The 56,392-nt window shown below is 68.0% G+C and carries 48 protein-coding genes (1 of these 48 cut by a window edge); 15 read left to right on the forward strand and 33 right to left on the reverse strand.

The genetic code is table 11. The features are described 5' to 3' along the window. Window positions 1–239 precede the first annotated feature (239 nt). Window positions 240–1,349, forward strand: coding sequence for a sensor domain-containing diguanylate cyclase (locus tag ACYVKR_RS19135; protein ID WP_460482547.1), 1,110 nt, complete (start codon window positions 240–242; stop codon window positions 1,347–1,349). A gap of 20 nt (window positions 1,350–1,369) precedes the next feature. On the opposite strand, the gene ACYVKR_RS19140 is transcribed toward ACYVKR_RS19135, so the two are convergent. Together ACYVKR_RS19140 and ACYVKR_RS19145 are read right to left on the reverse strand one after the other, a co-directional pair. Further along, the gene (locus ACYVKR_RS19140) at window positions 1,370–2,323 is read right to left on the reverse strand and encodes a LysR family transcriptional regulator (protein ID WP_460482548.1); all 954 of its coding nucleotides are present in this window, start codon (window positions 2,321–2,323) and stop codon (window positions 1,370–1,372) included. After that, a complete protein-coding gene (locus ACYVKR_RS19145; protein WP_460482549.1) occupies window positions 2,323–2,676 on the reverse strand; it encodes a hypothetical protein in 354 nt (117 codons plus the stop codon). The genes ACYVKR_RS19140 and ACYVKR_RS19145 overlap by 1 nt, the downstream gene beginning before the upstream one ends. Before the next feature lie 429 nt (window positions 2,677–3,105). Here ACYVKR_RS19145 and xth point away from each other — a divergent pair, with 429 nt between their 5' ends. Then, a complete protein-coding gene (gene xth, locus ACYVKR_RS19150; protein ID WP_460482550.1) occupies window positions 3,106–3,882 on the forward strand; it encodes an exodeoxyribonuclease III in 777 nt (258 codons plus the stop codon). 99 nt (window positions 3,883–3,981) lie between these two features. Here the strand turns inward: xth and ACYVKR_RS19155 are convergent, their stop codons facing one another. From ACYVKR_RS19155 to ACYVKR_RS19165, 3 genes are read right to left on the reverse strand one after another with little or no spacing between them, the layout of a single operon-like run. Beyond that, window positions 3,982–4,698: a sulfite exporter TauE/SafE family protein gene (locus ACYVKR_RS19155; protein ID WP_460482551.1), complete on the reverse strand. Its 717-nt coding sequence runs from the start codon at window positions 4,696–4,698 to the stop codon at window positions 3,982–3,984. After that, a complete protein-coding gene (locus tag ACYVKR_RS19160) occupies window positions 4,695–6,131 on the reverse strand; it encodes an amidohydrolase family protein (RefSeq protein ID WP_460482552.1) in 1,437 nt (478 codons plus the stop codon). The genes ACYVKR_RS19155 and ACYVKR_RS19160 overlap by 4 nt, the downstream gene beginning before the upstream one ends. Further along, window positions 6,128–7,474: a uracil-xanthine permease family protein gene (locus ACYVKR_RS19165; protein WP_460482553.1), complete on the reverse strand. Its 1,347-nt coding sequence runs from the start codon at window positions 7,472–7,474 to the stop codon at window positions 6,128–6,130. The genes ACYVKR_RS19160 and ACYVKR_RS19165 overlap by 4 nt, the downstream gene beginning before the upstream one ends. A 152-nt stretch (window positions 7,475–7,626) precedes the next feature. Between ACYVKR_RS19165 and ACYVKR_RS19170 the strand changes: the two genes are divergently transcribed. After that, window positions 7,627–8,655, forward strand: coding sequence for a LacI family DNA-binding transcriptional regulator (locus ACYVKR_RS19170; RefSeq protein WP_460482554.1), 1,029 nt, complete (start codon window positions 7,627–7,629; stop codon window positions 8,653–8,655). A 58-nt stretch (window positions 8,656–8,713) separates the two neighbouring features. On the opposite strand, the gene ACYVKR_RS19175 is transcribed toward ACYVKR_RS19170, so the two are convergent. From ACYVKR_RS19175 to ACYVKR_RS19250, 16 genes are all read right to left on the reverse strand, one after another. Then, the gene (locus ACYVKR_RS19175; RefSeq protein ID WP_460482555.1) at window positions 8,714–10,030 is read right to left on the reverse strand and encodes a nucleobase:cation symporter-2 family protein; all 1,317 of its coding nucleotides are present in this window, start codon (window positions 10,028–10,030) and stop codon (window positions 8,714–8,716) included. Between the two features lie 50 nt (window positions 10,031–10,080). Then, window positions 10,081–11,466, reverse strand: a complete 1,386-nt coding sequence (locus tag ACYVKR_RS19180; protein ID WP_460482556.1) for an amidohydrolase family protein — start codon at window positions 11,464–11,466, stop codon at window positions 10,081–10,083. Window positions 11,467–11,574: 108 nt separating this feature from the next. After that, window positions 11,575–12,483 carry a LysR family transcriptional regulator gene (locus ACYVKR_RS19185; protein WP_460482557.1) on the reverse strand — a complete coding sequence of 303 codons (909 nt, stop codon included), beginning with the start codon at window positions 12,481–12,483 and terminating at the stop codon, window positions 11,575–11,577. 108 nt (window positions 12,484–12,591) lie between these two features. Then, window positions 12,592–12,858, reverse strand: coding sequence for a hypothetical protein (locus tag ACYVKR_RS19190; protein WP_460482558.1), 267 nt, complete (start codon window positions 12,856–12,858; stop codon window positions 12,592–12,594). Between the two features lie 97 nt (window positions 12,859–12,955). Beyond that, on the reverse strand, window positions 12,956–14,524 hold the full coding sequence (gene ntrC / locus ACYVKR_RS19195) for a nitrogen regulation protein NR(I) (protein WP_460482559.1): 1,569 nt from the start codon (window positions 14,522–14,524) through the stop codon (window positions 12,956–12,958). A 29-nt stretch (window positions 14,525–14,553) separates the two neighbouring features. Then, window positions 14,554–15,624 (reverse strand): two-component system sensor histidine kinase NtrB, encoded by a 1,071-nt coding sequence (glnL, locus tag ACYVKR_RS19200; protein ID WP_460482560.1) that lies wholly within the window; start codon window positions 15,622–15,624, stop codon window positions 14,554–14,556. Between the two features lie 7 nt (window positions 15,625–15,631). Next, a complete protein-coding gene (locus ACYVKR_RS19205; RefSeq protein WP_460482561.1) occupies window positions 15,632–16,150 on the reverse strand; it encodes a hypothetical protein in 519 nt (172 codons plus the stop codon). A gap of 164 nt (window positions 16,151–16,314) precedes the next feature. Beyond that, entirely contained in the window at window positions 16,315–17,730 is a 1,416-nt protein-coding gene (glnA, locus tag ACYVKR_RS19210; RefSeq protein ID WP_460482562.1) for a glutamine synthetase family protein, read from the reverse strand. 141 nt (window positions 17,731–17,871) lie between these two features. Beyond that, entirely contained in the window at window positions 17,872–18,708 is an 837-nt protein-coding gene (locus ACYVKR_RS19215) for a competence/damage-inducible protein A (RefSeq protein WP_460482563.1), read from the reverse strand. Further along, on the reverse strand, window positions 18,705–19,574 hold the full coding sequence (locus ACYVKR_RS19220) for an EI24 domain-containing protein (protein WP_460482564.1): 870 nt from the start codon (window positions 19,572–19,574) through the stop codon (window positions 18,705–18,707). Before ACYVKR_RS19220 ends, ACYVKR_RS19215 begins: the two co-directional genes overlap by 4 nt. A gap of 13 nt (window positions 19,575–19,587) precedes the next feature. After that, a complete protein-coding gene (locus tag ACYVKR_RS19225) occupies window positions 19,588–20,577 on the reverse strand; it encodes a sterol desaturase family protein (RefSeq protein ID WP_460482565.1) in 990 nt (329 codons plus the stop codon). Window positions 20,578–20,584: 7 nt separating this feature from the next. Beyond that, the gene (locus ACYVKR_RS19230) at window positions 20,585–21,400 is read right to left on the reverse strand and encodes a polysaccharide deacetylase family protein (protein WP_460482566.1); all 816 of its coding nucleotides are present in this window, start codon (window positions 21,398–21,400) and stop codon (window positions 20,585–20,587) included. Between the two features lie 7 nt (window positions 21,401–21,407). After that, the gene (locus tag ACYVKR_RS19235; RefSeq protein WP_460482759.1) at window positions 21,408–22,370 is read right to left on the reverse strand and encodes a YncE family protein; all 963 of its coding nucleotides are present in this window, start codon (window positions 22,368–22,370) and stop codon (window positions 21,408–21,410) included. Window positions 22,371–22,534: 164 nt separating this feature from the next. Continuing rightward, a complete protein-coding gene (locus ACYVKR_RS19240) occupies window positions 22,535–22,942 on the reverse strand; it encodes a heme-degrading domain-containing protein (protein WP_460482567.1) in 408 nt (135 codons plus the stop codon). A 147-nt stretch (window positions 22,943–23,089) separates the two neighbouring features. After that, the gene (rlmD, locus tag ACYVKR_RS19245; protein ID WP_460482568.1) at window positions 23,090–24,610 is read right to left on the reverse strand and encodes a 23S rRNA (uracil(1939)-C(5))-methyltransferase RlmD; all 1,521 of its coding nucleotides are present in this window, start codon (window positions 24,608–24,610) and stop codon (window positions 23,090–23,092) included. 65 nt (window positions 24,611–24,675) lie between these two features. After that, entirely contained in the window at window positions 24,676–24,993 is a 318-nt protein-coding gene (locus ACYVKR_RS19250) for a hypothetical protein (RefSeq protein ID WP_460482569.1), read from the reverse strand. 278 nt (window positions 24,994–25,271) lie between these two features. Between ACYVKR_RS19250 and ACYVKR_RS19255 the strand changes: the two genes are divergently transcribed. Continuing rightward, complete coding sequence (locus tag ACYVKR_RS19255; RefSeq protein WP_460482570.1) at window positions 25,272–26,450, forward strand: DUF5979 domain-containing protein; 1,179 nt, start codon at window positions 25,272–25,274, stop codon at window positions 26,448–26,450. A 55-nt stretch (window positions 26,451–26,505) separates the two neighbouring features. Beyond that, complete coding sequence (locus tag ACYVKR_RS19260; protein WP_460482571.1) at window positions 26,506–27,228, forward strand: hypothetical protein; 723 nt, start codon at window positions 26,506–26,508, stop codon at window positions 27,226–27,228. Window positions 27,229–27,244: 16 nt separating this feature from the next. Here ACYVKR_RS19260 and recD read toward each other — a convergent pair whose 3' ends face one another. From recD to recC, 3 genes are read right to left on the reverse strand one after another with little or no spacing between them, the layout of a single operon-like run. Then, window positions 27,245–29,263, reverse strand: coding sequence for an exodeoxyribonuclease V subunit alpha family protein (gene recD / locus ACYVKR_RS19265; RefSeq protein WP_460482572.1), 2,019 nt, complete (start codon window positions 29,261–29,263; stop codon window positions 27,245–27,247). Beyond that, entirely contained in the window at window positions 29,260–33,021 is a 3,762-nt protein-coding gene (recB, locus tag ACYVKR_RS19270) for an exodeoxyribonuclease V subunit beta (protein WP_460482573.1), read from the reverse strand. The genes recD and recB overlap by 4 nt, the downstream gene beginning before the upstream one ends. Then, a complete protein-coding gene (gene recC, locus ACYVKR_RS19275; protein ID WP_460482574.1) occupies window positions 33,018–36,497 on the reverse strand; it encodes an exodeoxyribonuclease V subunit gamma in 3,480 nt (1,159 codons plus the stop codon). Before recC ends, recB begins: the two co-directional genes overlap by 4 nt. Before the next feature lie 178 nt (window positions 36,498–36,675). Here recC and ACYVKR_RS19280 point away from each other — a divergent pair, with 178 nt between their 5' ends. Continuing rightward, a complete protein-coding gene (locus ACYVKR_RS19280) occupies window positions 36,676–37,788 on the forward strand; it encodes an ABC transporter substrate-binding protein (RefSeq protein ID WP_460482575.1) in 1,113 nt (370 codons plus the stop codon). A 12-nt stretch (window positions 37,789–37,800) separates the two neighbouring features. On the opposite strand, the gene ACYVKR_RS19285 is transcribed toward ACYVKR_RS19280, so the two are convergent. From ACYVKR_RS19285 to ettA, 3 genes are all read right to left on the reverse strand, one after another. After that, entirely contained in the window at window positions 37,801–38,805 is a 1,005-nt protein-coding gene (locus tag ACYVKR_RS19285) for a Bug family tripartite tricarboxylate transporter substrate binding protein (protein ID WP_460482576.1), read from the reverse strand. Between the two features lie 94 nt (window positions 38,806–38,899). Continuing rightward, a complete protein-coding gene (locus ACYVKR_RS19290) occupies window positions 38,900–40,201 on the reverse strand; it encodes a hypothetical protein (RefSeq protein ID WP_460482577.1) in 1,302 nt (433 codons plus the stop codon). A gap of 50 nt (window positions 40,202–40,251) precedes the next feature. Beyond that, window positions 40,252–41,913 (reverse strand): energy-dependent translational throttle protein EttA, encoded by a 1,662-nt coding sequence (ettA, locus tag ACYVKR_RS19295; protein WP_460482578.1) that lies wholly within the window; start codon window positions 41,911–41,913, stop codon window positions 40,252–40,254. Window positions 41,914–42,155: 242 nt separating this feature from the next. On the opposite strand from ettA, the gene ACYVKR_RS19300 reads away from it, so the two are divergent. After that, a complete protein-coding gene (locus ACYVKR_RS19300) occupies window positions 42,156–43,913 on the forward strand; it encodes a DEAD/DEAH box helicase (protein ID WP_460482579.1) in 1,758 nt (585 codons plus the stop codon). A 65-nt stretch (window positions 43,914–43,978) separates the two neighbouring features. On the opposite strand, the gene ACYVKR_RS19305 is transcribed toward ACYVKR_RS19300, so the two are convergent. Continuing rightward, window positions 43,979–44,746, reverse strand: coding sequence for a DUF1624 domain-containing protein (locus ACYVKR_RS19305; RefSeq protein ID WP_460482580.1), 768 nt, complete (start codon window positions 44,744–44,746; stop codon window positions 43,979–43,981). On the opposite strand from ACYVKR_RS19305, the gene ACYVKR_RS19310 reads away from it, so the two are divergent. The 6 genes from ACYVKR_RS19310 (at window position 44,736) to ACYVKR_RS19335 (ending at window position 50,127) form a co-directional block, all read left to right on the forward strand. Next, window positions 44,736–44,906: a hypothetical protein gene (locus tag ACYVKR_RS19310; RefSeq protein WP_460482581.1), complete on the forward strand. Its 171-nt coding sequence runs from the start codon at window positions 44,736–44,738 to the stop codon at window positions 44,904–44,906. The genes ACYVKR_RS19305 and ACYVKR_RS19310 overlap by 11 nt on opposite strands. A gap of 264 nt (window positions 44,907–45,170) precedes the next feature. Next, complete coding sequence (locus tag ACYVKR_RS19315) at window positions 45,171–45,896, forward strand: energy-coupling factor ABC transporter ATP-binding protein (protein WP_460482582.1); 726 nt, start codon at window positions 45,171–45,173, stop codon at window positions 45,894–45,896. Continuing rightward, window positions 45,896–46,498 carry an energy-coupling factor transporter transmembrane component T family protein gene (locus ACYVKR_RS19320; RefSeq protein ID WP_460482583.1) on the forward strand — a complete coding sequence of 201 codons (603 nt, stop codon included), beginning with the start codon at window positions 45,896–45,898 and terminating at the stop codon, window positions 46,496–46,498. Before ACYVKR_RS19315 ends, ACYVKR_RS19320 begins: the two co-directional genes overlap by 1 nt. A gap of 427 nt (window positions 46,499–46,925) precedes the next feature. Next, a complete protein-coding gene (locus ACYVKR_RS19325; RefSeq protein WP_460482584.1) occupies window positions 46,926–47,504 on the forward strand; it encodes a biotin transporter BioY in 579 nt (192 codons plus the stop codon). Then, on the forward strand, window positions 47,501–48,967 hold the full coding sequence (locus ACYVKR_RS19330) for an AMP-binding protein (RefSeq protein ID WP_460482585.1): 1,467 nt from the start codon (window positions 47,501–47,503) through the stop codon (window positions 48,965–48,967). The genes ACYVKR_RS19325 and ACYVKR_RS19330 overlap by 4 nt, the downstream gene beginning before the upstream one ends. Further along, a complete protein-coding gene (locus ACYVKR_RS19335; protein ID WP_460482586.1) occupies window positions 48,946–50,127 on the forward strand; it encodes a thiolase family protein in 1,182 nt (393 codons plus the stop codon). The genes ACYVKR_RS19330 and ACYVKR_RS19335 overlap by 22 nt, the downstream gene beginning before the upstream one ends. 97 nt (window positions 50,128–50,224) lie before the next feature. On the opposite strand, the gene ACYVKR_RS19340 is transcribed toward ACYVKR_RS19335, so the two are convergent. Genes ACYVKR_RS19340 through ACYVKR_RS19360 form a run of 5 tightly spaced genes read right to left on the reverse strand, consistent with a single transcriptional unit; the run spans window position 50,225 to window position 55,113 of the window. Then, window positions 50,225–50,920, reverse strand: a complete 696-nt coding sequence (locus ACYVKR_RS19340; protein ID WP_460482587.1) for a nitroreductase — start codon at window positions 50,918–50,920, stop codon at window positions 50,225–50,227. 32 nt (window positions 50,921–50,952) lie between these two features. Then, window positions 50,953–52,209, reverse strand: a complete 1,257-nt coding sequence (locus ACYVKR_RS19345; RefSeq protein ID WP_460482588.1) for a type II toxin-antitoxin system HipA family toxin — start codon at window positions 52,207–52,209, stop codon at window positions 50,953–50,955. Beyond that, the gene (locus tag ACYVKR_RS19350; protein ID WP_460482589.1) at window positions 52,209–52,586 is read right to left on the reverse strand and encodes an XRE family transcriptional regulator; all 378 of its coding nucleotides are present in this window, start codon (window positions 52,584–52,586) and stop codon (window positions 52,209–52,211) included. Before ACYVKR_RS19350 ends, ACYVKR_RS19345 begins: the two co-directional genes overlap by 1 nt. Window positions 52,587–52,642: 56 nt before the next feature. Next, window positions 52,643–53,443: an SDR family oxidoreductase gene (locus tag ACYVKR_RS19355; RefSeq protein WP_460482590.1), complete on the reverse strand. Its 801-nt coding sequence runs from the start codon at window positions 53,441–53,443 to the stop codon at window positions 52,643–52,645. Between the two features lie 26 nt (window positions 53,444–53,469). Beyond that, the gene (locus tag ACYVKR_RS19360) at window positions 53,470–55,113 is read right to left on the reverse strand and encodes a fatty-acid--CoA ligase (protein WP_460482591.1); all 1,644 of its coding nucleotides are present in this window, start codon (window positions 55,111–55,113) and stop codon (window positions 53,470–53,472) included. A 111-nt stretch (window positions 55,114–55,224) separates the two neighbouring features. On the opposite strand from ACYVKR_RS19360, the gene ACYVKR_RS19365 reads away from it, so the two are divergent. Both ACYVKR_RS19365 and ACYVKR_RS19370 read left to right on the forward strand, forming a co-directional pair. Continuing rightward, window positions 55,225–55,926, forward strand: coding sequence for an RluA family pseudouridine synthase (locus ACYVKR_RS19365; protein ID WP_460482592.1), 702 nt, complete (start codon window positions 55,225–55,227; stop codon window positions 55,924–55,926). 156 nt (window positions 55,927–56,082) lie between these two features. After that, window positions 56,083–56,392: the 5' portion of a type 2 periplasmic-binding domain-containing protein gene (locus tag ACYVKR_RS19370; RefSeq protein WP_460482593.1), read on the forward strand. Its footprint extends 743 nt past the window's final position; only the first 310 of its 1,053 coding nucleotides appear in the window; it begins with the start codon at window positions 56,083–56,085; its stop codon lies off the right edge, out of view.

Here is a 56,392-nt window from a genome sequence, read left to right on the forward strand (position 1 = left end):
GGATGCGGGATATTGCCCCCTGATCCGACAAACTCGGGTTGGTTCTGCCGTACTGATTTGAAATTTATTCAATGAAAATTAATAAATCGGCACAAGGGCAGATGCATAAAATCAAAAGCTGCATGTTGAAAAGAGCATGCATCCTCGATCAATCAGGCCATAAACAATAACTTACAAAATTAATTCTATCCTGCCTTCCTGCCTCTTTGGGGCGTAATTACCAGGGGTATATACCTAGCATGCAGATGACCGGCGCTGCGATGGAACTGGAACGAGACCCCTCGGGCCTTCAACAAGACAATGACTGGCCTAAAAGCTGGAATTTCTCCTGCCTGATATTTCGGCTGCGCATGCTGGGCTTGGCGCTGTGTCTTCTGGCCATAGCACCCGCTTTTCATGCCTTGAGTATTCCGCTATGGGTCGGCGTGGCTGCAATAGCGCACACCATTGTCTGGCCCTATATGACGTATTGGCACCTGCAAGCCAATGGCGGTTCATTCAAGAGCCGCAATAAACATCTGTGCATCGACCATCTGCTTGGCGGTCTCTGGACGGTTGCCGCCGGCTTCAATATGCTGCCATGCCTGCTGATGTACGCCGTAATGACCCTCGGGAGCGTGGTATGCGGTGGCTGGAAACTGATGCTCTATGGCTTGCTGGCACATATCGCAGGGATGGCCCTCGGTGTGCTTTTGCTGCAGGTGCATTGGGCGCCAGAATCCAGCCTATGGGATATTGCAGCCTGCTTGCCATTGCTGCTGGCCTATCCCGCATTCGTTGGCATGGCCATCCGCCGCGCCTGGAGGGAGTTGAGCGCCCAACGCACCGCACTCATGGAGTTGAGCCTGCGCGACGCCTTGTCGGGCTTGTACAACCGGCGCTATTGGGACCGCCGGGTGGCCGAAGAATACGCACGGTTTCGCCGAGGCGGTAATGAGGCCTGCCTGGTATTGATCGATCTGGATAACTTCAAGAATGTCAACGACCAATATGGCCATCCGGTCGGAGATGATGTGATTCGCCGTTTTGGCCGCATGCTGGCCAAGGATCTGCGCAATATCGATGTGGCATGCCGGTATGGCGGCGAAGAGTTTGCGTTGCTTCTGCCCAATACCTCGCCACAGACTGCCAATGAGGCCATGAGGCGCCTGCAAAACCGGCTGCATGAACAACCCTTGATCCCGCAGACGCTGGTCACCGCAAGCTTTGGCATCGCCGGCCTGTCGTCCGAGATGAAGACGGCGGCGGACTGGATTTCGCAGGCGGATCAGATGCTCTACCAGGCCAAGCACAGGGGGCGCAACCGCATAGTTTCCACAGGCATGTCTGCTGTTCTTCGGCGGGCATGAGCCCTCTTGTACGACCTCACTCAGGGTTCAGATGGGTTCCGGCTGGCCATGAAGAAATCCTGCATTGCCGAAGCCTCCTGCTCGAATCGATCGGACAGAAAATCCAGCAGTGCGCGAATCCGTGGTGGCATGAACTCGGTGCTATGCCTTACAGCATAAACGCCATCTTCGTTGAGATTGAATTCGGGAAGAATAATCCGAAGCTTGCCGGTACGAATACTGGAGGCCGCATCCCAAATGGTTTTGCGGGTGATGCCTCGCCCAGCAATGGCCCATTTGGTTGCGACTTCACCATCATTCACTTCCCACGAACGATCGCTAGGCACGGTGTAATTCCAGAATTTGCCGTCCTTGGCAAAATGGTATTCATTCAGAAGCCCGCGCTCGGTCGCAAGAACGACGAATTTATGCTGGGCAAGATCATCAGGAGTGAGCGGGGTTCCATGCGCAGCGAGATAATCCGGCGATGCGCACAGGACGCGGAAATTCGGTGCCAGCCGCCTTGCCACCAGCATGGATTGCGCGGGCCGGCCGAATCGGATGGCAATATCCACTCCCTCCTGGTGTAGATTCGAAAATGAATCGTTCAGAATGAGCGCAAGCTGGATGTCCTGGTGTTCTTGTACGAAGTCATTCAGCCAGTCGTCCAGCAGGCTTCTGCCAAAGTCCGTGGAGGCAGATATCCTGATTTTCCCCCGCACCGCCTTCTGCCCTGCCTGCAGCATGAACTCACCGTCTTCTATCGCACGCAATGCGATCATGCAGTGCGAGAGGTAGATCCGGCCTTCGTTGGTCAACTGCAGGTGGCGGGTGGTCCGGTGGAACAGCTTGACGCCCAGGAATCTCTCCAGCTTGGCAAGCCGGGCGCTCGCGGCGGCTGGCGAGAAACCCAGCTTGCTGCCAGCAGTGGTCAGGCTGCCCATGGCGGCAGCCTGTACAAATAGCCGCATATCCCCAAGGCGATCGGTTGCCATTATTGATTGATTCTCACTTCAGTGTTCGTTGAAAAATAAGCCGCCAGTTTCGGCGTGGTGCCGATAGCCGGGGGCTCCGTGACCAGCAGAACCCGGTTTGCGGCAACCGCAGACATTGCCGGTGTGGGTCTCTCTTGGTAAGGAAAAGTTCCAGCTGCTGCGCAGCCCATAGCGGCTGCAGTGGCCGCGCAGAAGGCCGCGGCGTCCAGGCCCTTCATCTGGTCACTGGAGGCCAATGCCAGGTGCAAGCGCTCTGGATAGAGCTGTTTGTGCTCGTCTTCTTTACCACCTTCTGCCACCACTGCGTTGCCAGATGTGCCTGGATGGACTGCCGGCAAAGAAAGACCTGCCATGCAGAGGTCCGCGGGTAAATGCATGGCAGGTTGGGGAAAATGGCGCTGGTGCATGGATGGTGGAATATGGATCTTGTTTGCTCTCGATGCCTTGGGTTATCTGACCGGGGGCTATCGCCATGATTCACACCATTGATGTAAATCATGTTGCAAGACATTGCCTTTCGCTATGATGAAAAATAGGGGGTAGAAGTCATTCCCGGCGCCTTTCTGCGTAGCTCTCGGACAGTGCCGGAACTGCTATCCCTTCTTGATTTTGTAATACTTATCGATCTTGTTGAATCCATTGTTGTTTGAAATAGTTTTCAACTTAGATTTGAAGTGCGACCGCGGTCTCGGCTGTCCTGCTTAAGCCCTGCCCTGCGTCCACCAGCCTCCGAGCCAAGGCACAATGGCGCCCATCATTGGATGAGATGCATTGGGTTTGCTATGAAGATAGGTACTTGGAACGTAAATTCCCTCTCCGTACGCCTGCCCCAAGTGCTGGACTGGCTGGCGGTGCAGCCGGTCGATGTGCTGGCGCTGCAGGAGCTCAAGCTCACGGACGACAAGTTTCCCCACGAGGCCTTCGCGCAGATCGGCTACCACGCGGTGGCGCATGGGCAGAAGACCTACAACGGCGTGGCCCTGCTGTCGCGCGAGCCGCTGGCCGACGTGGTGCGCAATATTCCCGGCCACGGCGACGAGCAGGCCCGGGTGATCGCCGCCACCGTGCCCAGCGCGGCGGGGCCGGTGCGGGTGATCAACGGCTATTTCGTCAATGGGCAGGAACCGGGCTCGGAAAAGTTCGCCTACAAGATGCGCTGGCTGGAGGCGCTGGCCGCCTGGGTGCAGCAGGAGCTGGACGCGCATCCGCGCCTGGTGCTGGTGGGCGATTTCAACGTCGCGCCGGAAGACCGCGATTCGTTCGACCCTGAAGGCCTGCGCGAGACCATCCACCACACGACCGAGGAGCGCAACCATTTCAAGGCGCTGCTGGCCTTGGGTTTGCACGACGCGTACCGCTTGTTCGAGCAGCCGGAGAAGAGCTTCAGCTGGTGGGACTACCGCATGCTGGGCTTCCAGAAGAACCGCGGCCTGCGCATCGACCACATCCTGGTGAGCGAGGCGCTGCGCGGCATGGTGTCGGCCTGCAGCATCGACCGCGCACCGCGCAAGAACAAGCAGCCCAGCGACCACGCACCGGTGGTGGTGGAGCTGGGTTGATAAAAAGTGAGCTGCTAGCGCTTTTTCAGCAAGGATTTCAAATAGTTTTCCTATTGAAATCCTTTGGTATAAAGCGCAAGCAGCTCTCTTTTTTGATACCTACCAGATCTGTCGCCCGATCAGCACCAGGCCCGAGGCGATCGCGAAGACCTGCACGAAGATGCGCAGAAAGCGCCCGTTGATGCGGTAGTGCACGAAGCGGCTGGCCAGCGCGCCTATCACCAGCGCGGGCAGCAGATACAGCGTGGCCATCAACTGCGGGCCCTGGATGTGGCCGGTGGCCAGCAGTGTGGCCAGCGACATCAGCTCGCCCACCAGGAAGCAGAAGGCCAGCGTGGCGCGCATGGTGGCCGGCGGCTGGTGCTGGTAGACCAGGGCCAGCGGCGGGCCGCCGATGCCGGTGGCGGTCTCGGTGACGCCGGTGATGAGGCCGGCCGTCACGAAGGCCGGACGGCCCGGCGAGAAGGCCGGCATCACCAGCGTGGCCAGCGAGGCGGCGATGGTGGACAGGCCGACGAACCAGGCCAGGTGGCTGGCGCTCAGCGCTGCCAGCACCCACAGCCCGCCGCCGGTGCCCAGCACGCGGCCGGCGGTGATCCAGTTGGCGCCGGGCCAGTCGATGGCGCCGCGCTCGCGCCACAGCACGTAGATGTTCAGCGGCAGCATCAGCACCAGCACGGAGACCGGCAACAGCTCGGGCCGCACCAGGCCGATCACCGGCGCGGTGATGAGCGCAAAGCCCATGCCGGTGGCCCCTTGCACAAAGGCGGCGCCCAGCACCACCAGCGAAAGCAGCAGCAGATGGGTCGCCGTCACGCAGCCTCCCCTGCCAACTGGTTGTGCAGGCGCCGGTGCTCGGCTGCCGTCGGGTGCAGGCGCTGGATCGGAGCCTGTGCGATGGCCTGGCCGGCCATGCTTGCCACCTGGCGCATCAGCGCGCGGGCGTCCCAGTCGGTGGGCCAGCCCTGCCACAGGCGTAGGCGGCCGTCGGTGAAGACGGCGTCGATCTGGTCGCGGTTGCCCAGACGCACCAGGTCCCAGGTCAGGTCCACCGAGGTGCACAGCTCGGGCGTGTCCACGTCGAGCAGCAGAAAGTCGGCCGCCTTGCCGACGGCAATCTCGCCGATGAGATGGTCGAGCCCGATGGCGCGCGCGCCCTCGCAGGTGGCGTGGTCGAACCAGGTCCAGCCGCCGCCGCACGAGGCATCGCCGATGGCCAGGCTGTGCGCGAGCTTCTGCGCGGCCTCGGCCGCGTCCATCAGGCGGAAGGCGTCGGCTCGGGTGGAATCGGTGCCCAGGCCGAAGCGTATGCCCAGCGCTGCCATCAGCTGGGCCTGCGCCACGGCATTGCCCTTCCACTGGCTGGCGACGGGGTTGTAGGCCACGGCGGTGTCGGTGCGGCGCAGCAGTTGCAGCTCGGGCGGCGTGACCAGCGTGCCGTGCGCGATCAGCACCTGCGGGCCGAGCGCGCCCAGGTGGGCCAGCAGCTCCAGCGGGCGCAGGCCGCGCTGCACCACCGAGCGCTCGACCGATGCCAGGTGCTCGTTCACATGGGTCTGGAAGATGGTCTTCGCCTCGGCGCACAGGCGCGAGACGGCGGCCAGCATCTCGTCCGAGGCCGCCTCGGGCACCGAGATGGCCAGCGACGGGTGGACCAGCTCAGCGCCCTGCCACCGGCTCAGGAATTGCTCGGCGCCCTGTTTCAGGCTGCGGCGCTGCTCGGCCGTGCTGTCGTTGCCGCCGTCGTTGCAGATCAGGCCCATCACGCAGCGCAGGCCGGCCTCCTGCGTGGCCCGGGCCAGCGCGGCTATGTCGCCCTTGGCGCGGGTGCCGGCGTCGCACACGGTGGTGAAGCCGCCGCGCAGCGACTCCAGCGCGGCGAGCTTGGAGACGAGGTAGACGAACTCGTCGTCCAGGCTGGCCTCGAGCGGCACCCAGACGCGGCGGAAGATCTCCGAAGGCTCGCCATAGGCCAGCGACTTGCCGAAGGACTGCGTCAGGTGGTGGTGCACGTCGATCATGCCGGGCATGATCGCGCGGCCGGGCAGTTCCAGCGGCGCCAGGTGCGGGTAGCGCGCGGCGAGCTCGGCCGCGGGGCCGATGTCGGCAAAGCGGCCGTCCTGGACCAGCACGGCATGGCCGCGCACTGGGCCGTCGCGCAGGAACAGGTGCTCGGGGGCCAGCAGCAGGGCCGGCGCCTGCAGCGCATCGGCCAGAGCGGCGGAGTCGGTAGCTAAAGTGGATTTCATGGTGCGGTAGGCGCCTGCCCTGCGGCGGCGGCTTCTTGTTGATTGTGGCCCGAAGGCAGGTGGTGGAACACGATGTTGAGGAAGATGGCGGTGAGCGAGCCAATGGCGAGGCCGTTGCCCAGCACCATCTGCAACGTGGGCGGAAATTTGGTGTAGAGCCCGGGCACCACGATGGGCAGCAGGCCCATGGTCAGCGCGCAGGCCAGGATGAACATGTTGCTGCGCTGGTGCAGCTCCACGCGGCGCAGCATGTCGATGCCGATGGTGCCGATGATGGCGAACACGATCAGCGCCGTGCCGCCCACGACAGCAGCGGGAATGGCGTTGGCCAGCCGGCCCAGCGGAGCCAGCAGCGCGATGGCCACCAGGATCAGGCCGGCTGCCGCCGTCACATAGCGCGAGCGCACGTTGGTGGCGCGCACGATGCCGACGTTCTCGCCGCTGGTGATGATCATCGAGGTGCCGAACAGCCCGCCGGCCAGCGACATCAGCGCGTCGCCGCGGATGGTGCGCGGCACGATCTCGCGCGGCTTGACCTCCTTGCCGACGATCTCGGCCACCGCCATGGTCTGGCCCGTGGCCTCGACCATGGAGATCACGCTGAAGATCAGCAGCGGCAGCGCGGCCAGCAGGTCGAAGCGCGGCATGCCGAAAGGCAGCAGCGTGGGCGCGCTCAGCACCGGGCCCGAGACCACGCCCGCTATGTCGACCAGGCCAAAGGCCGCCGCCAGCAAGGTGCCGGCCACCAGCCCGAGCAGCACCGACAGCTGCCCCAGCATGCCCTTGAAGACGCGGGCGAACAGCACGGTGAAGGCGATGGTCGCCACCGCCAGCCCGATGTTGGCCGGGTCGCCGAAAGTCGGCGAGCCGGGCTTGCCGGCGATGATGCCGCCATAGACCTTGACCAGGTTGACCGACACCAGGATGAGCAGCGTGCCGATCACGATCTTCGGAAAATACTTGAGGCAGCGCGTGAACACCGGCAGCACCAGGAAGTAGAACAGCGCCGTCAGGATCACCGCGCCCGAGGCCGTCTGCAGGTCGCGCTGCTGCGCGATGGTGAGGAACATCACCACCGGCGCGCCGCCCGGCACCATCATGAAGGGCAGCTTGGAGCCCATCTTCCACGGCCCTAGTGACTGCAGCAGCGAGCCCAGCCCGCACAGCAGGAAGGTGGCGCTGATCAGGTTCACCGTCAGCGCCGCCGACAGGTCCAGCGCCTTGGCCACCAGAAACACCGAGGTGATGGGCACCGCCGCCATCACCAGCACGTGCTGCAGGCCGAACAGCAGCATCTGCGACCAGGGCAGCATCGCATCGACAGGCTCTTGTTCTCGGGACATGGTTGGTTCCTCGACAATCGTTACCCAAAACGATTTGGGTCAGGGGTTCAAAAAATCCGCCGGGCGGCGGGGTGTACATTTTTCAACATCCATGTTTCCCAAAACGATTTGGGTCACGGGCACAATTGAAGCATCAAATCTTGGAAAGATCAATGCCTGATTTTCCCCAGCGCGTCACCATCAAGGATGTGGCCCGCGAAGCCGGCGTCTCGCCCACCACGGTGTCGCATGCCCTCAACGAGCGCGGCCAGGTGGACGCCCAGACCCGCGCCCGCGTGCAGCAGGCCGCCGCCCGGCTCGGCTACCGGCCCAACCGCCACGCGCAGCGCCTGCGCACCGGCGAGGCGCACATGATCGTGCTGCTGTCGTCCATGCCCTTCGCGGTGGCCGGCGGCCCTTCGCGCCTGGGTTTCATGATGGAGGTGGCGGCCGTGGCCGCCGCCGCGGCGCTGGACCGGGGCCTCGCCCTGGTGCTGGCGCCGCCGATGGAAAGCGGCACCGTGCCGCTCGAGCTGCTGGAGGTAGACGGCGCGCTGGTGATCGAGCCTTCGGCCGACGACGCCAACCTCGCCTACCTGCAGCGCCGCGGCCTGCCGGTGGTGACGATCGGGCGGCCCGGCAGCCAGCCCGGGGCCGTGCCGCACGTCGACATCCACTCGGCCCACACCACGCAGCTGCTACTCGACCACCTGCATGCCCAGGGCGCGCGCCAGATCGCGATGATCCTCGGTACCGAGCCTCGCAATTCCTACGTGGAGGCCCGCGCCTGCTACGAGCGCTTTGTGGGCCAGCACGGCCTGCCCCTTTTGCTGGAAACGGCCGACGAGGTGCGGGGCGAGGCCGGCGGCGAGCAGGCTGCCGCCGCGCTGCTGGCGGCCCATCCCGGAATCGATGCGCTGTGCGTGCCCATCGACGCCTTCGCCGTCGGCGCCGCCCGGGCCGTGCAGGCCCTGGGCCGCCGCATTCCGCAGGACGTGATGGTCGCCACCCGCTACGACGGCCTGCGCGCCCGCAGCTGCGAGCCGCCGCTGACGGCCGTGAACCTGCACCTGGACCAGGTGGCGCACCAGGCGATCGATCTGTTGTTCGACCACCTGCGCGGCGAGACCGCCCAGGTGGCCGTGCCCGGGCCGCTGGCCGAGCTGGTGGTGCGCGAATCGTCGAACCGCGCCGCCCTATAGTATTGATAGCTGTTAGCGCTTATTGGATAAGCGCCAGAGCCATTTTTGGCTGAATATTTCAGGCGGGCTCGCCCTCTTCCGCCTCTGCCTTTTCCCAGCCGGGCAGCACCAGGTTCAGCGCCACGGCCACCAGGGCGCCCACGGTGATGCCCGAGCCGAACACCTCGCGCACGAAGGCCGGTAGGCGGGCGAGCAGATCGGGGCGCACCGTCACCGCCAGGCCGCAGCCCAGCGAGACGGCGATGATCAGGCTGTTTCGCTTGGTGTGCTCGCAGCCGCTGAGCATGCGGATGCCGGCCGAGATGATCATGGCAAACATCATCAGGCCCGCGCCGCCCAGCACCGGCAGCGGGATCGTGACCACCACCGCGCCCAGCACCGGGAACAGGCCGGCCACCACCAGCAGCACGCCGGTCAGCATCACCACATGGCGGCTGGCCACGCCGGTGAGCGACACCACGCCCACGTTCTGCGCAAAGGTGGACAGCGGCGGGCTGGACATGATGGCCGCGAAGGCCGAGCCCACGCCGTCGCAGAGGATGCCGCTGGACAGGCGCTTGCCGTCGATGCGGGTCTGCGTGGCCGCGCCCAGCGCCATGAAGGTGCCGGTGGTCTCGACGATGGTGACCAGGAAGGCGATGGACATAGCGACGATGCCCGACACCGGGAACGCCATGCCGAAGTGCATGGGCTGCGGGATGGCGAACACCTGCGCGTCCCGCACCTGCGAGAAATCGATCAGCCCCAGCGCCAGGCACAGCACGTAGCCGCCCAGGATGCCGAGCACCACGGCGCAGGCCGAGACCATGCCCTTGCCCCACTGCACGAAGGCGATCACCAGCAGCAGCACGAAGGCGGCGATGGCCAGGTGGCCGACCGCGCCGTAGCTCGCGCTGCCCACGCCGCCGGCGGCCCAGTCGACGGCCACCGGTGTCAGCGACAGGCCGATCATCGTGACGACCACGCTGGTCACCGTGTGCGGAAAGAAGCGCCGTATCACCGGCATGAAATAGCTGCCGACGATCATCACCAGCGAGCCCACCAGCGACGAGCCGAGGATGCCCGGCACGCCGTGCTCCAGCCCCACGCTGATGCCCGCGCCGACGAAGGCGAAGCTCGTGCCCATCACGCAGGGCAGCCGGATGCCGATGGGGCCGACGCCCCGGCACTGGATGATGGTGACCAGGCCCGAGCCCAGCAGCGCCGCGTTCACCAGCGCGATCACCTGGTCGGCCGGCAGCTTGAGCGCGCCGCCGAACACCAGCGGCACGGCGATGATCCCGCCCAGCGCCGCCAGCAGGTGCTGCAGCGACAGCAGGGCCGAGGTGATGAACAGCGGCGGACGGTCCTCCACCTTGTACAGCAGTTGTTCCATGTCTTGTCTCCTGAATATTTATGTGTGTTTTCGATGGGATGCTGCGGGCGTCAGTGCCCGGCAGCGCGCTCGAACAGGGTGCGGGCCAGGTCGCGGTGGCGGCCCAGCACCACCGGCAGGTCGGCGGTGAGCAGGCCTCCACCCTCCACCACCACGCGGCCGTTGATGACGCTGGTATCGACGTTGGTCGGCGTGCAGAACACCAGCGCCGCCACCGGGTCGTGGCCGGCGCCGGCATAGCCGACCTGGGACATGTCGAAGGCCACGAAGTCGGCCGACATGCCGGGCGCGAGGGCGCCGATATCGTCGCGGTTGAGCACGCGCGCTCCGCCCAGCGTGGCGATCTCCAGCGCCTCCCGGGCACTCATCGCCGCCGGGCCGTAGCCCACGCGCTGCAGCAGCATGGCCTGGCGCGCCTCGCCCAGCATGTGGGCGCCGTCGTTCGAGGCGCTGCCGTCCACGCCCAGCGCCACGGGCACGCCCGCGTCGCGCATGGTGCGGATCGGTGCGATGCCCGAGGCCAGGCGCATGTTGGAGCACGGGCAGTGCGCCACGCCGGTGCCGGTGCGCGCAAACAGGGCGATGCCCTCGGGGTCGAGCTTGACGCAGTGGGCATGCCACACGTCGCGGCCCACCCAGCCCAGGTCCTCGGCGTACTGCGCGGGCGTGAGGCCGAATTTCTCGCGCGAGAAGGCCACGTCGTTGTCGTTCTCGGCCAGGTGGGTGTGCAGCGACACGCCGTGCGCGCGGGCCAGCACGGCCGATTCGCGCATCAGGTCGCGCGTGACCGAGAACGGCGAGCACGGGGCCAGCACCACGCGCAGCATGGAGTGGCGCGAGCCGTCGTGGTACTGCTGGATCAGGCGCAGGCTGTCGCGCAGGATGGCTTCTTCCTCCTCGACCACCACGTCGGGCGGCAGGCCGCCCTTGCTGCGGCCCAGGCTCATCGAGCCGCGCGCGGCGTGGAAGCGCATGCCCATCTGCTGCGCGGCGGCAATGGAGTCGTCCAGGCGCGAGCCGTGGGGGTACAGGTACAGGTGGTCGCTGGTCGTGGTGCAGCCCGATAGCATCAGCTCGGCCATGGCGGTCTGCGTGGAGATGTGGATCATCTCGGGCGTCAGGTGCGACCACAGCATGTAGAGGTTGGTGAGCCACGAGAACAGCTCGGCGTCCTGCGCGGCGGGCACGGCGCGCGTCAGGCTCTGGTACATATGGTGGTGGGTGTTGACCAGGCCGGGGATCACGACCTTGCCGCGCAGGTCGAGCACCCGGGCCGTGCCCTCGTCGGCCATGCGGCGGTAGTGCTCGGGCAGGTCGGCCGTAGCCCCCACCCATTGCACGGCGGGGCCGTCGGCCACCAGGGCGCCGTCACGGATCTCGCGGCGCTCGGAATCCATGGTCACCAGCACATCGGCGTGCAAGGCTATCAGCGTCATGCTGCGTCTCTCCAGAAGTTGCGATGTGCGCCACTCTAGAAGGGATCACGTATCTGCGATAGCACAGAATTCCGCTTTATATGTCCACAAAAAGTGGACATCTGGCACTCACAGGCTGGTGCTGAACAGCCGGGCCAGCGTGGCGCCGATGTCGGTGGCCATCAGCTCGGCCGCGGCGCTGAGCGTGGCCTCGGTGCGGGCCGCCAGCACCAGGGTCTGGCGCGGCAGGTCGTGGCCGCGCAGCGGCACGTAGACCAAGGCGCCGCGCTGGCGCTCTTCCATGATGTCCAGCGGATTGAGCAGCGCCATGCCGCCGCCCTGGATGACCAGGCTCTGGATGAAGGCCATCGAGGTGGACTCGGCCACCGGCGTGACCTCGATGGCGTGGCGGGCGAAGGCCTCGTCCAGGATGGTGCGTATGCTCAGCACCGGTGCAGGCAGGATCAGCGGATGCCCCACGCACTCGCTGAGCAGCACCGACGGCTGCCCCGCCAGCGGGTGGCCGGGCACCACGACGGCGCCGATCGGCCATTCGCTCACGGCCAGCCGGCGCAGCGCCGGGCTGGCCGCCAGGTCGTAGCCCAGGCCGAGGTCGCAGTCCCCGCGCTCGACCGCGGCGACGATCTCCGCGATCGTCAGGTCGTTGACGCTGACGGCAATGCCCGGGTAGCGCTGGCGGAAGTCGTGCACCAGCGACGGCAGCAGCGCCCCCGCCAGCCCGGCGGTGGCGGCGATGGTGATGCGGCCGCGGCGCGCGCCCTTGAACTCCTCGATGCGCTCGCCCAGCGCCTGGTAGTCGCGCAGCGTGGCGCGCACGTGGGCCAGCACCATCTCGCCGGTGGGCGTGAGGCGCAGGCGGCGGTTGATGCGGTCGAACAGCGGCGCGCCCAGCTCGGCCTCGAGTTCGAGGATCTGGCGGTTCACCGCCGTGGGCGCCACGTGCAGGTGCTCGGCGGCCTTGCGGATCGAGCCGCGCCGCACCACTTCGTCGAAGTATTTCAGGACTCTGGCGTGCATCGGCGCAGTGTAGGGCCTGTTCGGCCCCGGGGCGTCAACGCCATCCAGCATGGCAGGTAGGCATGAAAAAGGCCCGTGGAAACGGGCCTTGCCTGGAAGGAGTGGCTGTCAGTGCCAAATTTTGGTGATGGTGGCAAACAGCCCGACGGCGGCCAGCATGCTGCCGATGCACCACTTGATGATTTCTGTTTGCGCCTGGGCGATCTTGGCTTCCAGCGAACCCCTGGCGTCCTGCAGATCTCCGCGGGTAGCCAGTTGCGAAGCGTGCAGCGAATATCGCCGGTCGATCTCTTTGTTGATCGACTCGGCTACGGCCTTCGCCTTGTCGGCGGGCACATTCACCGCGGTGAGTGCTTCGTAGATTTCAAGCTCCATGGCTTCAGTGTACTCTTTCCAACAAAAACCCAGGCGCTTTGCGCGCAAGGCGCACGGTCTTTCCTCGGGTTGGGAGTGAGCTGCCTTACCCCTACATTCACTCCTCATCCTCCGCATCCAGCCCCAGTTCCTGGATCTTGCGCGTGATGGTGTTGCGCCCTATGCCCAGGCGCTGCGCCGCCTCGGTGCGGCGGCCGTGGGTGGCGGCCAGTGCGGTGCGGATCAGCTGCGACTCGAAGCTGCGCGACAGCACATCCCACACGTCATTGCGCCCGGCGCGCAGCAGGGTCTGGGCCTCGCGGGCCAGCAGCGGCTCCCAGCCGGCCACGCCCTGCCCTTCGACGGCCGGTGCCTGCGGCGGCGGCACCGGCGCGGCGGCAGGTTCGGTCGGTGTGCTGTTGATCACTATGCTTTTGGGAGCATCTACCGCAGGTACATCAAGCGCTTGAGCGGTATTTCTGTCTGCATGGACTTCCACGGCCATGGCGGGCGATTGCAGCACCTCGGGCGGCAGGTCCTGCGCCGAGACGCGCTGCGTGGGCGCCATCACCGTCAGCCAGTGGCAGATGTTCTCGAGCTGGCGCACATTGCCCGGAAAGCCGAACTGGGCCAGCCGCTGCACCGCGGCGTCGGACAGCAGCTTGGGCTCCACGCCCAGCTGCTGCGCGCTGACCTGCAGGAAGTGGCGGGCCAGCATGGGAATGTCGTCGCGGCGCTCGCGCAGCGGTGGCAGCCGCAGGCGGATCACGTTCAGGCGGTGGAACAGGTCCTCGCGGAAGGCGCCGTTCTTCACGCGCTCCTCCAGGTGCTGGTGCGTGGCGGCGATCACGCGCACATGCGACTTGACCGGCACATGGCCGCCGACGCGGTAGAAATGCCCGTCCGACAGCACGCGCAGCAGCCGCGTCTGCAGGTCGAACGGCATGTCGCCGATCTCGTCGAGGAACAGCGAGCCGCCCTCGGCCTGCTCGAAGCGCCCGCGCCGCTGGGTCTGCGCGCCGGTGAAGGCGCCGCGCTCGTGGCCGAAGAGTTCGGATTCGAGCAGGTCCTTGGGGATCGCCGCGGTGTTGATGGCCACGAAGGGCCCGCCCGACACCGGCGAGTGCTTGTGCAGCGCGCGCGCCACCAGCTCCTTGCCGGTGCCGGATTCGCCGGTCACCAGCACGGTGACGGCGCTCTGGCTCAGGCGGCCGATGGCGCGGAACACGTCCTGCATCGCGGGCGCCTGGCCCAGCATCTCGGCGCCGTTGCCCAGGCGCGGCGCGGCCTGCACCTGGGTCTGGCTTTCCTGCACGGCGCGCTGGATCAGCTCGACCGCCTTGGGCACGTCGAAGGGCTTGGGCAGGTACTCGAACGCACCGCGCTGGAAGGCCGAGACGGCGCTGTCCAGGTCGGAGAACGCCGTCATGATGATGACGGGCAGGTGCGGATGCTGGGCATGGACCTGCTCCAGCAGCTGCAGCCCGTTGCCTCCGGGCATGCGGATGTCGCTCACCAGCACCGAGGGCGGCTGCGCCTGCGGATCGGCCTCGTCCATGGACTCCAGCGCCTGCAGCACCTCCTGCGGGTGCACGAAGCTGCGCGTGGGCATGTGTTCGCGCGCCAGGGCCTTTTCGAGCACAAAGCGAATCGAAGGGTCGTCATCCACTATCCAGATCGGTTTCATCGCTTGGCTTGCCCTTCCCTGTTACAGCTCTATCCGGTCAATGGCAGCAGGATGCGAAAGTCCGTGCGTCCCGGCTCGCTCTCGCATTCGATCAGCCCTTCGTGCCGCTGCACAAAGGTCTGTGCCAGCGGCAGGCCCAGGCCTGTGCCACCCGCGCGACCCGTCACCAGCGGATAGAAGATGCGCTCCTTGATTTCCGCAGGAATGCCGGGTCCGTTGTCGATGACATGCAATTCCAATGCCAACTTGTGGCGCTTGCGGCCCAGCGTGAGCTGGCGCGCAATGCGGGTGCGCAGCGTGATGCGGGCGGCGGACTCCTGCATCTGCGGCTCCAGCGCCTGCGCGGCGTTCTGCACGATGTTCAGCAGCGCCTGGATCAGCTGCTCACGGTCGCCGCGGATCTCGGGCAGCGAGGCGTCGTAGTCGCGCTCCAGCAGCAGCTGCGGGTACTCCAGCAGCACCAGCAGGCAGACGCGCTCGCACACCTCGTGGATGTTCACGTCGCCCACGGTGTGCGGATGGCGGTGAGGTTCGAGCAGGCGGTCGACCAGGCTCTGCAGGCGGTCGGCCTCGTGGATGATGACCTCGGTGTACTCCTTGAGCGCCGGGTCGGGCAGGTCCATGTCGAGCAGTTGCGCCGCGCCGCGGATGCCGCCCAGCGGGTTCTTGATCTCGTGCGCCAGGTTGCGGATCAGCTCCTTGTTGGCCATGGCCTGCTCGCGCACGCGCTCCTCGCGGTCCTGGCGCACCTGCTGCTCGAAGGGCCACATCTCGACCAGGATCTCCGAGCCCTCCATCCACCACGACAGGTTGACGTGCACCGGCGTGCCCTCGTGCAGGCTGCGCCGCAGCTGGCCCTCGAAGCGCAGTGACGAGAAGCGCTGGCCGCGCGCATCGACCAGCGCGCGGTACAGCAGCTCGTCATCCTGGAAGAACAGTCCCAGGTCATGGCCCAGGATCTGGCGGCGCGACACGCCAAGCGCATCTTCCAGCGCGGCATTGACGCGCAGTGCGGCGCCGTCGAGGCCGATGACGGCCGCCAGCGTCGCCATCTGTTCGAGGCCGAGCCAGAAGGGATCGTCCGACTGCATGGAAGGCATGGGGGATTCAGTTGGAAGGCGCAGGCAGGCGCGACAGTTCGCGCTGGATGCCGGCGATGTCGCTGTCCACCCGCGTCATCTCGGTCTTCATGTCGGAGATGCGCTGGTTGTAGAACGCGGGGTTGCGCATCTCGAGCGCATTCTTCTGCGGCTCGCCGTTGTTGTACTCGCGCTGCAGCTCGGCCTTGCGGGCCTCGGCCTTGCGCAGTTCCGATTCCAGAATCATCCGCGCATCGGACTCGCGCGCCCGCTGCTCGGCCGTATTGGCCTTGGCGCTGGCCGGCGCGGGCGCCGCCGCGCGCGGGGTGCTGGCGGCAGGCTTGGGGGCCGCGCCCGAAGCCGCCGGCGACGGCCGCGTTCCCTGCACCACGGTGACATTGCCGCCCTCGATCAGCTTGCAGTTGCGGCTGCGGGCCTGCGAAAGGTCATTGGTGTATTCGTTGCCGCAGCGGTAAATCCTGTCCTGGGCCAGCGCACCCTGCGCGCAGCCCGCCATCGCGGCCAACATCAGCAATTTCTTGTACATAGCGGCAGTATGCTCTCCCAACTCCAGGCCGCAAGTATCACGCAAGCCTGGCGACCCCACTGCAAATATTGCGCAGTGTATGGGTAAAGAGCCGCGGGCCCCGCAACAGTTCCGCGGCCACGAAAAAAGCGGCACGAGGCCGCTTTCTTGGGGGTGCGCAGTGCTTACAGCGAGAAGTACATGTCGTACTCGGCCGGATGCACGGACATGCGCATGCGCGTGACTTCGCTCATCTTCAGCTCGATGTAGGCGTCGAGCATGCTGTCGCTGAACACGCCGCCCTTGGTCAGGAAGGCGCGGTCCTTGTCCAGCTCTTCCAGTGCCTGGTCGAGGCTGTGGCACACGGTGGGCACCAGCTTGTCTTCCTCGGGCGGCAGGTGGTACAGGTCCTTGGTGGCGGCTTCGCCCGGGTGGATCTTGTTTTCCACGCCATCGAGGCCGGCCATCAGCAGCGCTGCGAAGCCCAGGTAGGGGTTCATCAGCGGATCGGGGAAGCGGGCTTCGACGCGGCGGCCCTTGGGGTTGGCCACGTAGGGGATACGGATCGAGGCCGAGCGGTTCTTGGCCGAGTAGGCCAGCTTCACCGGGGCTTCGAAGTGCGGCACCAGGCGCTTGTAGCTGTTGGTGCCGGGGTTGGTGATGGCGTTCAGCGCGCGGGCGTGCTTGATGATGCCGCCGATGTAGTACAGCGCGTAGTCCGACAGGCCGGCGTAGCCGTCACCGGCGAACAGGTTCTTGCCGTCCTTCCACACGGACTGGTGCACGTGCATGCCCGAGCCGTTGTCGCCGTGGTAGGGCTTGGGCATGAAGGTGGCGGTCTTGCCGTAGGCGTTGGCCACGTTGTGGATCACGTACTTCTGCAGCATGGTCCAGTCGGCGCGCTCCACCAGCGTGGAGAAACGCGTGCCGATCTCGTTCTGGCCGGCGCCCGCCACTTCGTGGTGGAACACTTCGACCGGAATGCCCACGGCTTCGAGCACCAGCGACATCTCGGCGCGCATGTCGTGCGTGCTGTCGACCGGGGGCACGGGGAAGTAGCCGCCCTTGACGGTGGGACGGTGGCCACGGTTGCCGCCGTCGAGCTTGGAGCCGGTGTTCCAGGGGGCTTCGTACTCTTCGATCTCGTAGAAGGTGTTGTTCGGCTCGGTGCTCCAGCGCACGCCGTCGAACAGGAAGAACTCGGGCTCGGGGCCGAAGAAGGCGGTGTCGCCCAGGCCGGAGGCCTTCAGGTAGGCTTCGGCGCGCTTGGCGATGGAACGCGGATCGCGGTCGTAGGCCTTGCCGTCGCCCGGCTCGATCACGTCGCAGGTCAGCACCAGGGTCGGCTCTTCGAAGAAGGGGTCGATCACGGCCGTGCTCGGGTCGGGCATCAGCTGCATGTCGGAGGCTTCGATGCCCTTCCAGCCGGCGATGGACGAACCGTCGAATGCGTGGCCCGAGGTGAACTTGTCTTCGTCAAAGTGCGACACGGGCACGGTCACGTGCTGCTGCTTGCCGCGGGTATCGGTGAAGCGGAAGTCCACGAACTTGACTTCGTTCTCTTGCACCATGCTGATCACATCTGCAACGGTCTTGGCCATCGAATTCTCCAAAAGAAATGTGCTCGGTTGAAAATCGTACGCGGTATCTTAAGCAGATTGCGTGCCAGCCTGATGACTGTCTTTGCCGGCACTTGCAGTCTGCATTTGCACCGATATGGTGCAAATTTCGGTAATTTCGGTTTATCGGATTTCACGCACCATTTCGGCGCTCATTCTTGCACCATTTTGATGCAGCCTGCCCTGCAGTACCGGCCAGGCTTGCGCCACGGCCTCGGGCGGGCCCTTCACGCCTAGCTCGATGTGCGCCTCTTCGCCGGCGTGGCCCACCGAGGGCAGGCTGAACACCTTCACGGCCGGAAACTGCGCCTCCAGCTCCACCATCCACGGCGTCAGCGCCGACTCCATCGCGCCATAGACCTTGACGGAGCGCTCGGTCACCGCCTGCAGGTGGAAGGCGTCGCGGTAGCGCGCGTCGAGCACGGCGGCCATCATCGGCCAGGCCATGACCGGAAAGCCGGGCAGGAAGTGGACCCAGCCGCCCACACCGTTCACTGTCGCGCCGGCGCAGCTGAAGCCGGGGATCTTGTTGTACGGGTTCTCGATGATCTGGGCCTGCGCGGGGAACACGCCCATCTGCAGGCGCTGGCGGTTGTCGGCGCGCTCGGGGTCGAAGGCTTCGCCCTTGTCACGCGCCATGTCCTGCATGCGCTCGCGGATGCGCTCGGCCGCCTGTGGGTGCAGGGCCAGCGGCTGGCCCAGCGCCAGGGCCGCGGCCTGGCGGGTGTGGTCGTCGGGCGTGGCGCCGATGCCGCCAAAGCTGAACACCTGGTCGCCGCTGGCGAACAGGCGCTCGAGCCGCGCGGCGATGCCCGGTAGGTCGTCGCCGGCGTACTCGGCGCCGGTGAGCTGCAGGCCGCGTTCGGCCAGGATCTCGATGGCCTTGGCCAGGTGCCCGTCCTGGCGTTTGCCGGACAGGATCTCGTCGCCGATGATGAGGACGGAAAAACGGTAGCTCATGGGGATGGAGGCAGTTGCGGTGCAGGAATCTCGCGCGCCGGCACTTCGATGGCCGGGCTCGCGTCGGCGCGCATCTGCTGCAGCGCCGCCAAGCAGAAATGGATGAACCACAGCGACGAGAACGCGAAGGTCAGCGCGTAGATCCAGATCGCCAGCGGCACCAGCACGACGAAGCCGACGGTGAAGATGATGCCCGAGGCCCAGACGATGCTGGGCGCGATGCCGATGTAGCCGGTGATCACGCCCATCAGCAGCAGTGGCCAGCGGTGACGCTGCAGGATGGCGTCGCGCTCGGCCTTGCTGGCATGCTCGGCCAGCGCGTCCAGGCTCATCACGCGGTAGGTCAGCCAGCCCCAGATGACGGGCGGCACGATCAGCACCAGCGGCGGAATCAGCCACAGCGGAATGGTGACGACGAAGGCGATGCCGGCCAGCAGCGTGGCCGACAGCGCCCACAGCACGCTGGCCACGAGGCCGGTGCCGTGCTTCTTCTCGAGCTGCGCGAAGCGCCGCTCGGTGACCATGCGCACCAGGGCCGGCGACATCAGGAAGGCGATCACCAGTACCGCGAGCACGGCGGCCGCCGGCGTCATCAGCACCAGCACGACGAAGGGCGCCACCGCGGTCGCAAAGCCCGCCGAGCCGCTGTTGCCGAACCAGCCGAACACGGTGCTCAGCCAGCGGCTCCCCTCGATGGACTGCTCCACCGCGGCCACGCTGCCGCCCCAGAAGAAATAGCTCCAGCCGCCCACGGCCACCAGCATCACCAGCAGCGGCACCAGCGACAGCAGGATCACCGGTGGGCGGAAGCAGTAAGCGGCGGCACGCCAGAAGGCGTCCAGCATCAGGTTCGAGCCCTTGGCCATATGGTCCTTTTCCTCAAGCGCGGTTGATCAGGCGCAGCATGCCGCGCCACTGTTGGCTCCAGAAGCCGCTGCCGTAGTCGCGCAGCCGGCCCTGGCGGCCGGGCTGCACCTGGTCGCGCACGCCGGTGGGGTCGTAGCGCAGGTCGAAATTGGCCGTGCCCAGCAGCATGTCCCACCAGGGCAGCAGCACGCCGAAATTGCAGCCGCCGAGCCGGGGCGTGGCCGTTGCCTCGCCCGGTTTCGCCGATTCGTGCCCGATGCCTATCGCATGGTGGCGGCGGTGAAAGCGCGGGCTGATCCACAGCCGCTCGCCGATGCGGCCGAACCACACGCGCAGGTTGGCGTGCTGCAGGCTTTCGCTCAGCTGCGTGAGCGCGACGATGGCGACGAACTGGCTGGGCTGCACGCCGATCAGCTGGGCCACGAGCACGATGATGCCGTCGTGGATCAGGTCGTCGAGCAGGTGGTTGCGGTTGTCGCTCCACATGGTCATCTGGCGCTGCGAGTGGTGCAGCGCATGCAGCTGCCACCACCAGCGGAAATGGTGCTGGCCGCGGTGGATCCAGTATTCGACGAAATCGAAGGCCACCAGGTAAATCAACAGGCTGACCCAGGCGATGTCCGTCACGCCCGGCCACAGCGCATCGAGCTGCCAAGTGTGGAAGCCGTGCATGCGCAGCGTGCCGACCAGGCTGTCCCACAGCGGATCGACCAGGAAGAACAGCGCCACGCGGAACAGCCCGAGCCGGTGCACCAGGGTGTAGACCACGTCCACGCGGATCGCGGGCCGGTCGGTCACCGGCTCGACCGGCCGCCAGCGCTGCAGCGGCGCGATCACCAGCAGCATCACCAGCAATTGCAGGCAGCCGACCAGGAACCAGCCCGTGGCGATGTAGCCGTCCTCCAGGAAGTTGGCGAGGCCGGCGGCAAACATCAGCGGCTGCAGCACCTGCTCGAACAGCCATTGCTGGGCGCTGTCGAACAGGGTAGTGAACCAGTCCATGGTCATGTCAGTGGTGGGCGATCCAGTCGCGATATTGCGGGTGATCGCGCAGGGTTGCAAAGCAAAAACCCTTTTGCTTCAAGCCCTGTATCAGCGGTTCGAGCACGGCGGGCGCCCAGGGGTCCTTGCGGTCCCAGATGCCCAGGTGGGCCAGCAGCACGTCGCCCGGACGGATATCGCGCAGCGCCTTGGCCAGCAGTTGGGCGTTGGGGTACTGCTCGCTGGGCAGCTCGTCGCCGAGGAAGCCCGCCGGCGACCAGCCGACGTGCGCGTAGCCGCAGGCCTGGGCAGCCTTCAGCAGCGCCGGGGAGGTCTTGCCACCGGGGGCGCGGAACAGCGGCAGCGGCTTCACACCGGTGATCTGCTGCAGGCGGTCTTCGGAATGCTGGATCTCGGCGCAGTACTGCGCCGCCGTCATCTCGAAGCTCTGCCCTGCCCGTTCGCCCGCCGAGGGGCGTACGCGAAAGCGCGGCGGGCTGCCCGCTTCCGTCTTCAGGTCGCCGCGCCAGTAGGTATGCGACCAGGTGTGCGAGGCGAAGGCATGGCCTTCGGCCGCCCTCGCCTTCCACCATGGCGCCCAGTGCTCGCCCAGGCTGCCGTCGCCCTGCTGCGTGCGCTCGTTGGCGGCGAAGAAAGTAACCTTGATGTTCTCGCGCCGGAGCACCTGGGCGATCTGCTCGGCCACGCCCATGTGGCCGGTGTCCAGCGTCAGGTACAGCGGCTTGTCGCACACTGCGGGTTTGGAGCTATTTTGGCCTCCAGCCCATACCCCACTTGCGCAAGCAGCTATGGTTATGGAAGCAATCCAATGGTGGCGTGGCATGGCGGCCTCAGCGTGCTGCGTGCTCCAGCGTCCACACGCCGTGCGGCGACTTGCCGACCTTGACCTGGTTCACCACCTTGCGGGTCTGCGTGTCGATCACCGACATCTTGCCGGCCCAGCGCGAGCTGAGGTAGATGTAGCGCCCGTCGGCCGACACGTCCATGCAGTCCGGGCCGCTGGGGCCGGGGTAGCGGTCGACCACCTTCTGTGCCTGCATGTCGAGCTTGCTGATGGTGTTGGCCACGCGGTTGCTGACGTAGATGTGGCGCCCGTCGCCCGCCGCGCGGAAGGCGTGGGCGCCCTTGCCGGTGGGAACCTGGTTCACCAGCTTGGGCTCGGCGCCCGAGATGTCGAACACCTGCACGCCGTCGCCACCGGTCAGGCCCACGAACAGCAGCTTGTCGTCGGGGCTGCCGTAGACGTCGGCCGGCATGGGGCCGGTCTTGGTGCGCCACTTCACGGCGCCGCTGCGCAGGTCGATGGCCACCAGCTCGTCGCTGTCCTGCATGGACGAATAGATCGTGGCGCTCTTGCTGTCGATCCACAGGTGGCTGGGCGTCTTGCCCGTCTCCACCCGCTTGACCAGCTTGGGCTCGGTGCCGTTCCAGCTGTAGATGTCGATGTGGTTCAGGCGGTTGGCGGCCGTCACCAGCCACTTCATGTCGGGCGAGAAGCGCAGGTGGTAGGGATCGGGGATGCCCTGGATCACGCGCTGCACCTCGGCCGTCTTCGGGTCGATGAAGGTCAGCGAATCGCCCAGCGCATTGGCGACGACGACCGACCTGGAGTCGGGCGTCAGGTAGAGATGGTGCGGCTCCTTGCCGGTGGGAATGCGCTTGATCTCCTGCCACTGCGTGGGATCGATCACGCTGATGCTGGCATCCAGCGAGTTGAGCACGAAGACCGGCGCTGCGGCCTGCGCGGCCCAGCAATACAGCGATACGGCAGTGGCGGCGGCTGCGCGCGCCATCGAGAAAGCTTTCACAAAGCACCAATCCGGGAATGGAGGACGCAGCAGTGTAGCCGCTGCATCCTTAGGCTCCCGTGGCACTTGGGCATCGCTGTGTAAACATCTATGGCCCCCATGAAAAAAGCAGCGCCGGGGCGCTGCTTGCAGGGGGAGGCGGCGAGACCTTACAGGCCCAGCGCAGCCACGCCGGCCTTGGCGATCTGTGCGTCCTCGTTGGCCTTGACGCCGCTCACGCCGACGGCACCCAGGCACTGGCCGTCCTTCATCACCGGCACGCCGCCTTCGAGCAGGCCGTCGATCACCGGGGCGCTCAGGAAAGCGGTGCGGCCGCCGTTGATCATGTCCTCGTAGCCCTTGCTTTCGCGGCGGCCCAGCGCCGAGGTGCGGGCCTTGGACACGCTGATGTGTGCCGACACGGGCGCGGCGCCGTCCTGGCGCACCATGCCCAGCAGGTGGCCGCCGTCATCCACGACGGCAATGCTCACCAGCCAGTTGTTCTTCTGGGCTTCGGCTTCGGCAGCGGCCAGCACGGCCTTCACGTCGGCCAGTTCCAGTTCGGGCTTCGTCTTCATGGTCTAAATCCTAGAGTTGCAACAACAGTGCGCGGAGCATAACCGCCGCGGATACCGCCTTGCCCCGTAGCCAGGGCAAAGCATTTGTTCCTCAAATAACAGTAATTCCAGCGCAAGTGCCGAAATTATGGCAGAGCCAGCGCGCAATTATGCGGCGGTCTCGGCGGCAGCCTCTTCATGCTTGACCGACGGCGCATGGCCGTCCCACTCGAACACCGCCATGCTTTCCACGTGCGCGGTGTGCGGGAACATGTTGACCACGCCGGCCGCCGTGCAACGGTAGCCGGCCTGGTGCACCAGCAGGCCGGCGTCGCGCGCCAGCGTGGCGGGGTTGCAGCTCACGTAGACGATGCGCTTGGGCGGCGTCCAGCCTGCAGCCTCGGGCGGCAGCGGCTCCGCGCCTTCCACACCGTGGCGGGCCTTGTGGATGTCGGCCAGCGCCTTGGACAGCGCGAACGCGCCTTCGCGCGGCGGATCGACCAGCCACTTGTCGGCGGCGCCGTCGGCCACCAGCAGCCCGGGCGTCATCTCGAACAGGTTGCGCGCTACGAAACTGGTAGCTACCAGCGCTCTACCATCCTGGGCTAGAGCCTGATTTTTCTCATAATTCTCGCGCGAGCGCGCCACCAGCGCCTCGCTGCCCTCGATGCCCAGCACCTCGCGCGCCATGGTCGCCAGCGGCAGCGTGAAGTTGCCCAGGCCGCAGAACCAGTCGATCACGCGCTCGTCGCGGCGCGCATCCAGCAGGCGCAGCGCGCGCGTGACCAGCACGCGGTTGATGTGCGGGTTGACCTGGGTGAAGTCGGTGGGCTTGAACGGCATGGTGATGCCGAAGTCCGGCAAGTCATAGCTCAGTTGCGGGCCATCGGCGTCGAGCAGGTGCACCGTGTCCGGCCCCTTGGGCTGCAGCCACCACTGCACGGCGTGCGCGGCGCCGAAGGCGCGCAGTTTGGCGATGTCGCCGTCGGACAGCGGCTCCAGGTGGCGCAGCACCAGCGCGGTGACCGTGTCGCCGCTGGCCAGTTCGATCTGCGGGCAGGTCTCGCGCGCATCCAGGCTGGCGATCAGCGCGCGCAGCGGCATCAGCATCGCGTCCACATGCGGCGGCAGGATCTTGCAGGTCTCCATGTCGGCGATGTAGCGGCTCTTGCGCTCGTGGAAGCCCACCAGCACCTTGCTTTTCTTGATGACATAGCGCACCGACAGGCGGGCGCGGTAGCGGTAGCCCCAGGCCGGGCCCTCGATGGGGCGCAGGATGGTCTCGGCCCGTACCTTGCCCAGGTGCCAGAGGTTGTCCTCGAGCACGCGCTGCTTCACCGCCACCTGGGCGCCCACGTGCAGGTGCTGCATCTTGCAGCCGCCGCAGGCGCCGGCGTGCAGGCCGAAGTTCGGGCAGCCCGGGCGCACGCGCTGGCTGGACTCGTGGTGCACGGCCGTGAGGCTGGCCTGCTCCCAGTTGTTCTTCTTGCGGTGGGTGTTGGCCGAAACCAGTTCGCCCGGCAGTGCGCCGTCGACGAACACCACCTTGCCGTCGGGACGCCGGGCCACGCCCTGGGCGTCCATGTCCATGGAGATGATCTGCAGCCAGTCGGCGGGATAGGCCGGCTTGGCGTCTGCTTCGATGGCAGCGCCTTCCGTGGGAATCTTGTCGTTGTGAATGTCGCTCATCCCGCTATTGTCTCAGGCGCGGGAGGCGCCACCGGGCAAACGGCTATTGACCGGCCCTGTATCCGCTACGGCGCGGAGACCATCGACGTGAGGTTGATGCGCTCGGTCACGCGGCCGGCATTGCCCAGGTCGCGGCTGCCCGCGTTGAGCGCGTCGATGCGGGCGGTGCAGATGGCGCTGTCGGGCGAGAACACCATGCGGCTGTCCGCCGGCGCCACCTTCGGCAGGGTCTCGCTCAAGGGGCGCGACAGATCCACCGGCGGCGCGGTGTCGCGGTAGATCACCTCGTTCTTGGCGTCGTAGATGGTGTAGCAGCTGGCCTGTGCGGCGGTTCCCGCCAGCAGCGCACCAAGCGCGATGGCTCCGGTCGTGATGAATCTCATGGCAAACCCTCCGTGATTTTTCGCCGAGTGTACTGCAGCGCCTGCCGCCGTTTGCGGCCAGGCCCGGGCCCGCCTTTTCTTGCGTACCGCCACCCATGGGCGAGTGCGCAGGAATACGTTGAATAAATTTGACAATAGATATTGTCAATTAATTACTTTATTCAAATAAGATTTGAAAAACTATCAGATAAGCCATGGAGATAGGCATCGTGAGAAAGATCCGGTTCCGCAAGAAAATCCTTTTCCCAGCAGCAGCGGTCATTGTGGCGAGCGCCTGGGTGCCACTGGTTCCCTCCCATGCGGCAACCATCAGCCTGGCCACCGACGGCCACTACTTCGACAATTGGACCTTCAGCACCGTGGAGCCCGCCGGCCCCGTGGGCTACCAGAGCTGCACGGCGGCGCCCCCCAATGACAACCTTCCCCTCGGCACCGTGATCCAGGGCGCCGTCGGCCGTGTGGGCTTCGAGGTGACAGCCACCAGCGCCAGTACCTACAACTGGGAAGCCTGCCCCTGGTACTACGGCGCCAGCATTCCCACCGGCAACGGCCTCGTCAGCGGCACGTCGCCCGGCTCCGTCAACTACACGCGGGGCGACTACGACATCAAGACGCTGAACAACCGGCCGCTCCCCTATGGCAGCCTGCTGGCCTTCCAGGACATGGACGGCTACGAGATGGCACGGCTGAGCTTCTACGACTGCCAGGGCCAGCCCGTCGATTCGGCGGGGTTCGACACCCTGATCGTATCGTCCAGCTACGCGCCCTCGGGGGGCAATGGGCCGTTGGCCAGCACCAGTTACGATGCCGCCGCCGGGCAATGGCTGGTCCAGGCCGGCTACTACACGACCGGCACCTATACGGGCGTGCCCAATGTGACCACGGGCCTGGTGATGAAGGCGGCCAACGTCTGCCGGGTGCATATCCAGGGCCCGACACAGGGCACCAGCGGCGGGGTGACCTTCTATCTCGGCTCGCCTCCCGTGACCAGCATCAGCGTGAACACCTCGCTCACCGGCGGTCCCACGCCGTATACGACGCAAGTCCCGCTGACGGCGCAATGCACGGTGGGCGGCACCCAGGTGGATGTCAGCGGCACGCTGACGCCATCCGCCAGCCAGCCTGGCCAGCTGACCGCCGGCCAGCCCGCCAGCATCACCTTCGACGACGTACCGGTCGGCGCCGTCTGCACCATCACGGCTGGCGGCACGCCCGGCGCTCCGGACGGCTACACCTGGGGAACCGCCCCCGGTCCCGTCACGCTGACGGCGGCACTCGATCCTGCCGGGAACCAAGCCGCGATGCCGTTCGAGTTGAAGGCCGCCCCTCCGCCGCCTGAAAAACCCGCCGCGAAGCCGGTTCCCGCGCTGGGCTGGTGGGGCCTGCTGGCCCTGGTGCTCTCGCTGGGCGGCCTGGGGTGGCTGCAGCGCAGGCGCATCGGCTCTTCCAGGCCATAACCCCGCCAATGGATAGCTCGGCCGCAGACCCCTTTTGAAGAGTCCGGATATGAAAATGCATGCCAAAACCGCGCTCCGTGCGAGCCTGCTGACTTTCGCCGCACTGGCTGCCAGCCAGGTCCAGGCCGCCAACCAATGCCTCAAGGGGCCTGGAACCTACGGCTCGCTGACCGTCGGCGGATGCGCCACCAGCACGGATGCCAACGGCGTTGGCGTCATTGCCGATTTCGCCCAGGTGGTCGCCGGCTATCCCTATGCGGGCCTGGCGCTCAATCTGCCCGGCCTGGGCAGCGGGCCTGAATCGCTGAGCTGCACCTACACCTTCAGCCACCCGGTGCTGCGCAGCTCGGTCACCGTCAGCCTCGACGTCCTGGACCCGGACGATGTACTGGCCGTGTCGTTCGACGGCACGCCCTACGGCTTCACCTCGGCGGACCTGGTGCAGGCGCCGCTGCCCTCCTCCTACCTCAATGTCAGCACCGGCACGCCGGTGTTTGCCAGCGGCACGGTCAAGGGTGCGAGCCCCCCGGCCTCGGGCGCGCTGCAACTGCGCTCCAGCGGCCCGCAGTGGGTCAGCTCGATGACCTTGACCATGTCCAACCAGTCCGGTTTCGGTGGCGGCGCCGTCACCGGCGTCTGCGTGGACGACGCCCCGCCCCCGCCTCCCGTCACTGCCGCTGCGCCGGTGCCCGGGCTGTGGCCTGGCGCGGTGGCCCTGCTGGGCCTGCTGCTGGCCGGCAGCGCCGCGGTCGTTCGGCGCCGGCAGCGCCGCCGCTGAACCGGCGCGGGCGGCCTCAATGCCGGCCGCGCAATCCGCTGGCCCGTTCCACGCGGCGTTGCACGGCGGCGTCCAGCGTGCGAAAGCCCTGCCCGCCCGCCGCCAGCGTGAGCCACTGCCGCGCGCGCGTCAGGCCGGTGTAGACCAGCTCGCGCGTGAGGATGGGGCTGAGCGTGGGCGGCAGCACCAGCGCGGCATGGGTGAACTCCGAGCCCTGCGACTTGTGCACCGTCATCGCGTAGACCGTCTCCACCGCCTGCAATCGGCTGGGCAGCACCCAGCGCACGCCCTCGCTGGTCGCAAAGACCACGCGCAAGCTCCCGTTCGGCATGGCCACGGTGATGCCGATGTCGCCGTTCATCAGGCCCAGGCCGTAGTCGTTGCGGGTGACCAGCACCGGCCGCCCGGCATACCAGCCGCTGGTCTGCGCGATGAGCTGGTGGCGGTGCAGGATCTGCGCGATGCGGTTGTTGAGCCCCTGCACGCCCCAGGGGCCGCTGCGCAGCGCGCACAGCAGCTGGAAGCGCCCGTGCGCCTGCAGCAGCTGCCGTGCCCAGTCGTCGAATGCCTGCTGCTCGCCGTGCTGCGGCATGGTGGCCAGCAGGCCCAGGTAATGCGCATAGCCGTGCGGTCCATCGGCGTTCGCCGCTGCAAAGCGCTTGCGGCCGCCGTGCACCACCAACTCGGCCAGCGCCGGGTCGGCGGCATCGGCGAGCGCGTAGGCGGCCAGGTCGCCGTAGCCGTGGCGCAGCACCTGGCGCATGCGGCGCACGTCGCCCGCGTTGACGGCGGTGGCCAACTGGCCTATGCCGCTGGCGCCGTCGAAGCGGTGGCTGTGGCGCAGCATGGCCACGGCCTGGTCCAGCGGCTGGCCCATCAGGTCCTGCATGCCGGGCGGCACCTGCTCGCCGGTGGCGGCCTGCAGCCACTGCACGGTCTCGGGCCAGTACAGGCCCTGGTCGGCATGGCGGCACAGCTCGCCCAGCACCGCGCCGGCCTCGACCGACGCGAGCTGGTCCTTGTCGCCCAACAGCACCAGGCGGGCCTGGGGCGGCATGGCATCGAGCAGCGCGGCCATCATCTCCAGGTCGACCATCGAGGCCTCGTCGACCACGACCACGTCCCAGGCCAACGGCTGGCGCGCGTGGTGGCGGAAGTGCCGGCTGTCGGGCCGGCTGCCGAGCAAGCGGTGCAGGGTCTGGGCCTGGCTGGGAATCAGGCTCTTGAGCGGCTCGGCGCCCGCAGGCACCGGCGGCAGTTGTGCATCGCCCAGTTTGTCCAGCGCGCCGCTGATGGATTCGGTCAGCCGCGCCGCGGCCTTGCCGGTGGGCGCGGCCAGCGCGATACGCAGCGGCCTGCCCTGCCCGTGCAGCGCCGTGGCCTGCAGCAGGGCCAGCAGCTTGACCACGGTGGTGGTCTTGCCGGTGCCGGGGCCGCCGGTGATGATGGCAAAGCCGCTGGAAGCCGCCAGCGCGCAGGCCAGCTTCTGCCAGTCCGGCCCAGCGGGGCTGGCGGCGGGCGGAAACAGCACGTCCAGGCTCTGGCGCAGCGCCGCTGCCGGCGGCCGCGCGCTGTGCGCGACGCGTGCGGCAATCGTGTCGCCCACGCTCTGCTCGTACTGCCAGTAGCGGCGCAGGTAGAGCCGCGTGCCCTGCAGCACCAGCGGTGTGCTCGCCGCCGCATCAGGCATGGATGCTATTAAATCAGAAGCTATCAGCGCTTGCTGCCATTGACCTGGAGTGCAATTTTGCAATAACTCCGCCGGCAGCGGCACGCCGGCCTGCTGGGCGCCGTCGGGCGGCAGCGAGAGCACGAAGCGGCTGTCGGCCAGCGCCGCCGCCAGGTCCATGCAGACGTGGCCGCGCCCGAGCTGGTGGCTGGCGAGCGCCGCGGCCAGCAGCACCGGCGCGCCGCTCTCGGGCGACAGGCGGTGCAGGAACTGCGCGAAGGCCCGGTCCAGCGGGCGCAGCCAGCCCTGCTCCACCCATTGCTCCAGCACCTGCAGCAGCTCGGCGGTGGACATCTGCAGCATCATGCCTGCGCTCCGGCAAACAAGGCGTCCAGCGCCTCGATCAGCGCGCGCGGCGGCCGGTCCACATACAAGCCTTGGCTGGCCGCGCCCGCGCCGCGCAGGAACCAGTAGGCCGCGCCGCCCACGTCGCGCTCGTAGTCGTAGTCGGCGATGCGCAGGCGCAGCAGCCGGTGCAGCGCAAAGGTGTAGAGCGTGTACTGTACGTCGTAGCGGTGGGCGAGCACGGCGGCGCGCATGGCGTCTTCGGTGTAGGCCGTGTCGTCGGCACCGAGCCAGTTGGATTTGTAGTCCATCACGTAGTGGCGGCCCTCGTGGTACAGCACCAGGTCCATGAAGCCCTTGAGCATGCCGTTCAATTGGTTGGGGGCGAGCGCCGGCCGCGGCTGGCCCGGCGCGATGTGGCGCTGCACCAGCGCATCGAGCGCGCCCGACGAGGCCTGGGCGATGGGGAGCCAGAACTCCATCTCGACCTGGTAGTCGCGGCCCTGGAGCAGCCCGCTCAAGCTCAGAGGCTGCCCTGCATGTGATGGCTGCGGCAGCCGCAGCGGCTGCGTGAGCCAACCCAGCAGCCACTGCTGCAGCGGCGCGGCCCAGTCCTGCCAGCCGCGCACCAGGCAGCGGCGATCGACCAGGTGCCGCAGCCCCTGCGGGTCGGCGGCCACCTGCGCAAAGCCCTGGCTGCCGCACCATTCGAGCAGGCCGTGCAGGAAGTTGCCGGCATCGGCGCCCTTGGCAAAGGCGTGGACGCTGTCGGGCGCGGGCTGGACGATGGCGGCGGTTTCGTCGTCTTCATCTGGCGGCACGGCGGTATCGGCCAGTTCCAGGTACTGGTCCTGTCCGGCGGTTTCAGGTTCAAAAACCATAGCATCTTGCGCTTGTCCATCAAGCGATTCAGCCATTTTTGACAATAATTTCTCGGTCAGCGCCGAAAAGCTGGCGATCCACCAGTGCGGCCGGCGCGCATGGCGCGCGCTGCGCGCTGGGGCCAGCGGCGGCGGCGCGGGCGGTTGGTAGATATCGGCATTGATGGCCGGCGCGGGCTCCAGCGCCATGCCAGCGCAGCCTGCGGCCCATTGGCGCAGTTGCTCGGGCAGCTCGGCATCGGGCACGGCGCAGCCGCCGGCGAGCAGGTAGCCGATGGCGCTGCGCTCGAGCTGGTTGGACTTGGCCGGCCCCGCGGCCAGCGGCGCGATGCCGAGCCAGGTCGCGTACTGCGCGCGGGTCAGGGCCACGTAGAGCAGGCGCAGGTCTTCGGCCAGGCGCTCGTCGTTGTGGCGCTGCACGGCGTCGGCGTTGCTGCGGTTGAGCTGCACCACCAGCTGATCACCATCGCCATCGTGGAACTGCGGGTAGCCGCCGGTGTTGCCGCCCGTATTGGCACGGTAATCGCGCCAGCCACAGATGAAGGGCAGCAGCACCAGCGGGTACTCCAGCCCCTTGGACTTGTGGATGGTGACGATCTGGATCAGCTCGGCATCGCTTTCCAGCCGCACGATGTCTTCGTCGCGGCCCTGGCCCTCCAGTTGCTCGGCGTAGGCACGCAAGAGCGCATGCTCGCCGTCGAGCTGGCCGGACTGGCGCTGCAGCCATTCGGCCAGGTGCAGCATGTTGGTCAGGCGGCGCTCGCCGCCGGGCTCTTGCAGCCAGCGGGCGGGCAGGCCATAGGCCGCGAGCCACTGGCGCAGCATGGGCAGCGGGCCGTGGCGCTGCCATACGGTGTGCAGCTCGCGCATGCGCAGGGTCTGTGCCTCCCAGAAGGCTTCGTCGGTGTTCAGGCGCTCCAGCTCGTTCCAGTGCCAGCCCATGCAGGCCGTGGCCAGCGCGCGGCGCAGCGCGCCGTCGTCGCCGGGATGGGCGCAGGCGGCCAGCCAGTGCTGCAGCTCGGCGGCCTCGGGCGTGGCGAAGACCGAGTCGCGGTCGGAGAGGTAGACGCTGGCCAGCCCGCGCCGGGCCAGGGCCTCGCGCATGGCCTCGGCCTCGGCCCGGCTGCGCACCAGCACGGCGATGTCGGCGGGCCTGAGCGGCAACACGTTGCCCTCGGCATCGGCAAAGCCGGTGCGATCCTGGCGCGCCTCGTGCAGCCAGCGCACGACCTCGCTGGCCGCGGCCTGGGCCAGGTGCTCGCGGTAGCCGGCGGGGCGCACGGGGGCTTGCTCCGGCGGCGCCATCCACCACAGTGTGAGCGCCGCGGCGGCCTCGCCGTTGCGCAGCCACTGGCGCTTGCGCCCGCGCGCGGCCACCGGCACGAAGGGCACGGGGTTGCCGTGCTCGCCGGCAAAGCGGAAGGCGCCCTGCGGGTAGCCCTCGGCCTGCGCGAAGCAGTGGTTCACGGCATCGACCATGCCTGCCGTCGAGCGGTAGTTGGTGGAGAGCGCGTAGTGGCGCGGCGCGGTGGCGGCGCGGGCGCGCAGGTAGGTGTGGATGTCGGCGCCGCGGAAGGCGTAGATGGCCTGCTTGGGGTCGCCGATGAGCAGCAGCGCGCTGTCGGCAGCGTTGTCGCGCAGCCGGTAGATGCGCTCGAAGATGCGGTACTGCAGCGGATCGGTGTCCTGGAACTCGTCGATCATCGCCACCGGAAACTGCCGGCGGATGCGCGCGGCCAATGCATCGCTGCCGCGCCGGGCCTCTTGCTCCAGCGCCGCATCCAGCCTCGTCAGCAGGTCGTCGAAGCCCAGCTCGGCTCGGCGGCGCTTTTCGCCCTGCACCGCCGTGCGCACCTCGGCCAGCGCGTGGCGCAGCAACCGGGCCTGCAACTGGTTCAGCACCTCCTTGCCGGGCTCGCTGGCCAGCCAGTCGTCGATGGCGGCGAAGGCCGGGTGCTGCGGCACCGGGTGCCCGCCCTTGGTCTTGATGCCGGCCTGCCCCCAGCGCTTGATGTTGTCGGGCGGCTCGCCGCCTTCGCTCCAGGCGCGCATGGCCTGCATCCAGCCGTCGAACTCGCCCTCGCGGTCCTTGTTGCGGTAGATGGCGCCATTCAAGAATGGGAGCAGCTCGCGCAGGGTATTCGCCAATTCCAGATAGTTTTTACCCCACAAATCCCTGGCAGCCTGCGCGAGTAGCTCACTTTTTTGAAGTTCTTCGGCGTGGCTAGCGAGCGCGTCGAAGATGTCGCCATCGGCCAGCGGGGCGTCGTCGTAGCGCAGTTCGGCATCGGCGCGCGGCAGCAGCGGGCGCAGCGCGGCCTGCAGCTCCTGCGGGCCGCGGTAGCAGCGCCGCACGGCGCGCGCCGCCGCCAGCGGCAGCGGGTAGGCGTGGCGGCGCCAGTAGTCCTGCACGGATTCGGTCAGCAGCTCGGTGTCGTCGGTGACCAGCTCCTGGCGGAACAGGCTGCCGCTGTCGAAGGCGTGCTCGCGCAGCATGCGGTAGCACCAGCTGTGGATGGTGGAGACGGCGGCCTCATCCATCCATTCGGCCGCCAGGCGCAGCCGCCGTGCGCAGGCGGGCCAGCGCTCGGCTTCGTAGTCGTCGCGCAGCGCGGCCAGCAGCGGGTCTTCGCTGTCGGCACCGTCGAAGACCTGCGCGGCCTGGTTCAGGCGCTGGCGGATGCGGTCGCGCAGCTCCTGTGTGGCGGCGTCGGTGAAGGTCACCACCAGGATCTCGGGCGGCATCAGCGCGCGCTCGAAGGCCTGCTCGCCGCCATGCTGCAGCACCAGGCGCAGGTAGAGCATGGCGATGGTGTAGGTCTTGCCGGTGCCGGCGCTGGCCTCGATCAGCCGGCTGCCGTGCAGCGGAAACTCCAGCGGAAGCAGGGGCTGGGTCATGCGCCCTCCTCATCGTGCCGCGGCTGCAGCGCTTGCAACGCGGCCATCAGCGGTGCGTACAGGGCCTCGGCCAGCGCCTCGCTGCCTTCGCCCCACCAGGCCTCGAACTGTGGGTAGACGCGCAGCAGCGCCGCGCTGCGCTCCACCTCGCCGGCCTGCTGGTGGCCGCCTTCGTAGCAGGCCTGGGCTTTGGCCAGGTCGCGCGTCTCGAGCCAGCGCAGCGCCGTCTTGCTGGCGATGGGCAGCGGCCGGCGCATGCCCTCGGCCCAGTGCGCGGCCAGCGTCGATAGGTGGCCGGCGGCCTCCGCGCGCTCCAGCGGCGCGAACTGCAGCGGATCGCTTTCGCTGCTGAGCAGCGTGGGCGTGGGGCCCAGCGCATCCTGCAGCGCCAAGTGCTCCACCCAGGTGCGCAGCAGCGCCGACCAGCGCATGGAGCCGCCGGCGTGCAAGGCGCCGTCCACGGCCACCCAGCGGGCCACGGCGCCGCTGCCATCCCCCTTGCCACGCAGGCCGGTGATCCAGTCCTGCACCTCGAGGCCGCTGGCCGCGTCCTTCCAGCGAAATTCCACCGGCTCTGCCAGCGCCTCGGGCCAGGCCGCGGCGATGGCCGCATCGTGCGCCAATGCGCGCCAGACCTTGGCCTGCACCTCATCCACCGCGCACTGCGCAAAGGCGCGCAGCGGCAAGCGGCCTTCGCGTTCGAGCTGCTGCACGGCCTGCTGCCAGGGCTCGCGCAGGGCCTGGCGGAAAGCGTCGGCGGGCAGCGATGCATGCTCCTCGGCCCAGGGGCGCAGCGGGCCGGTCAGCGCCGCCTGCAGCTGCCAGGCTTCGAGGCCGTCGAGCGCGAAGGCCTCGGCGTCGAGGCTGGCCGCATCGTCGCCGCGCAGCACGGTCTTGAGCCGCTGGCGGAAAAAGGCATCCACCGGCTGGGCCAGGAAGTCGCCCAGCGCCCGCAGCGGCAGCGGCGCCTGCAAGGCCATGGGCGGCAGCAATTCGCCCGCATCGATGGCACCGGCGCCGTCGTGCACCTCGCGCCATTCGTGGGCGTAGGTGTAGAGGCTGTCACCCGGCTGCGCGCCAAAGTAGCGGCTGCTGAAGGGCTGCAGCGGGTGCTCGGTGGTCAGCGCCGCCAGCAGGTCGCCACCGCCTTCCAGACGCCAGCCGGCGGTCAGGTGGTCGCGCAGCTGGCCGACCAGCACCGAAGGCGCACGCTCGGTGCCGTCGCGCACGCTGCGGCCCACCCAGCTCACATAGAGCTGCTCGCGCGCCGACAGCAGGGCTTCGAGCAGCAGGTAGCGGTCGTCGTCGCGCCGCGAGCGGTCGCCGGGGCGCCAGTCCTGCGCCATCAGGTCGAAGTCCAGCCGCTGCGTGGTGCGGGGAAAAGCCCCATCGTCCATGCCCAGCAGGCAGACCATGCGGAACGGGATCGCGCGCATGGGCATCAGCGTGCAGAAGCTCACCGCGCCGGCCAGAAAGCGCTGCTGCAGCCGGCTCTGGTCCAGCCCCGAGAGCCAGGCCTCGCGCGCCACGGCCAGCGGCACGGGCTCGTCGAAACCGGCGTCCTGCGCGGTCTGCAGCCAGCGCTCGAGCAGCTGCATCAGCTGCGCCTGCAAGAGCGCGTCGCTCTCGGCCTCGGGCGCGAAGAAGTCGGCCAGCAGCTGTTGGAAGCGCTCGCCCCACTGCCGCGGCGTGGCGGGTGCTGCCAGTGCCTCGCCATGTGCGCGCAGCTGCTGCAGCAGCGCATGCAGCGGGCCGAGCACGGCGGCATCAAGCCCGCCGATCTCGTCGTAGGGCGCAATGCCGGCAAAGGCCGGCCCCTGCCCCACGGCATAGCCCAGCAGCATGCGCGACAGGCCGAACTCCCAGCTGTTGACGTCGCCGGCCTCGGCCAGGCCCAGGCTTTCGCGTTGCCGGGCATCCAGCCCCCAGCGCACGCCGGCGCCTTCCATCCAGCGCTGCAGCAGCGGCAACTCGGTCTCGGCGATGCCGAAACGCGCGCGCAACGCAGGCACTTCGAGCAGGTCGAGGATGTCGCTGGCTGTGGCGCGGCTGTCGGGCAGCTGCAGCAGCTGCTCCAGCGCGCGCAGCAGCGGTTCGTTGCCGCGCCGCTGCTGGTCGGCCACGGTGAAGGGGATGTGGCGCGGATCGCCCGGCGGAATGCGGCCGAACACCGCCGCGATGTGGGGCGCGTAGCTGTCCACGTCGGGCACCATGACGATGATGTCGCGCGGCGCCAGCGTGGGGTCGGCATCGAGCCGCGCGAGCAGCTGGTCGTGCAAGATCTCGACCTCGCGCTGCGGGCTGTGCGCGATGTGGAAGCGCACCGAGGCGTCGAGCCCCGGCTCCACCGCCGGCCACAGCGCCTGCGTCTCGGCGAGCGGCCGCAGTTCGAGGATGTCGTCGTGCAGCTGCGCGAGCAGGGTCTGCGTGCCTTCGCCCTCGAACAGGTCGATGCGCCCGCCCGAGACGGGGCCAAAGCGCTCGCGGTAGCTCTGCGGGTCGTCGTACTCGTCGATCAGGTGGATGTAGTCGCGCCCCTGCTTGCCCCAGGCGGCCAGCAGCGGATGGGCGTGCTGGTGCAGCAGCTCCTCGCTCAGGTCCGCCGGCAGGCCGGGCTTGCGCGACTGGCGCCGGTACGGCAGGCGCAGCAGGTCGCGGTCGGCCACGATGTCGGACCAGTGGTGGCGGCAAGGGTTGTGCACGCACAGCAGCACCTGACTGTGCCGCGCCATGGCGGCCAGCGCCTGCAGGGCCTGCGCCGGCATCGCCGAGATGCCGAACACCACGACGCGCTGCGGCAGGCCCGCGGGCCGCTCGGCCGCCTCGGCCATGGCCTGCAGGAAGCGCTGGTGCACGCCCGAGCGCGTGAGCGCCATCGCGCCCTCGTCCGCATCGGCCAGCAGTGCGCGCCACAGCACCGGCTGCCACTGCTGGTCGGCCGGCACCGGGCCGGCCGTGCCGCGCGCATTGCGCAGCTGGTCCACGCCCCGGCTCCAGTCGGCCAGCCAGTCGGCGCGGTAGACCTGGTACTGGTCGAACAGGTCGGCCACGCGCTCGGCCAGCTGGTAGTGCTTGCGCAGCTGGTCGTCGCCGGCCAGGAACTGCCGCAGGCCGGCAAACGCGGGCTCGCCCAGCAGCGGCGGCAGCAGGCGCAGCAACCGCCAGGTGAGCGGAGCCTTGTCGAGCGGCGAGACCTCGGGCACATCCTGCGCGCCCAGCGCCGCCCGGTAGGCCTGCCACAGAAATTGCGACGGTAGCTGCACCTGCAGGGCCGCCGCCACGCCGCAGCCGCCCTGCTCCTCGGGCCGCGCCAGCGAGAACTTGAGCCACTGCGCGATGCCGTTGCTCTGCACCAGCACGGTCTCGCTGGCCAGTGGCGGCAGCGGGTAGCGCTGCACCCAGCCCACCAGCAGGTCCAGCAGCATCTCGGGCTGGTTGCCGTGGATCACCATCAGGCCGGGCGGCAGTTCATGCATGCAGTGCGAGCGGCAAAAGCCGCTTGGGGGGCAAAGCGGCAAAGTCTACTGCATCGCCCTGTGGCGTTTGCGCACGCATCGGGAGAAACACCGAGTCTTGGCAGATCGAATGCAAGGCACAGTGCGAGGCGCGCAGAAAAGTTACATACAGCAACAAAAGCAGCACAGAGAGGGTTCCATGCATATTCCACGGCTTGCATCCGCCGCCGCGCTGGCCTTGGCCGCCAGCTTCGTCCACGCAGCCGAAGGCGACATCGTGATCGGTGCCAGCCTGCCGCTGAGCGGCTTCAACGCCGCCGTGGGGCAAGAGGCGCTCAAGGTCACCAACGCCTACTTCGAGGCGGTGAACAACGCCGGCGGCATAGCCGGCCGGCCGCTGCGCCTGGAGGCGCTCGACGACCGGTTCGATCCCGCGATCGCGGCGCAGAACGTGCGCAAGCTGGCCAGCGAAGGCCGGGCGGTCGCGGTGTTCAACTGCTTTGGCACGGCCACCTGCAACGAGGCGGCACCGGCCGCCAATGCCGGCGGCATACCGCTGGTGGGCGGCCTGGCCGGCGGCGGCGCCATGCGCGAGCAGCCCGGGCGCTTCGTCTTCAACGTGCGCGCCGGCACGCGGCAGGAAATCCAGCACATGGTCCAGCACATGCAGACCATCGGCTACCAGAACATCGCGCTGGTCTACCAGGACGATGCCTTCGGCCGCTCGGGCAAGCAGGCGGCAGGCACTGTCTTCGCGGCCAGCAAGGTGCAGCCGGTGGCCGAGTTGGCACTGAGCATCGACGGCTCGGACGCGGCCAAGGTCGCGCAGTCGCTGGCCGCGCTGCCACTGGTGCATGGCGTGGTGGTGGTGGCATCGACGCCGGGCACGGCCAAGCTCATCCTGGCTGCACGCCAGGCCGGGCTGACGGCGCAGTTCTACAACCTCGCGGCCCAAGCCAATCCGGTCATGGTGAAGTCGCTGGGCGAGCGCCGCAGCGGCGTGGTCTTCACCACGCTGGTGCCCAATCCGTGGAAGAAGCATGTCCCGGTCGCGGGCGACTACCAGAAGACCCTGGGCCAGGCCGACTACTCGTACCTGGGCATGGAGGTCTTCATCAACGCGCAGGTGCTGGTCGAGGGCCTGCGCAAGGCGGGCCGCGGTGTGAGCCGCGATTCGCTGCGCGAGGCGCTGGAGTCCATGGGCGAGAGGCGCTACGGCAGCCTGTCGATCCGCTACGCGCCCGACAACCACATGGGCAGCCAGTATGTCGGCCTGACCATGATCAACCGCGCCGGCGAATTCATCGAGTAGCGCGGCCGGCGCTCAATCCACCTTGGCGCCCGAGGACTTGACCACCGGCGCCCAGTTCGTGACCTCGGACTTGATGAAGGCGCCGAACTGCTGCGGCGTGTTCTTCTCGGCCACCGCACCGAGCTTGGCATAGGCCTCCTTGACCTCGGGCTTGTCGAAGGCCTGGTTCATCGCCGCGTTGAGCCGGTTCACGATCTCGGGCGGCGTGCCGGCCGGCGCGATCAGGCCGAACCACGAAGACACATCGAAGGGCTTGATGCCGCTCTCCTCCATCGTCGGCAGGTCGGGGGCAGTCGGCGAGCGCTTGGTGGTGGTCACCGCCAGCGCCTTGAGCTTGCCGCCCACCACATGCGGCCACGACGAGGGCATGTTGTCGAACATGAACTGCACCTGGCCGCCGATCAGGTCGGTCAGCGCGGGGGCGCTGCCCTTGTAGGGGATGTGCTGGGTGTGCAGGCCGGTGCGCAGCTTGAACAGCTCGCCCGCCATGTGGATCGAGGTGCCGCTGCCCGACGAGGCATACGCCACCTTGCCCTCGTTGGCCTTGGCATAGGCGATCAGCTCCTGCACGTTCTTGACCGGCACGCTGGCGTTGACCACCAGCACGTTGGGCACCTTGGCGCCCAGCGCCACCGGCGCGAAGTCCTTGGTCAGGTCGAACTTGACATTGGGATACAGCGTCTGGTTGATGGCGCTGGTGACGGCCACGAACAGCAGCGTATAGCCGTCAGGCTCGGCGCGGGCCACCATCTCGGTGGCGATGTTGCTGCCGGCGCCGGGCTTGTTGTCGACCACGAAGGACTGGCCGAGCGCGGCCGTCAGCTCCTTGGCCATGATGCGGGCCACCACGTCGGTGGTGCCGCCGGCCGAGAAGCCCACCACCACGCGCACCGGTTTGTCGGGATATTTCTTGGCGTCCGCGGCATGGACCGGACCGGCCAGCAGGCCGGCGGCAGCCAGTGCCAGCGCGAGCGCGGAAGCGCGCCGGGCAAGGTTGGCAGGGGTATTTTTAGGCATGGGAAGTCTCCGTCGATGAATCGCCGGCGCACCGTAGCACGCGGCATGCCGCGGCTCCATTCGCATTGACCCTGAGCAGGCCTGAGCAGGATACCTAGCGCAGGCGCACGGCCTGCTCTCGCGCCAGCTTGTCGAGCATGCGTCGGGTGATGGTCTGCGAGGTGCCGTCGGTCGCGGTGAACAGGAACATCGTGCGCTGCGGGCTGACCCAACTCAGTTGCCTGGACAGCCACTGGCCCTGGCTGAGGAACTCCAGCATCGCGCCCGGCTCCAGCGACCAGTCCGCAGGCAGCGGCTTGGGAAGATATTCGGATTCGGGTTCGGCCACCGTAGCCTCGACGACGACAGGGGCCGGCTCCGCGGGTTGGATGGACTGCATCGAAGCCAGGAATCCATGGCCGGAATCGCCGCCGGCCTCGGCGTGCAGCGAAGCGCTCCAGCCGCTGCCGCCCCATTCGCTGACGGGTGCGTCCTGCGGCTGCGACTGCTCCGCCGCCTCTGCGCTGTAGCGCGGCAGCTCGCGCGCAAAGTCGTCCGCCGTGGGGTGGGTCAGGTCGCTCAGGAAGGCCAGCGTTGCATTCACCTGCACGGAAAACTGCGGAAACGCCTCGACAGCGCCCGCGTTCTTGAGCGCGACCGCTTGGTCCACGATGGCTTGCACCAGACACCGCGCGGCGTGCTGCGGGTCGTCGAAGAAAGCGGGCTCGCTGGCGGCCACGCGCTCCAGCACCGGCAGCAGCTCCTTGTAGGCCCGGATGGCGCCTACCGGGCAGTGCCGGGGAATGGCAAAAAACGGGCGCACGCGCCGCGCAAACTGGCGCGCCGGGCTATGGGCCTCCGCACGCTTGTGCTCGGCCTGCTGCAGTTGCTGCCCGCACTCGGCGCGGGCTTGTTCGGCAATGGCCGCATAGCTGCGCGCCAGGTACTCGCCCAGCACCTCCACCATGGCATCGAGAAAGGCTGGGGGTTCCCCCGCGGCGATGCCCTGGTCGAGCAGCGTGCTGTGCAAGGTGTCCAGGTAGACCTCGGGGCGCAGTGGATTGCCGTGGCGCCAGTCCGCCGTCTGCTTGCGCAGCGGCCGGTAGATGCTTTCCAGGTCCGCCAGGCTGTCGGCCGTGCGCTGGTACAGCCGCATGGCGGCCGGGCCCCAGTTGCTTTCGCCGCAGTCGTCCAGCAGCGCCTGGTAGGCGTCCTGCAGGTCCTGCGCGGCAAAGCGGACGGCGAGCTTGAGCCGGCTGGCAAAGCTCGCCGGCAGCGCACCGCGCTTGTCGCGCAGCCAGGGGTCGGCTGCCGGCTGCCGCAGTGCTGCGTCGCACAGTGACGCCATCAGCGGCGCGGCCTCTTCCAGGGCCTGCGCCACGCAGCGGTCGAAAACGGAAGAAGCATGCACTGTCACGGCACTCCCCTCGAAAGCGTCCTGGTATGCGGCGCAGGCGCCGCAGCGGCTTACTTCAGTGCCTTGAAGCGCATGCGCTTGGGCGCAGCGCCCTCTTCGCCCAGGCGCTTCTTCTTGTCGGCCTCGTATTCCTGGTAGTTGCCGTCGAAGAACACCCACTGGGAGTCGCCTTCGGCAGCCAGGATGTGCGTGGCGATACGGTCCAGGAACCAGCGGTCGTGGCTGATCACCAGCACGGTGCCCGCGTATTCCAGCAGCGCATCTTCCAGCGCGCGCAGGGTTTCCACGTCCAGGTCGTTCGAGGGCTCGTCCAGCATCAGCACGTTGCCGCCCTGGATCAGCGTCTTGGCCAGGTGCAGGCGGCCGCGTTCGCCGCCGGAGAGGTTGCCCACCTTCTTCTGCTGGTCCTGGCCGTTGAAGTTGAAGCGGCCGGCGTAGGCGCGCGAGGCCATCTGGAACTTGCCGACGTTGATGATGTCGAGGCCGCCCGAGATGTCTTCCCACACCGTCTTCTCGTTCGCCAGCGCGTCGCGGTGCTGGTCGACGAAGGCCATCTTCACGGTCTGGCCGACGATGACGTTGCCCGAGTCCGGCTGCTCCTTGCCCGCGATGAGCTTGAACAGCGTCGATTTACCGGCGCCGTTCGGGCCGATGATGCCGACGATGGCGCCGGCCGGGATGTTCATGCTCAGGTTGTCGATGAGCACGCGGTCACCAAAGCTCTTGGTGACGTTGTGGAACTCGAACACCTGCGTGCCTAGGCGCTCTGCCACAGGAATGAAGATTTCCTGCGTCTCGTTGCGGCGCTGGTATTCGTAGTCGCTCAGTTCCTCGAAGCGGGCGATACGGGCCTTGCTCTTGGCCTGGCGGCCCTTGGCGTTCTGGCGCACCCACTCCAGTTCCTTCTTCAGGGCCTTGGCGCGGGCTTCCTCGCCCTTTTGCTCGGCCTCCAGGCGGTTGCCCTTTTGGATCAGCCAGTCGGAGTAGTTGCCCTTGTACGGAATGCCGTGGCCACGGTCCAGTTCCAGGATCCACTCGGCCGCGTTGTCGAGGAAGTAGCGATCGTGGGTGATGGCCACCACGGTGCCAGTGAAGCGGTGCAGGAACTGCTCCAGCCATTCCACCGATTCGGCGTCCAAGTGGTTGGTGGGTTCGTCGAGCAGCAGCATGTCGGGCTTGGACAGCAGCAGCTTGCACAGTGCCACGCGGCGCTTTTCGCCACCCGACAGCTTGCCAATGATGGCGTCCCACGGCGGCAGGCGCAGCGCGTCGGCGGCGATCTCGATCTGGTGCTCCGAATCGGTGCCCGCGGCGGCGATGACGGCTTCCAGCTCACCCTGTTCGGCGGCCAGCGCATCGAAGTCGGCATCGGGCTCGGCGTAGGCGGCGTAGATCTCGTCGAGGCGCTTCTTCGCGTTGTTCACCGCGCTCATGGCCTCCTCGATCTCCTCGCGCACCGTGTGCTCGGGGTTGAGTTGCGGCTCCTGCGGCAGGTAGCCGATCGACAGGCCGGCCATGGGGATGGCCTCGCCCTCGAACTCCTTGTCCACGCCGGCCATGATCTTCAGCAGCGAGGACTTGCCCGAGCCGTTCAGGCCCAGCACGCCGATCTTGGCGCCAGGGAAGAAGGACAGCGAAATGCCTTTCAAGATCTGCCGCTTGGGCGGCACGGTCTTGGTCAGCTGATTCATCGAAAAAACGTATTGAGCCATGTGTTCTTGTGTCGAAAAACAGTAAAAAATGGGTATCCGAACCTTGGGATTATCGTTGCATGCGACAATACCCGGGAATTTCAGGTTCCAGTCGCCTGAAACACCAGCGCTTTTGCTGCGGACGAAGGACTCGCTCCAGGCTCCACTCTCTGAACCCATCGGTCTGCGACTGGCAGGCAATAAAACCAAAAATTGCTTCGACAAGGCCGATACCCGGCGTCCAGGCTAGGACGCATCTATCAATGACTTTTGAAGAACTGAATCTGGCGCCTGCCATCGTGCAGGCCGTGCGCGAGCAAGGCTACGAAGCCCCCACCCCCATCCAGGCCCAGGCCATCCCCGCCGTGCTGCAGGGCAAGGATCTTTTGGCCGGCGCCCAGACCGGCACCGGCAAGACGGCTGCCTTCACGCTGCCGATGCTGCACCTGCTGAGCCAATCGCCGGCCACGGGCCGCAAGGGCATCCGCGCCCTGGTGCTGGCCCCCACGCGTGAATTGGCCGCCCAGGTCGAGGAAAACGTGCGCGACTACGCCAAGCACCTGCCCATCCAGTCCACCGTGATCTTCGGTGGCGTGGGCATGAACCCGCAGATCGAGCGCATCAAGAAGGGCGTGGACATCCTGGTGGCCACGCCGGGCCGCCTGCTCGACCTGCAGCAGCAGGGCTTCCTGGACCTGTCCACCGTCGAGATCCTGGTGCTGGACGAAGCCGACCGCATGCTCGACATGGGCTTCATCCATGACGTGAAGAAGGTGCTGGCGCTGATGCCCAAGAGCAAGCAGAGCCTGCTGTTCTCGGCCACCTTCAGCGACGAGATCCGCGACCTGGCGAACACCCTGCTGCGCGATCCGCTGCACATCCAGGTCACGCCGCGCAACACCACGGTGCAGCGCATCAGCCAGCTCATCTGCCCGGTGGGCCGCGCCAAGAAGAAGCAGGCGCTGCTGCACATCATCAACGAGCACGACTGGAGCCAGGTGCTGGTGTTCACCCGCACCAAGTTCGGCGCCAACAACGTGGCCGACTTCCTGACCAAGAATGGCGTCTCGGCCATGGCGCTGCACGGCAACAAGAGCCAGAGCGCCCGCACCCAGGCACTGTCGGGCTTCAAGACCGGCGAGATCCGGGCGCTGGTGGCCACCGACATCGCCGCGCGCGGCATCGACATCGACGACCTGCCGCACGTGGTGAACTACGAGATCCCCAACGTGCCCGAAGACTACGTGCACCGCATCGGCCGCACCGGCCGCGCCGGCCGCGAAGGCCATGCGGTGAGCCTGGTCTGCATGGACGAGGAAGGCTTCATGATGGACATCGAGCGCTTCACCAAGCAGGAAATTGCCGTGCAGCGCCTCGAAGGCTTCGGCCCCGACGAGGGCGAGAAGGGCGAACCCATCGCCATGGGCCGCCAGACCATCTGGGGCGGCGCCGGCAAGCCGCCGAGCCGCGAAGTCATGCAGGCCGCCGCCAAGGCTGCCCGCAGCGAAATGATGGAGCGCATCCGCGCCAACAAGCCTGCCCGTGGCACCGGTGGCGGTGCCGCGAAGAGCGCTGGCAAGAGCCCGGCGCCCCGCCAGGCCGACGCAGGCCAGGGCCAGGCCGGCGACGCCCAGCCGCGCAGCGAGCGCGCACCGCGCCCGCAGCGTTCCGGTTCCGGTTCCGGCAACGGCATGGGCCGCGGCGCGCCCGGCAGCAGCCACGGCAATCGCCGCGGCGGAAGTGCTGGCAACGGCGGCGGCAGCAGTGGCCGCAGCAGCGGTGGCGGTGGCGGCGGTCCGCGCTACGACGATCACCACCAGCCCCGCGCTGACGCCCACCTGGGCACGCAGTTCGGTGGCACCGTGGACGGCCGCAGCCGCAATCGCGGCGCCGGCGGCGGACAGCCCGATCCGATGCGCACCAGCGTCGACAGCATGGCGGACCGCAACCGCCGTGGTGGATTCGGTGGCGGCCGTGGCCGCAGCGGCGGTGGTGGCGGCGGATCTTTCGGTCGCCGTTAAGTACACGCTTTAAAAACGATAGCTGCCAGCGCTTACCCTGTAAGCGCTGGCAGCTTTTTTTATGCTCAAAGCATTGCGCGCAGCGCCATCAGCGCGCCCATCAGCACCACCTGGTGCAGCATGTAGTACGGCAGACTGTGCCGCCCCAGCGCGGCCAGCAGGCGCAGCGGCCAGCCGGCGGGGCGCTGCAGCGCGGCCGGCGGGCGCCGCACCATGAGGCGCCCCAGCCACAGGCCCAGCAGGGCCACGCCCATCCACGGCAGCAGCGGCACATAGTCCTCGGTGCGCGGCAGCTGGGTGATCAGGCCCAGCACGCTGCCCGCGCGGCCATCGAGCGCCTGCACCAGCGCCGCCGGCAGCTCCGCGCTCACCAGCCCGTAGATCCGCGGCAAGGCCATGGCCAGCGCCGCCACCGCCAGCAGCACCGGGCCACGCCAGCGCTGCGCCCACCCCAGCAGCAGCGACACCGCGGCGATGCAATGCAGCACGCCGAAGTAGATATAGCTTTGCGGAAAGACCAGGTACGAGGCCACAGACACCAGCAGCGCGCAGCCCGCCACGCGCCACCAGCGCGGCCCCAGCAGCGGCGCCGGTGCGGGCCTGGCCTGCACCAGTGCCTGCGAAATGCCCACGCACAGCAGGAACAGCGTGACGATGCCGACACGCTGCCAGGTCCAGAACGGGTCGTGGTAGAAGTCCTGCCGCCAGAAGCCCAGGTGGCTCAGGTCGAAGCAGAAATGGAACACCGTCATCCACACCAGGGCCAGCCCGCGCAGCGCGTCCAGATGGGTCCAACGGGAAGCAAGGGGCTTGGAGGCAGTGGTGTTCGGCATGGGCGGCAAGGCGTTGAATCGGCGCCAGTGTAGCGGCTCCGCAAGGGTTGCCGCAGCGGCCATTCCTTCAGGCTGGCTCGCGCTTTCTGGCATGAAATATGAGTTTTTTGTCTTTTCTATCTATAAATCTTCCTATATCAATAGCTTGCACGAGAAATAAGCCTGGCATCAGATCCGCGGCAAAGCCCTCAGTGACTTAGATTCAGATATCAACTGCATTCAAATCGTGAAAATATCAAGCAAAATTCAGAAAAATCACTAAAGTACGTAAATTTTCCCCAATGACTATTTGGCGGCTGGTACCAAAAAAAGCCAAATCTTCGTGATGCCGCATGGGCTCTGGCTCGTGCCACAATACGCCGGTTTTTCACCACCATGCATCGCGGCCTGCCCGGCAGGCGCCTTGCCTTCCCTGGTCTTCATCTTGGCTTCCCCATCGCCCGCCAGCGGCATCGCGCTGCAATCCGTCCACCTGCAGCGAGGCACCACCCAGGTGTTTCGCGGCCTGAGCCTGCGCCTGGAGGAGCCGCGCATCGGCCTGATCGGCAACAACGGCGCGGGCAAGACCAGCCTGTTCCGGCTGCTGTGTGGCCTGGAGCGCCCCGCGCAGGGCAGCGTACAGGTCGCGGGCCACGACCTGCAGGCAGCCCGCGTGCCCCTGCCCGGCGTGGTGGGCATGATGTTCCAGAACCCCGACGACCAGATCATCTTTCCCACCGTGGAGGAGGAACTGGGCCTCAGCCTGCAGTACCAGGGCGTGCCGCGCAAGGAGGCCATCCGCCGCGGCCAGGAGTTCCTGGCCCAGCGCGGCCTGGCCGACTGGGCGCAGCGCGCCGTCGGCAGCCTGAGCCACGGCCAGCGCCAGCACGTGTGCTGGCTGTCGCTGCAGATGGCCGCGCCCGCCGTGATGCTGCTGGACGAGCCCTTCGCCAGCCTCGATCTGCCCGGCCAGGCCCGGCTGGCGGCCGACATCCGCCGCGCGCCGCAGCAGGTGGTGGCCTCCACCCATGTGCTCGACCATGTGCGCGGCTGGGAGCGCGTGCTCTGGCTCGACCGCGGCGAGATCCGCGGCGACGGGCCGGGCCACGAGGTCTGCGCCGCCTACGAGGCCCACGTGCGCACCCTGGCGCCGGAGCTGGAGCCGGTCTGATGGGCAGCCTGTACAGCGACATCCCGAGCTGGCTGCACCGCGTGCCGGCCGGTGCCAAGCTGGCCATTCTGGCGCTGGCAGGCATGCTGCTGCTGTTTCTGCCATCGGCCCCCTACGGCCAATGGCAGGCCGGCGCGTTCGCCGTGGTGCTGGCGCTGTACCTGAGCCTGGGTGCGGCCAGCCGCCCCACCCGCCGCCTGGTGCGCATGGCCGCGATCGCCGCCGCGCTGGTCGCCGGCTTCCATGCGCTCACCGGCCGGCCGCTGCTGGGCATCGAGAGCGCGCTGCGCCTGCAAAGCTGCACCATGCTGGGCGCGATGCTGACGGCCACGACCCGCTTCGGCGAGTTGCTGGCCGTGGCCGAGCGCTGCCTGGCGCCGCTGCAGCGCTTTGGCGTGCGCACCGAGCGCCTGGCCTTGCAGCTCGGGCTGATGATGCGCTTCACCGAACATTTCTTCGTGCAGTGGTCACGCCTGGACGACGCCCACCGCATCCGCACCGGCAAGGCTGGCGGCCTGCGCCTGCTGGCGCCGCTGACGATCCGCATGCTGCTGGCGGCGCGCAAGGTGGCGGATGCGCTGGCGATTCGGTTGGGGGCTTGAATGTGATGGCTGCGCACGCTTTCAGTTCTTTGCCTCTGTTGAGGACAGAGGCCGGGATATGCGCCCGGCGGCGCACCTCCTTTTCTTGCACGCGCAAGAAAAGGAGGCAAAAGAAAGCGCCCCTGCTGTCTGCGACCCCGCTGCACGGCAGCGGGGCAACCTGTGGCGTGACGTTTGCGGGGTGCGCCGTGGAACTCGACTCCGCGCCGAAGGCGCTGCGCTCGGACAACCCCGGCGAGTCAGACAACGAAGCATGCGCGCTCCGACGCGCATGCCCACCCCGCAAACGCCACGCCCCAGGCGCAGCCAGAAGGGGTGGGCACACCAGAAGGGCCATCGCTTCGCTCGGCCCCTGATCTCAAAAAGATAGCTACTTGCGCATACCCCATAAGCCACAACGCCCTATTTCACTTCAATCCTTCCTGCCATGAACACCTCCTCCACCCACCGCCTCGCCCTCGTGGCCCTGTTCGCCGCGCTGATGGCCGTCTTTGGCCTGATTCCCAAGATCGACCTGCCGTTGGGCGTGCCCATCACCGTGCAGACGCTGGGCGTGATGCTCGCCGGCTGCCTGCTGGGCGCGCGGCTCGGCTTCCAGGCCATGCTGCTGTTCCTCGCGGCGGTGGCGCTGGGCCTGCCGCTGCTGTCGGGCGGGCGCGGCGGCGTCGGCGTGTTCTTCCTGCCGTCGGCCGGCTACCTGGTGTCGTGGCCCGTGGCGGCCATGGTGACCGGGCTCGTGATGCGGATGCTGCCGGGCGCCACGCCGGGCCGATTGGCGGCCAAGGCCTTCATCGCCTCGGCAGTCGGCGGCATCCTCGTGATGCATGCCTTCGGCATCGTCGGCCTGGTGCTGATGGCCAAGCTCGCCCCCATGCAAGCGCTGATGGGTGATCTGGTCTTCGTGCCCGGCGACCTGATCAAGTGCGTGGTGGCCGCCGTGGTGGTGCACACCGTGGCGCGCGGCATTCCCGACTGGCGCTTCGGCGGTCGCGCCAACCCGCAATGAGCGCGGCAGAGCTGCCGCAGTGGCAGCGCTTCGTCCATGGCCCGCTGGCGCACTGGGCCACCGAGCGCGGCGATGCGCCGGCCTTTGACGATGGCACGCAGCAGCTGAGCTTTGCCGCGCTGCATGCGCTGGTGCAGCAGCGTGCCCGCCGGCTCGATGCGCGGCAGGCACCGGCCACGGTGCTGGTCGACGATGCCGACGGCCCGGTGCAGATGCTGGCGGATTTCCTCGCCGTCATCGCCAGCGGCCGCTGCGCCGCCGTGGCCGACAGCGACTGGCCCGCGCCGGTGCAGGCCCATGTGCAGTCCTTGATGGCCGATTTCATAGCCAAATCGGCCTCCAGCCCTTATCCAGAGAGCGCTGAATGCTCTCCTTTTTATATAGGCTTCACCTCGGGCAGCACAGGCACGCCCAAGGGCTATCGCCGCCACCACCGTTCGTGGACCGAGAGCTTCCGCGTCTGCCTGGATACCTTCGGCGCGGCCGCCGCCACGCGCGTGCTGGCGCCGGGGCGCATGTCGCATTCGCTGTTCCTGTTTGGCGCGCTGCTCGGCATCTGGAGCGGCGCGGGCGCGGTGCTGCAGGCCCAGTTCTCGGCCCCGCGCTGCCTGGCCGCGCTGGCCGCGGGCGCGGCGCCTTGCCTGGTGGCCGTGCCCAGCCAGCTGCTGGTGATGCTGCAGCTGGCCGAGCGGCGGCGGCTCGCGCCCATGCCGGCGGTGCGGCTCATCCTCATCAGCGGCGCGCGCTGGATGCGCCAGCACACGCCGGCGCTGCAGGCGCTGTTTCCGCAAGCGCGCATCGTGGAGTTCTACGGCGCGTCCGAGGCCAGCTTCATCGCGTGGATGGATGCGCGCAGCGACGCGCCCGCGCAGCAGGTGGGCCGGCCGTTCTTGAACGTGCGGCTGCAGATCCGCGACGGCGTGGCGCCGGGCGCGCGTATGCTCGGGCCCGGCGAGGTGGGCAGCATCTTCATCCACAGCCCCATGCTGTTCATGGACTACGTGGGCGGCAGCCATGACGCAACGGCCGCCGTGCGCCTCGATGAAGCCGATGGCGAATGGCTGTCGGTGCGCGACATGGGCAGCCTTCATGATGACGGCTTGCTGACCCTGGTGGGCCGCGAAAAGCGCATGCTCGTCACCCAGGGCAAGAACCTGTTCCCCGAGGAGGTCGAGGCCGTGCTGTGCGAGCACCCGTGCATCGCCGCGGCCTCGGTGCAGGGCCTGCAGGATGCACTGCGCGGCCAGCTGGTCGCGGCCGTGGTGCAGCCCGTGCCCGGCGCCGCGCCGCCCTCGGCCGCCGAATTGCAGCACTGGTGCCGCGAACGGCTCGAAGCCTTCAAGACGCCGCGCCGCTTCTTTGTGGCCCAGCCGCTGCCGCAGACGGCCAGCGGCAAGCCCGACCACGCGGCCGTCGCGCAATGGCTGCACAATCCCGAGTCATGCCCCTGCCCACTACCCTGATCGCCGGCTTTGCCCGCAGCGCCGTTGCGCCGCACGGCGGGGCCTTCCGCCAGCTCGCGCTGCACCAACTCGCCGCGCCGGTGCTGCAGGGCCTGCTGGCGCGCGCCGGCGCCAGGCCGCAGGACGTGGATGCCATCGTGCTCGGCAATGCGCTGGGCGCCGGCGGCAATCCGGCGCGCATGGTCGCCTTGGCTGCCGGCCTGCCCGAGCATTGCGCGGCCTACAGCATCGACACGCAGTGCTGCGCCGGGCTGGACGCCGTGGCCATGGGCGCGGCACTCATTGCCAGCGGCCAGGCCCGCGTGGTGGTGGCCGGCGGCGCCGAAGCCTGGAGCCGCGCCCCCATCCGCCAGACCCGCCCGCTGCACGCGCACGAACAGCCCCAGTCCTACGAGCGCCCACCGTTCGCGCCCCGCCCGCAGGACGACCCCGACCTGCTGCTGGCCGCGGCCCGCTATGCGGCCGAGCACGGATATACCCGCGAGCAGCAGGACGACTACGCCCGCCGCAGCCACGAGCGCGCCATGCAATCGCAAGGCCAATTGGCCGACGAAATCATCGCCATCGAAGGCCTGCGGCACGACGCCTACCCGCGCGCCCGGCAAAGATTGGGGCCCGCGCAGCTGGCGCGCATGCCCGTCGTGGCGCAGTCCGATCTGCACGAAGCACCGGAAGCGCAGCAATGCGCCACCAGCGCGCTGGCCGTCTCCACCCGTGCCGATGGCGCAGCCCTGGTGCTGCTGGCCAGCGAATCTGCCTGCGCCGAACTGGGCTTGCGCGCCGTGGCCCGCTGGCACGGCTACCGCGCCCTGGGCGGTGCCAGCGCCATGCCGCTGACGCAGGCGCGCGCCGCCGCCGACAGCCTGATGCAGCGCGAGAAATTGGACTGGACTGCGCTGCATGCCATCGAACTGCACGACGCCTTTGCCGTGCAGGGCCTGCAGTGGGAACAGCACCTGGAGCAACATGGCGTGGATGCCGCGCGGCTGAACCACCACGGCGGCGGCCTGGCCCGCGGCCACCCGATAGGTGCCTCGGCCGCCATCGCGCTGGTGCGCCTGCTGGCCGACCTGCAGCGCGCCGGCACGGACGCCTGGGGCCTGACGGCCGTGGCCGGCGCCGGCGGGCTGGGCAGCGCGGCGCTGCTGCAAGCCTGCTAAAAAAGAGAGCGGCTAGCGCTTTCCACGACTTGGATTCAATAGGTTTTCATAATGAATACAAGGCTGCACAAGCGCCAGCAGCTCTCTTTTTTGATATTCAATCGCGGATGCGCTGGAAATACTCCGCCAGCGCGGCGCGCTCGGTGCGCGTGCGGTTGATCGGCGCGGCCTCGTCGGCATAGCCCAGCGCCATGCCGCAGACCACGGTGTGGCGCTCTTCCAGGCCCAAAGCCTCGCGGATCACGCGCGGGTACGAAGCCATGGCGCCGATGGCGCAGGTCGCCAGGCCTCGCGCCTCGGCCGCTAGCATCAGGCCGTAGATGGCCATGCCCAGGTCCATGTAGCCGCCGCTGCCGAAGCCGCTGTCGATGGTGATGAGCATGGCGGCCGGCGCATCGAAGAAGCGGAAGTTGCGCTCGAACTGCTCGGCCCGCCCCACCCCATCGCCGCGCGCCACGCCCAGCGCGCCATACAGCGCCTGCGCCGCCGCCACCTGGCGCTTGCGCAGCGACATGGGCAGCGGGCGCGGAAAGTAGTCGTAGTCCTCGCGCTCCTGCGCGCCGCCGCGGAAGGCCTGCACCAGCCCTTCGCTCAGCCGCGCCCGCGCCGCGCCATCGATGTGCCAGAACGAGCCCGGCTGCAGGTTCGCGCCGCTGGGCGCCCAGCGCGCCTCCTGCACCACGGCGTCGACCAGCGCATCGGCCACCGGGCGATCGAGGAAGGCGCGGGTGGAGTGGCGCTGCAGCGCCAGGCTGTCGGCATCGGTCATCGGTGGCATGGCAAGGGAGTGCATCGTGTTGTCGTCATTTCCATTCAATCGCCGCTTCAGTGGCCGCCCCAGGCCTGCCGCTGCTCGCGCAGGAAGGGCCGGTCGATCTGCTCGGCCAGCGAGTCTATGTCGGCCGGGCGCACGCCGGCTTCGGCAAAGTGCGTTTTCCAGCCACCGGCCACCTGAGTGACCTCGCGCACCAGCTTTTCCGCTGCCTTGCGCGCAAGGCCGAACTGCGCCGACTCGGACAGCGCGTTGTCCAGCGTCGCATCCGACTGCTGCGCGCCGACCCGCATCTGCTGGTAGCCCAGCGCCTGGCCCGAGGGCAGCACGTCGAAGGCCGGCGAGAGCTCGTAGCTGCCGCTGTCGGTGGCCAGCAGCACGTGGTTCTTCTCGTGATCGTCGGTGTTGTCGAGCAGGATGTTGAAGACCATGCGGCGGAACAGCTCGTGCATCTGCGCCAGGTTGCGCTGGCCCTGCACCACGCCGCGGCGGCGCAGCAGCTGCGCGAGCTCGGGGTAGCCCATGGGCTCGCCCGCCGCCTGCAGGGCCACGCGCGCAGACAGCGCATGCCGGCGCCTGCCGCCATCGCGGTCGAAGCGTTTCACCGCCACGGCGTGCCCTTGCCGCAGCGGCACCGCCAGGGTCTCGGCCACGGCGATGCCTGCCTGGCGCGCCAGCGTCATCGTGGCGTGCTCGACCAGCGGCATGTCCACCGCCTCGCCCGGTTCGGAGAATTTGAGCACCCACTGCGCGTCGTCGATCGCCACCAGCGCCTTGGGTCGTGCGCCGCCCATGGTCACGCCGGGCGCGATCAGGCGACGCTGCTCGCGCGGCACCGGCGAACCGTCGAGCACCTGCCGCACCAGGGCCTGGATGGCCTGGGCATCGGCAAAACCCGGCAGCGGGCCCAGCTTGCGCGGCAGGTAAGCATCGGGCGACAGCGACACGCCCAGCGCGCCAAAGCGCTCGTCACCGGCATAGAACAGGTATTCCATCAGCGACAGGCGCGGCGGCTTGTCGAGCACGCGGATCACGCGCTCACCCCAGCGGTCGGGCCGGGCATCGTCCACGGCGCCGGCCGCGGTGTCCTTCTCGGCGGGCAGGAATTCCTGGTCCAGCAGCGGCAGGTCTTCGCTGAGCGCAAAGCCGTGGGCCAGCCATTGCGGCGCATAGCGCAGCGACACGCCCTTGAGCGCCCGCACCATGTGCAGCGTGCCGATCCAGACCGGCGCAGCGGGCTGGCCCAGCCACCACAGGTACAGCGTGTCCTGCGGCGCGTAGGCCGGTATCGCGGCATCTCCGGCCTGCATCACTCGGGCTCCTTTTCAGGGGCTCGGAGCGCGCGCAGCCGCGCCTCCACCGACGCCGGCTTGCGCACCGAGCGCGCCTGCGCGGCACGTACCGATGACTCCAGCGCACCCAGGTCGTGCTCGGGCGCGGCCAGCTCGGCCAGCGCCGGGCTGCGGCCAATCAGCCACAGCGCCGTCGCATAGGCACCGAAGGACACGCTGGGGTCGCCGCGCTCCATGCGGATCAGCGTGGGCTCGGACACCCCTATCCGTTGCGCCCAGGCCTTGAGCGGCTCGCGCCGGCGCTTGCGGGCAATGGCCAGGTGCTCACCCAGCTGCCGCAGGCTCGCCAGTACGGCGGGCGGCATGGATTCGAGCGCCTGGGATTTCTTGGACATGCATATATGTTAGCAAATTGTCCAAAATACTTAAATATATTTAAGTTTAGCGCTGGCTACCCAGCCGTGACGATGCTCACCCCGCCGTCCACCGCAAGGTACTGGCCGGTGATGTGCTTGCCGGCATCGCTGGCCAGCAGCAGCAGCGGGCCCTTGAGGTCGTCGTCGCCGCCCAGGCGGCCCAGCGGCGCGTGGCCGGCCATGTCGGCCTCGCCGATGTGGTCGATCAGCCCCGACGACAGCTTGGTGCGGAAAAAGCCCGGGCACAGCGCGTTGACGCGGATGCCGTGGCGCCCCCATTCGGCCGCCAGCGCGCGCGTGAAGTTGATGACCGCGCCCTTCGAGGTGTTGTAGGCCAGGGTCTGCATCTGCGGCGGGTTGCCGCCCAGCCCAGCGATGGACGCGAGGTTGACGATGCAGCCGCTGCGGCGCGCGATCATGTCGTGCTTGCCCAGGTACTGGCTGAGCAGGAAGTAGCCGCGGATGTTGAGGTTCATCACCTTGTCCCACGCGGCCACAGGGTGGTCCTCGGCCGGCGCGCCCCAGCTCGCGCCGGCGTTGTTGACGAGGATGTCCACCCGCCCCAGCCGCTGCAGGCTCTGCGCGCCCAGGCGGGCGATGTCGTCGTCCTGCGCGCAGTCGGCGGCGATCCAGTCGGCCGCCATGCCCTGGGCACGCAGCTGGGCTGCGGCCTCTTCCAGTTCGGCTGCCTTGCGCGACGAGAGCACCACGCGCGCGCCCGCCTCGCCCAGCGCCTGCGCCATCTGCAGGCCCAGGCCGCGCGAGCCGCCGGTGACGAGGGCGGTCTTGCCGCTGAGATCGAAAAGCTGTTGAACGGTGCGGGTGTCGTGGGACATGGCGCTCCTTGGAATCGATGGAAAGGTTAGAGCCCAGGCAGCTGGTAGTCCTTGAGCTGCTCGCGCAGCCGGGTCTTGAGCATCTTGCCGGTGGCACCCAGCGGGATGCTCTCGACGAAGACCACGTCGTCCGGGATCTGCCACTTGGCCGTCTTGCCGGCGTAGAAGGCCAGCAGCTCGTCGCGGCTCAGGCTCTCGCCGGGCTTGAGGGCGACGACCACGATGGGCCGCTCGTCCCACTTGGGATGCGGCATGCCCACGCAGGCGGCCATGGCGACCTTGGGGTGAGCCATGGCGATGTTCTCGATGTCGATGGAGCTGATCCACTCGCCGCCGGACTTGACCACGTCCTTGCTGCGGTCGGTGATGTGCATGAAGCCGTCGGGGTGGATGGTGGCCACGTCGCCGGTGGGAAACCACTCGACGCCGTGCTCGTCGCGCACCAGCGGCGGCGCGCCGGGGTTGCGGTAGTAGTCGGCCACCACCCAGGGGCCGCGCACCAGCAGGTCGCCAAAGGTCTTGCCGTCCCAGGGCTGCTCTCGGCCGTCGTCGCCAACGATCTTCATGTCCACGCCGAAGATGGAGCGGCCTTGCGTGGCCAGCAGCGCGGCCTGCTCCTCGGCGGGCAGCGACAGGTGCTTGTTCTTGAGCGTGCACACCGTGCCCAGCGGGCTCATCTCGGTCATACCCCAGGCGTGCAGCACGGTCACGCCGTACTGTTCCTGGAAGGTCTGGATCATGGCCGGCGGGCAGGCCGAGCCGCCGATCACCGTGCGCTTGAGCGACGAGAAGCGCAGCCCGTTCTGCTGCAGGTACGACAGCAGCATCTGCCACACGGTGGGCACGCCGGCGGCAAAGGTCACCTGCTCGGACTCCAGCAGCTCGTAGACCGATTTGCCGTCCAGCCCCGGCCCGGGAAAGACCAGCTTGGCGCCATTGAGCAGCGCCGAATACGGCGTGCCCCAGGCGTTGACGTGGAACATGGGCACCACCGGCAGGATCACGTCGCGCGACGACAGGCACATCACGTCCGGCAGCGAGGCGCCGTAGGCGTGCAGGATGGTGCTGCGGTGCGAGTACAGCGCCGCCTTGGGATGGCCCGTGGTGCCGCTGGTGTAGCACATGCCGCAGGCGGTGTTCTCATCGAGCACGGGCCACTGGTAGGTGGCGGGCGCATCGGCGATCCAGCTCTCGTAGTCGCGCAGGCCGGGGATGCCGGTGTCGGCCGGCAGGTGCCCGGGGCCGCACAGCACCACCCACTGCCGCACGCCGGGGCACTTGGCGTGGATGGCCTGGATGATGGGCACGAAGCTCAGGTCGAAGCACAGCGCCTGGTCCTCGGCATGGTTGACGATCCAGGCGATCTGGTCGGGATGCAGGCGCGGGTTGACGGTGTGCACCACGCGGCCCGAGCCGCCCACGCCGTAGTACAGCTCGAGGTGGCGGTAGCCGTTCCAGGCCAGCGTGGCCACGCGGCTGCCGGGCTCCAGCCCCATCGCGTCGAGCGTGTTCGCCAGCTGCCGCGCGCGCGCCGCCATGTCGGTGTAGGTATAGCGGTGGATGTCGCCTTCCACGCGGCGCGAGACGATCTCGGTGTCGCGGTGGTAGCGCGCCGCGAACTCCAGCAGCGACGAAATCAACAGCGGCTGGTTCTGCATCAGGCCTAGCATGGGAAGTCTCCTGGCTGTACTTGGTTATAGGGCGGGCAGCACCCGCTGCTGCCGAGTTTGTACCATGCTTCGGCACCCTACAATCGCGGCCTTGCCCCACCTTCCACACCCGTGCTGCACCCCATCCACGCCGACCCGCACCTGCTGGTACTGAACAAGCCCAGCGGCCTGCTCTGCGTGCCAGGGCGCGGGCCGGACAAGCAGGATTGCCTGAGCAGCCGCGCGCAGGCGCAATGGCCGGATGCGCTGGTGGTGCACCGGCTGGACCAGGCCACCTCGGGGCTGGTGGTGATGGCGCGCAACCCGATGGTGCAGCGCCAGCTGGGCGATGCCTTCGCGGCACGCCAGGTCGAGAAGCGCTACCTCGCCGTGGTGTGGGGCGAACCACAAGCGACCGAGGTACCTGAAGCCCCCGGCATGCCGCAAGACGGTCAACGCTGGAATCTGATCGACCTGCCCATCGCCGCCGACTGGGAACGCCGCCCGTTGCGCGTGATCGCCACCGATCCGCAGGCGGGCCAGGCCAGCCAGACCTGGTGGCGCCCGGTGGCGAAAGCGGAGGCCGAGGCCGCCGCCATGCCGGCCATAGGCCCGGGCTGCAGCCGGCTGTGGCTGGCCCCGATCACCGGCCGCACGCACCAGCTGCGCGTGCACCTGCAGGCCCTGAGCTGCCCGATGCTGGGCGATGCGCTCTACGCCCTCGAGCCCGTGCAGGCCATGGCGCCCCGATTGCTGCTGCAGGCCCAGCGCCTGGCCCTGGCGCACCCGGTGAGCGGCGAATGGCTGGAGTTCGCGCTGCCCGCCGAGTTCTAGCCGCCGCTTCGCGCTCGTTTCGTCCCCCGAGACTTACCCTGAGCCCTCCCAGGCAAACGCGCCGTGGTACCAGCGAATGCCCAGTGCTGGCGCTATTGGGTCCAGCCCCCGCTTGCACACACTGTTACCGAACTTGACCACCACACTGGGGACTTGATGCGGAACCTGCAGCAGCACATCGACACCGGAGCGCCATCGCGCGCCGCCACCACCGGACCCACGCGCTGGACGCGCAAATCCTGGCTCCGGGCTGCCGCCGGCCTGGCCGCGGGCGCCTGCATGGCGGGCAGCTGGGGCACGGCGGCTGCGGCTGGCGACCCCATGCATGTGCTGGTGCCCTTCCCGGCCGGCGGAGCCGCCGACTTCGTGGCGCGCATCCTGGCCGACAAGCTGCGCGTGGAGCTGGACCGCCCAGTGCTGATCGAAAACAAGCCCGGCGCCGGCGGGCGAGTGGCCGCCGAGGCCC

This window comes from Comamonas humi (genome assembly GCF_054782535.1).

What these genes read in the sequence shown, in the direction of transcription:
- ACYVKR_RS19135 (WP_460482547.1), top strand. Translation starts at nt 240, where the DNA reads ATGCAGATGACCGGCGCTGCGATGGAACTGGAACGAGACCCCTCGGGC.
- ACYVKR_RS19140 (WP_460482548.1), bottom strand. Translation starts at nt 2,323, where the DNA reads ATGGCAACCGATCGCCTTGGGGATATGCGGCTATTTGTACAGGCTGCC.
- ACYVKR_RS19145 (WP_460482549.1), bottom strand. Translation starts at nt 2,676, where the DNA reads ATGGCAGGTCTTTCTTTGCCGGCAGTCCATCCAGGCACATCTGGCAAC.
- xth (WP_460482550.1), top strand. Translation starts at nt 3,106, where the DNA reads ATGAAGATAGGTACTTGGAACGTAAATTCCCTCTCCGTACGCCTGCCC.
- ACYVKR_RS19160 (WP_460482552.1), bottom strand. Translation starts at nt 6,131, where the DNA reads ATGAAATCCACTTTAGCTACCGACTCCGCCGCTCTGGCCGATGCGCTG.
- ACYVKR_RS19165 (WP_460482553.1), bottom strand. Translation starts at nt 7,474, where the DNA reads ATGTCCCGAGAACAAGAGCCTGTCGATGCGATGCTGCCCTGGTCGCAG.
- ACYVKR_RS19170 (WP_460482554.1), top strand. Translation starts at nt 7,627, where the DNA reads ATGCCTGATTTTCCCCAGCGCGTCACCATCAAGGATGTGGCCCGCGAA.
- ACYVKR_RS19175 (WP_460482555.1), bottom strand. Translation starts at nt 10,030, where the DNA reads ATGGAACAACTGCTGTACAAGGTGGAGGACCGTCCGCCGCTGTTCATC.
- ACYVKR_RS19180 (WP_460482556.1), bottom strand. Translation starts at nt 11,466, where the DNA reads ATGACGCTGATAGCCTTGCACGCCGATGTGCTGGTGACCATGGATTCC.
- ACYVKR_RS19185 (WP_460482557.1), bottom strand. Translation starts at nt 12,483, where the DNA reads ATGCACGCCAGAGTCCTGAAATACTTCGACGAAGTGGTGCGGCGCGGC.
- ACYVKR_RS19190 (WP_460482558.1), bottom strand. Translation starts at nt 12,858, where the DNA reads ATGGAGCTTGAAATCTACGAAGCACTCACCGCGGTGAATGTGCCCGCC.
- ntrC (WP_460482559.1), bottom strand. Translation starts at nt 14,524, where the DNA reads ATGAAACCGATCTGGATAGTGGATGACGACCCTTCGATTCGCTTTGTG.
- glnL (WP_460482560.1), bottom strand. Translation starts at nt 15,624, where the DNA reads ATGCCTTCCATGCAGTCGGACGATCCCTTCTGGCTCGGCCTCGAACAG.
- ACYVKR_RS19205 (WP_460482561.1), bottom strand. Translation starts at nt 16,150, where the DNA reads ATGTACAAGAAATTGCTGATGTTGGCCGCGATGGCGGGCTGCGCGCAG.
- glnA (WP_460482562.1), bottom strand. Translation starts at nt 17,730, where the DNA reads ATGGCCAAGACCGTTGCAGATGTGATCAGCATGGTGCAAGAGAACGAA.
- ACYVKR_RS19215 (WP_460482563.1), bottom strand. Translation starts at nt 18,708, where the DNA reads ATGAGCTACCGTTTTTCCGTCCTCATCATCGGCGACGAGATCCTGTCC.
- ACYVKR_RS19220 (WP_460482564.1), bottom strand. Translation starts at nt 19,574, where the DNA reads ATGGCCAAGGGCTCGAACCTGATGCTGGACGCCTTCTGGCGTGCCGCC.
- ACYVKR_RS19225 (WP_460482565.1), bottom strand. Translation starts at nt 20,577, where the DNA reads ATGGACTGGTTCACTACCCTGTTCGACAGCGCCCAGCAATGGCTGTTC.
- ACYVKR_RS19230 (WP_460482566.1), bottom strand. Translation starts at nt 21,400, where the DNA reads ATGCCACGCCACCATTGGATTGCTTCCATAACCATAGCTGCTTGCGCA.
- ACYVKR_RS19235 (WP_460482759.1), bottom strand. Translation starts at nt 22,370, where the DNA reads ATGGCGCGCGCAGCCGCCGCCACTGCCGTATCGCTGTATTGCTGGGCC.
- ACYVKR_RS19240 (WP_460482567.1), bottom strand. Translation starts at nt 22,942, where the DNA reads ATGAAGACGAAGCCCGAACTGGAACTGGCCGACGTGAAGGCCGTGCTG.
- rlmD (WP_460482568.1), bottom strand. Translation starts at nt 24,610, where the DNA reads ATGAGCGACATTCACAACGACAAGATTCCCACGGAAGGCGCTGCCATC.
- ACYVKR_RS19250 (WP_460482569.1), bottom strand. Translation starts at nt 24,993, where the DNA reads ATGAGATTCATCACGACCGGAGCCATCGCGCTTGGTGCGCTGCTGGCG.
- ACYVKR_RS19260 (WP_460482571.1), top strand. Translation starts at nt 26,506, where the DNA reads ATGCATGCCAAAACCGCGCTCCGTGCGAGCCTGCTGACTTTCGCCGCA.
- recD (WP_460482572.1), bottom strand. Translation starts at nt 29,263, where the DNA reads ATGATGCTGCAGATGTCCACCGCCGAGCTGCTGCAGGTGCTGGAGCAA.
- recB (WP_460482573.1), bottom strand. Translation starts at nt 33,021, where the DNA reads ATGACCCAGCCCCTGCTTCCGCTGGAGTTTCCGCTGCACGGCAGCCGG.
- recC (WP_460482574.1), bottom strand. Translation starts at nt 36,497, where the DNA reads ATGCATGAACTGCCGCCCGGCCTGATGGTGATCCACGGCAACCAGCCC.
- ACYVKR_RS19280 (WP_460482575.1), top strand. Translation starts at nt 36,676, where the DNA reads ATGCATATTCCACGGCTTGCATCCGCCGCCGCGCTGGCCTTGGCCGCC.
- ACYVKR_RS19285 (WP_460482576.1), bottom strand. Translation starts at nt 38,805, where the DNA reads ATGCCTAAAAATACCCCTGCCAACCTTGCCCGGCGCGCTTCCGCGCTC.
- ettA (WP_460482578.1), bottom strand. Translation starts at nt 41,913, where the DNA reads ATGGCTCAATACGTTTTTTCGATGAATCAGCTGACCAAGACCGTGCCG.
- ACYVKR_RS19300 (WP_460482579.1), top strand. Translation starts at nt 42,156, where the DNA reads ATGACTTTTGAAGAACTGAATCTGGCGCCTGCCATCGTGCAGGCCGTG.
- ACYVKR_RS19305 (WP_460482580.1), bottom strand. Translation starts at nt 44,746, where the DNA reads ATGCCGAACACCACTGCCTCCAAGCCCCTTGCTTCCCGTTGGACCCAT.
- ACYVKR_RS19320 (WP_460482583.1), top strand. Translation starts at nt 45,896, where the DNA reads ATGGGCAGCCTGTACAGCGACATCCCGAGCTGGCTGCACCGCGTGCCG.
- ACYVKR_RS19325 (WP_460482584.1), top strand. Translation starts at nt 46,926, where the DNA reads ATGAACACCTCCTCCACCCACCGCCTCGCCCTCGTGGCCCTGTTCGCC.
- ACYVKR_RS19330 (WP_460482585.1), top strand. Translation starts at nt 47,501, where the DNA reads ATGAGCGCGGCAGAGCTGCCGCAGTGGCAGCGCTTCGTCCATGGCCCG.
- ACYVKR_RS19335 (WP_460482586.1), top strand. Translation starts at nt 48,946, where the DNA reads ATGCCCCTGCCCACTACCCTGATCGCCGGCTTTGCCCGCAGCGCCGTT.
- ACYVKR_RS19340 (WP_460482587.1), bottom strand. Translation starts at nt 50,920, where the DNA reads ATGCACTCCCTTGCCATGCCACCGATGACCGATGCCGACAGCCTGGCG.
- ACYVKR_RS19345 (WP_460482588.1), bottom strand. Translation starts at nt 52,209, where the DNA reads ATGCAGGCCGGAGATGCCGCGATACCGGCCTACGCGCCGCAGGACACG.
- ACYVKR_RS19350 (WP_460482589.1), bottom strand. Translation starts at nt 52,586, where the DNA reads ATGTCCAAGAAATCCCAGGCGCTCGAATCCATGCCGCCCGCCGTACTG.
- ACYVKR_RS19355 (WP_460482590.1), bottom strand. Translation starts at nt 53,443, where the DNA reads ATGTCCCACGACACCCGCACCGTTCAACAGCTTTTCGATCTCAGCGGC.
- ACYVKR_RS19360 (WP_460482591.1), bottom strand. Translation starts at nt 55,113, where the DNA reads ATGCTAGGCCTGATGCAGAACCAGCCGCTGTTGATTTCGTCGCTGCTG.